This window comes from Gemmatimonadaceae bacterium, assembly GCA_016720905.1.
GTDB lineage: Bacteria > Gemmatimonadota > Gemmatimonadetes > Gemmatimonadales > Gemmatimonadaceae > Gemmatimonas.
Map to the genome: position 1 here is coordinate 1 of JADKJT010000019.1, position 57,671 is coordinate 57,671.

Here is a 57,671-nt window from a genome sequence, read left to right on the forward strand (position 1 = left end):
ACGCTGCCGTTCAACGGGTACGCCGATCAGGTGGCCTCGCTGTATGCCGGCATGGACCTTCGCAAGAACTATTGATGGTGCGTCGGTGGATTCGGCCGGCCCTCTGGGTGCTGGTCATCGCACCACTCGTGTGGATGATTGCCCGAGGCATCATGGGAGACCTTGGGGCCAATCCGATTGAGCGACTGGAAGACGAAACCGGTCGATGGACGCTGCGCCTGCTGGCCGGCTCGCTCGCCGTTTCGCCGCTCGTGGCGTTCACGCGATGGGGATGGCTGGTTCGCGAACGACGCTTTCTAGGACTTGGTGCGTTCTTCTATGCCGTCATGCACCTAAACGTGTACATCGGTCTCGACAATTTTTTTGATGTCGACGATATCGTGAAGGACGTGCTGAAACATCTGTACGTGACGGTCGGCATGACCGCGTTCCTGCTGCTGGTACCGCTCGCCGTCACCTCGACGAAAGGATGGGTCCGTCGGCTGGGCGGAAAACGGTGGACGCAACTGCATCGCCTGGTGTATGTGGCGGCAACCGCCGGGTGCGTCCATTTCATCTGGGCGGTGAAGAAGGACAAGACGGAACCGTTGATCTATGCGGCGGTCTTCCTGGTCCTGTTCGCGCTGCGATTTGTCGAACGGCGGCCGACGGGCCGATCCCGACGCGAGGCCGGGCCAGTGGCGTGACGATGTGGTCCCCCGGGGCGTCTACCTAAAGACGATACACCGCCCCAGGCGCCGATGCCGGCTCCGAACGCGTGACGCACACCTGGCCGGGGTGCCGTCTCGTGCCCGTTCGTGCCTCACGTCCCTCTCGATGTCCGTTTCCGTTGGCGCGAATGCCGCGCGTTCGGGCGCCCACCCGACGTCGAACGCCGCTACCGCTCCGCAAGGGGTGCGAGCGGTCACGGCACCCCATGGCCAACCGGCATTCCAGTCGGTGGTGTTTGGTCGCGCGTGGGATGCGACGCTGTTGGGCGGACTCGGCGTGTATACGCTGGCGCTGTGCGTGTGGCTGGTGGTGAGTGCGCGTGGCGACGCGGCACCCGCCCGGGGGCCGGCGTTTGCCTCCGCCGTACTGTCATTGTGCGCGGCGGCACTGGCCATCCGCGCATCGCGCGAGAATCGCCTCGACCGGGGGAGCCGCCACTGTTGGCGCGTCATCGCCCTCGCCGTCGTCGTCAATGCCATCGGCAGCCTGACAATCTCAGCCGGCGGCTCGTGGCTGGCCCCATCTGATGCCCGCACCGTGTCGGCGTATGCGGGACTCACCGCGCAGATGATGCTGTTGGTGGCGCTCCTGCAGAAGCCAAGCGCGCCGCAATCATCGCTGGACCAGGCGACCCTGTGGTTGGACGCGGCTACTGTCACGGTTGGCGGACTCCTGGTTGTGTGGTACGACCTGCACGTGCTCTCCGGTGATCGGACTCCGTCGTCGCTCGGTGCGTTCATTCTTTCGCATCTGGTTGTCGTCGTGGACCTTGTGCTGTTGATGGTCACCTCGGTGCTGTGGCGACGCACGGCCTTCGCGCATCGGGCCTATGTGTTGCTCCTGCTGGCGGCGGCGTTGCTGGTGGGTGCGCTGTCCCACACGGCGGCTGTCGTTGTCCTTACGCGCGATGTCCCCGCGCCGGTGTGGCTCACCGCCATCGCGCCCATCAGCACGCTGCTCTTCGCGATTGCGGCCTGGTTGAAGTCGGCGACCGCCGGGGCGTTGGCGGTGCGCACGGCCGCGCACTCGGCGCGCGCGCAACTGAGCGCGAGCATCATCCCGTACGTGGCCGCACTTCCCGGCTTTGCGTTGCTGCTCAAGGCGTCGCATGAGCAGGCGCTGCAACCGGTTGGTGGCTTGGTGATCGGCGCGGTGGCCATCGCGATTCTCGCGTTTGCGCGTCAGGTTGCCTCAGCGCGCGAGGCCGTTCGCGCGCTGACGGAATCGGCGGCCAAGCACAACGAGGCGCGCTTTCAGGCACTCGTCCAGCACTCGAGTGACGTGATCACGATTCTCGACGCGCGCGGATACATCCGCTATGTGAGTCCGTCGGTGGCGACCGTGCTGGGGCATGACTCGTCCCGCCTGGTGGGGACTCGTCTGGCCGACCTGCTGCACCCGGAGGATGTTGAGGGGGCGACGATGTTCCTCGCCGATCTCGCACGATCGGCGGGGCCGCGCGCCACGCCCAGTCACCTGCCCGGCTCGTTCAAGCGCGAATGGCGGATTGCCCATGCCAACGGCGACTGGATGTCGGTGGACAACGTGGGGACCAATCTGCTCCGCGAGCCGGTGGTGCAGGGGTTGGTGCTCAATACCCGCGATGTCACGGAGCAGAGCGTTATCAAACAGCAGTACATGCACCAGGCGTTTCACGATCCGCTTACCGACTTGGCGAATCGCTCGCTGTTTCTCTATCAGGTGGGTCATGCGTTGGCCCGCGCTACTCGGCAGCAGCATGCCGTCACCGTGCTCTTCCTGGATCTCGACAATTTCAAGACCGTCAACGACTCGCTCGGGCATGCGGCCGGCGATCGGTTACTGGTGGAAGCGGCCCGGCGCTTGTCGTCCTGCGTCCGGGATAGTGACCTGATTGCGCGTTTGGGCGGGGACGAATTTGCGATGCTCATTGAGGATGGTGACGGGGACGATGACGTGCTTGGCATCGCCGAGCGCATCGCCGACGCGCTCTCGAGGCCCTTCAAGTTGAGCGGCAAGGAAGTGTTTGTCGGCGCCAGCATCGGCATTGCCCGCACGTCGCGTGGCGAGACCACTGACGATCTGGTGCGAAACGCCGATGTGGCGATGTACGTGGCCAAGACGCGCGGCAAGGGTGGCTATGTCCTGTTCGAGCCGGAAATGCACGCGGCGGCGATGGATCGCTTGGTGGTGGAAGCCGACCTGCGTGCGGCGATCGACCGCGAGGAGTTCCTGCTGGAGTATCAGCCGATCGTGCTGCTGGCCACCGGTGAGATCATCGGCGCCGAGGCGCTGGTGCGATGGGCGTGTCGCGAGCGCGGAACCGTGCCCCCGGGGTTGTTCATTCCGATTGCCGAGGAGACCGGTCTGATTGTCCCGATCGGGCGCTGGGTGTTGCGGCGCGCGTGTCGAATGGCCAGGCAGTGGGAGCAGGAACGCGGTCATCCCATGCGCATCACCGTCAACCTGTCCGGCCGCCAGTTGCAGGATCCGGGCATTGTGGACGATGTGCGTGCCGCCCTGCGCGACTCCGGGCTCGATCCCAAGCATCTGGTGCTCGAACTGACCGAGAGCATGCTGATGCAGAATACCGACCTTTCCATGGCGCGCCTTACCGCGCTCAAGGGCCTGGGCGTGTCCCTGGCTATCGACGACTTCGGGACCGGTTATTCTTCCCTGAGCTATCTGCAGCGCTATCCGATCGACATCCTGAAGATCGACAAGGCGTTCGTGGATGTCATCGATAAGGGAGGCGAGGGTCCAGTGCTGGCCAGTGCGATTGTGGCGCTCGGAGAAACGCTGCGGATGAGTACCGTGGCGGAGGGGATCGAGACGGAGGCGCAGCGCGGCAAGCTATTACAGCTGGGCTGCGAACTGGGACAGGGGTACCTGTTCGCGCCGCCGCTCGAGGCGACAGAGTTCTATCGCCTGCTCCTCGTCCGTGGCGCACGCTCGTATTCGCCGCTACGACGGCATCGCGAAATGGGTGCCCACGCCGCGTAATACTTCGCGTAGCGCCCTGCATCCGGCGCCGGCCCAGGTGATGACGCCCCGGACGTTCGACGCCTTTGCCATCGCTGCCCCCGGGCTGGCGCCCCTGCTGGCTGATGAACTCCGCGCGCTTGATGTGGTGATCGGTGAGGTGAGTGCGGCGGGCGTGGTGTTTCCCGCGACGATTGCCTCGTTGCTGCATGTGAACCTGTGGTCGCGGCTCGCCACGCGGGTGATCGTGCGTGTGGCCGAGTTCACGGCCCGCGACTTCGCCACACTGGAAAAGCAGTCAAAACGGGTGCCGTGGTCGACATTGATTGCGCCCGGCGCCGCTGTGCGCTTCCGCGTGACGTGCCGGAAATCCCGACTCTATCATTCCGACGCCGTGGCAGAGCGTGTCGCGCGGGCAGTGGCTGGCGCGGTGCCGTCAGCGTCGGTGCTGGCCCGTGAAATCGGTGACGAAGTGCAGGACGACGCCGTGGACGTTGACCTGTCCGCGCGGGTCTCGAGCGACGCTGAGTCGTCGCAATTGATTGTGGTGCGGTTCGAGCATGACCGTTGCACGATCAGTCTGGACAGTTCCGGCGACTTGCTGCATCGACGCGGATGGCGACAGGCCGTGGCGAAGGCGCCGTTGCGGGAGACGTTGGCGGCAGCCATGCTGGCCGCGTGCGACTGGCACGGTGATGTGCCGTTGATCGATCCGTTTTGCGGCTCGGGCACCATTGGCATCGAAGGCGCGCTGCGGGCGCGCAACATGGCTCCCGGATTGACTCGACGATTTGCGCTGGAGGGCTGGCCCGGCGTGAGCGCATCATGGGTGGCGGCACAACGCGACGCGGCGCGGATGCTCGCGCGACCCACGGCGGGGGTGCCCATTCGAATGAGTGATCGCGATGCCGGTGCCTGCGCCGCAGCGCGTGCGAATGCCGAGCGGGCCGGCGTGGCGGCCGATGTCGAGATCACGCAGTGTGCGATTTCGGCCGTCGATCTCTCGGCGCTTGGTCCGCGCGGACTCGTGCTTACGAATCCGCCCTACGGACTGCGCGTCAGCGAAGGGGCCGATCTGCGCGCGCTCTACGCGCGACTGGGTGACATCGTGCGCACCGGAGGACCGGACTGGCGCCTTGGGCTGTTGGTGCCTGATCGCCACCTCGCGGCACAGACCCGACTGCAGTTTGAGTCGCTCCTCCGAACGTCCAACGGCGGGATCGGGGTGTCGGTGGAACGATCAAAGGGCAAACCCGCGCGACGCCAGGGTGCCGCCCGGGCGGGGGGCTGCGGCGTCAGGCGCGGAAGAGTGGGGAGTCGCGAACCACCCGCGCCACTCTGAATCGATCGACGCAATTCAACGGCGCGATGGAAACGTGAGATCCAGTCGCCACGGACGATCGTGAATGGCGCTCAGGGGGCGGGCGAGGGATTTCGAACAACGCGTGCAGTTCGGTGCGACGGTCGCCTCGGTCGCGCACGCCATCGGCAACCCAGGGCGCGTCGATATCCAGCAGCAAGTAGTGCGCCGGACGGCGGGCCAGGGCGGCGTCTTCGATGAACTGGGGACAGCGTCCAAAGTAGTGGTGGCAATACACGACGGTGCTGACGAGATCGGTGTCGTGGATCAGGCGGGCGTCTCCTCGGGCAAGCGCGCGCGCCAGGTACTCGTCCTCCAGCGCCATCTGCCCTTTCGCGATGGGCCCGTGGTCGCGGAAGTCCAATGGCGCTCCCTTCGTTGCGGCGTACTCGCGAACGAATTCCGGAACCGCCAGTGCCCCATAGTGTTCGGCCAGCTGTCCGGCGAGCGTCGTCTTCCCGACCGACTCCGATCCGGTCAGGACGACGCGGGTGATGCGATCAGCGTCGTTCGATTGGCGGAGCGTTTCCATTGCACGAGACCGATGATGGCCAACACGAGAAACACCGCGTAGAGCACGGCCGTAAGCCGGAGTCCGCGCGACAGGAGGAGGGGAACGTACACCACATCAACGGCAATCCAGAGCAGCCAGTTCTCGAGCAGTTTCCGGGTCATCATCCACTGCGCGATGAGACTGACCGACACCAGCGCGGCATCGAGATGCGGAAGCGCCGAGCCCGGAATGCGCGACGTGATGGTGGACAGCACGAGCCAGGTGGCCATTCCCACTCCGGCCAGAAGCAACAGGAGCGCTGCGGGTGTGCGTGTCACCACCACCGGCACGCGAAGGCCGCCACCGCGCGCCCAATGCCACCAGCCATAAAATGACAGCACCAGGTAGACCACCTGCAATCCGGTGTCCGAGTAGAGGCCTGTTCGGGCGAAAACCACGATATAGAAGCCGGCGTTGAGCACGCCCAGTGGCCAGTTCCAGATATTTTCACGGGTGACCAGCCAGACGTTGAGGACGCCGGTGATGAAACCGAACAGCTCCGCGCAGGAGCTGCCGTGCGCGCCTAGCCAGGCGCAGAGATCACGCGTGCCGTCGACCATATCGGTGAAGGTAGCGCGCGCGCGGTCTGCGCGGATATGTTGTACCGACAAGACCGGGGTGCCTGCCGCACTGTCGCGCGCAGGCTGAGAGAGTCCCGCTGAACCTGATCCGGTTCGTACCGGCGTAGGGAGTCCCTCTATGATCACGCGTGTAAACGTGCGCCGATGGCGCTCGTCCTGGCTGGCCGCCGCCATCAGCATCTCGCTGCCTACCGCCGCCAATGCCCAGTCTGTTCCGCCCTCGCGTCGCGACAGCAGTCAGCGCGCCGATACCGGTCAACGCATCGAGCGCGTGCTCGTGTCGGCCATTCGTGCCGGCGACACGGCACCCATCTCCCAGTCGACCATCGGGCGGGACGTCATCGCGCCGCGACATTTCGGACAGGACGTTCCGCTCCTGTTGCAGGGCGCATCCCCGTCGCTGACCGCGCATACGGAAACCGGCACGCCGTGGGGGTACAGCTACCTGCGGCTGCGGGGCCTCGACCAGACGCGCATCAACATCACGATTGACGGCATTCCGCTCAACGACATGGAGGACCAGGTCCTCTATTTCGCCAACTTCGCCGATCTGATGGCGAGTGTGCAGACGGTGCAAGTGCAACGTGGCGTTGGAACGAGCACGGCCGGCACGGCGTCGTTTGCCGGTTCCGTCAATTTCGAAACGATGCCGGTGGCACTGAAGGATGCCGGCGGGGACATCAGTCTTCAGCTGGGTTCGTTCGGTGCGCAACGTGCCAGTGTGTCGTTCCGGTCGGGGCTCACGGACAGTCGTTTCGCGGTGTACGGGCGGGCCAGTGCGCTGCGTACGAACGGCTATCGCGATCACAGCGGCGTGATGGGGCGCACGGGGTTTGTCGGTGCGGGCTGGTTCGGGGCGCGGACCATCGTCAAGGCGACTGCGCTGGTCGGATTGCTTGCCGATACGCTGTCATATACAGGCGCCACACGGGCCGAACTGGATGCGAATCGACGCTACAATCCGTTGGCGCCTGACGAACTGGACAAGTTCGGACAACAGCTGCTGGCGCTTTCCGTCTCCCACGTGTTGTCCGACGCGGCCACGGTGAGCTCCACCGTCTATCGCAATTCGGCGAGTGGCCACTACGACTACTTCTACGACGCGGATCGGTATCGATATGGTCTGGCCCATACCTGGTACGGTACCACCAGTGCGGTCAACGTCGAACACGGTGATTGGCACCTGAATCTTGGTGTGAACGCGAACACGTACGCGCGTGCGCATCGGGCGTTCCTGCGACCGGATCTTACGGCGGCGCTGTATGACAACACCGGCCACAAGCAGGACGCGAGCGCGTTTGCCAAAGCCTCGCTGGACCAGGGGCGGGTGCGCTGGTTTGCCGACCTGCAGACGCGATGGATGCGATTTCGCTATACGCCCGATGTCCGTGCCGGTGTCGATGCGCGGAGCATCGACTGGACTTTTTTCAATCCCAAGGCGGGCGCCACGGTACGACTGGGTGGGGCGTGGAGTGCTTTTGCATCGTACGGCGTCACGACGCGCGAGCCGGCGCGCAGTGACCTGCTGGCTGGCGACGATGACCTCAACGCCGGGAACGTGGCCGACTACGGCGACTTCTCACGCGTCAAACCCGAATCGGTGCGGGACGCCGAGGCGGGAGTGAAATGGCTGGCCGACGGACGCTCACTGCAGGCCAACGTCTACAGCATGGATTTCCGGAACGACATTGCCCGCATTGGTGCGCCCACCGCGTCGGGATCGGTGCTGCGGCGCAACGTGGGGGCGAGCTATCGGCGCGGCGTGGAGGTTGATGGGCGGTGGACCATTGCGCCGCGTGTCGTGGTGGCGGGCAACGCCGCATGGAGTGCGAACCGCATCCGGTCATTCACCGATTCGTCGCGCGGCACGCCGGTGGTGCGACGCCACGTCGAACCATTGCTCACGCCGCGGTACATGAGTGCGCATCGGGTCGAGCTGTCGGCGAGTCGGGTGTGGACGGTGACGGCGGAAGGTCGCTACCAATCGCGCGCCTTTCTGGACAACACGAGCAGCGTCGATCGGGTGCTGCCGGACTTCTACGTGCTGGACGCGACGGCGCGCGCCGAGTGGGGGCGCTATGCGGTGACCGTGCGCGGGGCGAATCTCGGGAACACGCAGAAGTTCGGGAGCGGATCGGTGAGTGGAACGGGCACCGTGCGGTACTTCGTGCTCCCGGTGCGGGCGGTATTTGCCACGGTGGATGTGAAGTTCTGAGAGCATTGGCGGGGAGGAATGGCCTTCAATCCCCCCTCACTGCATCCAGCGTGCTCGCTTTGACGAATGGCATAGTGCAGGTTGTCTATTGCCCGTGGTGGAGCGTGCATGACCAGGACCCTACGATCACGTATGGACGAACCCAAGCGAATCAATGCGAGTGATCCGGCCCGGGCGCACCTGGCGCTGGTAACCGCGGACGACGCGAACGCGCTGGCGGAACCGTTACTGCCGCGCATCGCGGCCGGCGACGAACACGCGGTACGCGAGTGCGTGGCTCGGTATGGTGCGCTGGTGTGGTCACTGGTCCGTCGCTGGTCGCCGGATGCGCAGGATGCCGAGGACGCGGTGCAGGATGTGTTCATCGATCTCTGGCGCAGTGCGTCCAAGTTCGATGTGGCACGGGCAACGGAAGCCGGGTGGGTGGCCATGGTCACTCGGCGGCGTCTCATTGATCGGATGCGTCGTCGTCAACGGCTGCCGGAGCTGGAGCCGATGTCCGAAGAGCACGATGTGGCGGATGAATCGGCCGAGGATATTGCGCAGGCCATGGATCGCACCACGCGCGCCGATCGGGCGCGGGCGGTGCTGAACGAATTGCCGGCAGCACAACGTCGCATGCTGGAGTTGTCGCTGCTGGAGGGGAAAACCCATGATGAAATCGCGCGCGAAACCGACACGCCGCTGGGCACCGTGAAGTCGCACATTCGTCGCGGACTCAAGCGAGCCCGTGAACTGATGAATAGCGCCGGCAATGGCGCCGTGGACGGGAGGGACGACGCATGATGGATGACAACGAGCCGCCGCTGTCGGATGCGCAGCAATGGGAAGTGGCCGCCGCTGAACTGACGGCGGCGATGGCATTCGATGCGCGGACGGCAAGCGATGCGCTGCCGCCGGCACTGGCCGAACGCATCACCAAGGCGGGAGAGGCATTCGTGCGCACCACGCGGGTGCCGGGTGTTACCGCCAATCCCGTCGTGCCCATCACCAGTGCGGTGCCGGCGAGACGACTGGCCAGTTGGACCGGGTGGTTGGCGGCGGCGGCGGTGCTGGCGGTGTGGGTGGGTGTGTCGCGGTGGACTGGTTCTTCGGCGTCTGCGCCTGTGGTGTCAGTGGCCCAGACCGGGGTGGTGCTGCGCGACTCGCTGCTGCAAGCGGATAGTGCGCTCACCCGATTGGCCTGGGGCGCGTCCACCGACAGCAGCGCCATCGGGGCCACCGGCGATGTGGTATGGAGTGCGCGGGCGCAGCGCGGCGTCATGCGCATTGCCGGTCTTCAGCCCAACGACCGCACGCGCTGGCAGTATCAGCTGTGGATTTTCGACAAGAAGCGGGACCAGCGCTATCCGGTGGACGGGGGCGTGTTCGATATCCCTGCGGGAGCGCACGAGGTGTTCGTGCCGATCGATGCGCGACTGCCGGTTGGTGAAGCGGTGTTGTTCGCGATTACCATCGAGCCACCGGGCGGCGTGGTGGTGTCGAAACGGGAACGCATCGCGTTGCTGGCGAAGCCGGCGAGCTAGTCGGTCGTTGGGCGACGACCTGTTGTATTCCGACTCGCCTCGGGCGACGACCTGTTGTATTCCGACTATCGCAAAACCGAGGAGCTTGGCACGCTCCGCGAAGTGGCGCGCGCCCTCGCCGCCGGCACCAGCGCCAGTGACCTCCTCAATATCCTGTGCGAGGCGGCCACCAATCAGGGGCGTTCCATCGGCGCGTCGGTGGTCGAGGTGGGCACTGACACGGGCACCTTTGTGGCCGTGCGAGGTCCGTCCAAGGAACTCATGGGATTGCGATTCCCGCTGGCCGGCAGCGTGACCGGGCGCGTGGCCCAGGAGCGCAAGACGATTTCCATCACGTCCCCCAACGAAAGCTCGCCGCTGTTCGCAGAGTTGCTGCCGAAGTTGGGGATCGGGCCCATCATGGTGCTCCCCCTGCTGGCGCAGTCGCAACTGATGGGTGTGCTGTCGGTGTTTCGGCGCGAGGGAGAGACGAAGTTCGACGCCCATGATGAATCGCGGTTGGCCGCGGTGGCGGATCTCGCGGCGCTGGCCCTCTGGAAGACCAGCCTGCTGGAAGAAGCACAATCCGCCGACGCGGCCAAGACAAGCCTTTTGGCGACACTATCGCACGAGCTTCGAACTCCTTTAGCGGCACTAGAGGGATATGGTGAGCTTTTGGAAGACGAGATTCTCGGGCCGCTGACCAGTTCGCAGCGCGATGCATTGGTTCGGTTGCGAACCGTCAGTCGGCATCTTGGCTCCCTGATCGAGGACATCCTCACGTACGCATCGCTGGAGGCAGACCGTCTATCAATCCGGGTCGCGCCGCTTGAGGTCGCCTCACTTCTTGACTCGCTCCTGCCGTTTGTCGAACCGCTGGCTCGCGAGAAGGGGATTGCGTTTCGACTGGAGCTGGCGGACGCGCTGCCGGATCTGGTGACCGACGAGGACCGACTGCGACAAATCCTGCTGAATCTGGTCCAGAACGCCGTCAAGTTCACCGAACGGGGCGAGGTGCTGCTGCGCGTGACATTGGGGACGCCGACCGCCGATGGTGTGCCCTGCATCCGGTTCGTGGTGCGCGATACCGGGGTGGGCATCGATGCTGCGGATCTCCCCCGGTTGTTTCGTCCCTTCTCGCAGCTGGAGGATGTGCAGTCGCGTCGGCATCGCGGAACCGGTTTGGGACTCTACATCTCGCGTCGCCTCGCGAGTCTGCTTGGCGGACGCGTGGAAGTGGTGTCTCGTCCGAGCGAGGGATCGCAGTTCACACTGGTACTTCCGGTTGTTCGCTGAGTGGAATCGCGCCGTTAGATTCCCACGCCTATGAGCGAATCTGCGATTACCAGCGTGTTCAACGACGGCCTCATTGCCGAGCAGTTCGAGCGGTATCGACACGATCCGGCCAGTGTCGACGAGACCTGGCGTCAGTATTTCCGGATTGCGGAGTCGCTGTTCGCGTCATCGCCGTCCAGTGCCAGCCGTCCCACGTCGCGTAGCGCCGTGAGCGAGGCTCCCGGCCTCGAGATGCTCAAGAAGGTTGCCGGTGCCGCGTCGCTGCTGCAGGCCATTCGCGACTACGGCCACTACGCCGTACAACTCGACCCACTTGGCTCGCCACCGGCAGGCGCTGATGAACTCAGCGAGGCATTCCATGGACTCACCGAGGCCGATCTCGCGTCGATTCCCGGTGCGGCTATTGGTGATGATCGTTTTCCGACGGCGCTGGACAACATCCGGCGCAAACGCGAGGTGTATTCGGAGCATATCGGATACGAAGTGTGGCACCTGGAAGCCAACGACGAACGCGAATGGTTCCGGTTGGCGTTTCGCGACGGGATTCTCACGCGCGACCTGACCATTGACGAAAAGCAGGCGATGCTGCATCGCCTCAATGAAGTGGACGGCCTGGAGCGTTTTCTCGGACGCGCGTATGTGGGCTACAAGCGGTTTTCGGTGGAGGGAACGGACGCCCTGATCCCCATGCTGGATGCGGTCATCGACGAATCGGGGCGCGCCGGGGCGCGCGACGTGGTCATCGGCATGGCGCATCGTGGTCGGCTCAATGTGCTCACCAACGTCATGGGCAAGCCGTTTGAAGCGCTGTTTGCCGAGTTCGAGGGACGTCACGATCACGCCGACGAAAATGCCACGGGTGACGTGAAGTACCACATGGGGTATGTCGGCGCGCGCACCGTGGACGGACGTGCGGTGCGGCTGCGGTTGGTGCCGAATCCCTCGCATCTCGAAATCGTCAATCCCGTGGTGGAGGGCGTCGCGCGCGCGCTGCAGCGCATGCCGGGCCGCCCGGGGGAGCGCGATGAACTGGCCGTTGTCCCGGTGGCCATTCATGGCGACGCGGCGTTCCCCGGCGAGGGGATCGTGGCTGAGACGCTCAACATCTCGCATCTGAACGCGTACCGCACGGGCGGGACGATTCATATCATCGTCAACAATCAGGTGGGTTTCACCACCGATCCTTCCGACGCGCGCTCCACCTACTACGCGTCCGATCTGGCCAAGGGATTCGAGATCCCGATCTTCCACGTGAACGGCGATGATGCGCAGGCGTGCATCACCGCGGTGCGGCTGGCGTGTGCGTACCGCGCTCGCTTCAAGAAAGACGTGCTGATCGATCTGGTGGGCTATCGCCGGCATGGACACAACGAAGGCGACGAGCCCACGTTCACACAGCCCAAGCGGTACGCGTTGATCAAGCAGCATCCGACGGTGGCGCAGGCCTGGGCCAACCGACTGGTCGCCGAGGGCGTCATGACGACGGATGAGACGATTGCCGTCGAACAATCGGTGTCCGCCCGCTATGCCACCATCCACGCGAAGTTCAAGGCGTCGCTCCTGGGCAGTGAAACGCATGCGCCCTGGCCGGCGGAGTCCGCGCCCGCGCAGGCCGCCTTTCGCACAGCCGTTCCCGCCGAGCGACTGCAGCTGATCAATGAATCGCTGCTCAGCTATCCGGCGGATTTCTCGCCACATCCGCGGCTGGCTAAGACGCTTGAGCGGCGACGCGACGCGATGGGCGCGGCGGGCGGCATCGACTGGGGACATGCGGAGGCGCTGGCCTTCGGCTCGCTGCTGCTGGACGGGGTGTCGATTCGCCTGAGCGGGCAGGATGTGGAGCGCGGGACGTTTTCGCACCGGCATGCGGTGTTGAGCGACAGCGAGACCGGACGCAAATACGCGCCGCTGTCCCAACTTCCCGGTCGTCAGGGCGTGTTCGAGATCTACAACTCGGCCTTGTCGGAGACCGCCGTGCTGGGGTTTGAATACGGCTTCAGCACGGTGGCCACCGACGTGCTCACGCTATGGGAGGCGCAGTTCGGTGATTTCGTGAACGTGGCGCAACCGATCATCGATCAGTTCATCGTGGCCGACCGCGCCAAGTGGGGCCAGGACAGCAACGTCGTGTTGCTGCTGCCGCACGGGTATGAAGGTCAGGGGCCGGAGCATTCCAGCGCGCGTCTCGAGCGCTTCCTGCAATTGTGCGCCGAAGGGAACATGACCGTCGCGTATTGCACCACGCCGGCCCAGTATTTTCACCTGTTGCGCCGACAAGCCCTGCGTCGCGATCGCCGCCCGTTGGTGTGCATGCAACCAAAGTCTTTGTTGCGGCTGCCGCAGGCCGGCTCGCAGCTGGAGTCACTTGCCGGTGGCGCATTCCAGTCGGTCATCGACGATCCCATCGCGTCGCAGCACCGCGATGAGGTGCGCCGCGTGGTATTCTGCTCGGGCAAGTTGTACTACGACCTGGTCCTGGCGCCGTCGCGAAATCCCCACGTCGCATTGGTGCGAGTCGAGGAGCTGTATCCCTGGCCGCATGAGGAGATTGCCCGGCTGATGCAACAGTATCCGGCGGTTGAACAAGTCGTCTGGGCGCAGGAGGAACCACGCAATCAGGGGGCCTGGACGTATGTGCAACCGCGTCTTCGGGCGTCGGCCGGTGCTGCCGTCGGTGTGCGCTACGCAGGTCGCCCCGAGCGCGCGAGTCCCGCGGAAGGCGCTGCCGATGCGCATCAGGAAGAGCAGGCGCGCATCGTGGCGTTGGTGATGGACGTTGGCGATGGTGCCGCGCAGCGTTACGCGACACCGGTGCCGCGGTGAACGCCCGCACGGTGGTCTCGGTGTTGGCGGGAGTGGCGCTGCTCGCACCCGTCGCGATGGCCGCCCAGACGGGCGTAACCGCCGAGCGCGGCGCGGCCGCCCTGGGTTCGGTGCTGGATGGGTTGGGCACGACCGGTCGGGTGTTGACCGTCGCAGCGCATCCCGACGACGAGGACACGCAGTTCATCGCCTGGCTCACCCGCGGACGTCACGTGGAGACGGCGTATCTCTCGCTGACGCGCGGTGATGGCGGGCAGAATCTCATTGGCAACGAACTGGGCGAAGCGCTGGGCGCGATTCGCACGCAGGAATTGCTGTCGGCCCGACGCCTTGATGGCGGGCGACAATATTTTTCGCGCGCGTTCGACTTCGGGTTCAGCAAGAACGCTGAAGAGACGTACACGCATTGGCCCAAGGATTCGATCCTCGGCGACGTGATTCGCGTGGTGCGCGCGTTTCGGCCGCAGGTGATGGTGGCATTCTTCAGCGGCACGCCGCGGGACGGCCATGGGCATCATCAGGTGTCCGGGCTGTTGGCGCGCGAAGCGTACGACCTGGCGGCCGACACCGTGCGATTCCCGGTGGCGGGCTACGGTCTGCCGTGGACACCGCTCAAGTTCTACCGCAGTGCGCGGCAAAATCCAGCGGAGGCCACGCTGCGCATGAACGTGGGCGAGTACGACGCGCTGTTGGGTCGCAGTTACTACGAGATTGCGGCGGAGAGTCGTTCGCAGCACAAATCGCAGGGCTTTGGGGTGCTGCAGCGCAAAGGCGTCATCATGGATGCGATCACCCGTGAAGCCGCCCGCACCGGGCCCGCGAATGCCAAGGACGAGACCAGTCTGTTTGACGGCGTGGACACGACGTGGGCCCCGTTGCGGGCCAAGTTGCCGTCGATGGCGCAACTGCAGCTTGACTCGGCGCTCACCCTGATCGGGACCGTGCGCCGCGCGTATCGGGCTGACGATCCGACCCCGATCATCGTGCCGCTCGCCGCCGCACTACGTCTGTTGCGCGCGGCGCGTTCCGCACTGCCTACCTCACCGGCGGTGTTGTTTGCGGGCACGGCGGGGATGACACCACGCATCAGCCCCCGCCGAGCCACCGATGCCGATCCCGCGTTGTGGGATGCGTTGCAACTGGCGATTGGTCGCGCGGAGCGGGCGCTGGCGCTGGCGGCCGGCGTGGCGGTTGAAGCCACCGCGCCACGCGCCGTGTTTCCGGTGCGCGAAGCCCGAAAGACGAATGTCGGGGATTCGCTGCCGGTCACGGTGACGGTGTTCAATCGCGGTCGCGTGCCGGTGACGATGGCGTACGCGGGCATGCGCGACTACGCGCAACCCGCTGGTGGTTTCCCGGAGAAGAACGTGCCGATTGCCCCGGACAGCGCGCTGACCTTTCAACGGTGGGCGGTGGCGTTTGAACCGGCCTCACCGTGGTGGCGCATGAACGGTCGCAAGCAGCAGGACTGGTTCCAGGCACCGATCGATGCGAACGACGAAGCCACGTCGGAAGACCGCACCGCGACGGTGGTGCGCGCCAGTGTGATCATTGCCGGTGAGATGGTCGGCGTGACCACACCCGTCGTGAATCGATTTGCCGATCCGATCAGGGGTGACCAGCAAGTACCTGTTTCGGCCGTGCCCGGTATCACCGTGGGATTGGCCAGCGCGATCGAGTACATGCGTGCCGGCGTGCCCGTGGAGCGCGAGATTCCCGTGCGCATTCAGTCAGCGTATGACAGCGCGACCACCGTTCGCGTGCGATTGGACTTGCCGGAGGGGCTCAAGGCCGATTCAGCGGAACGCGTGCGCGTGTTACCGCGAGACGGCAGTGCGGTGGTGGTGTTCCGGGTGACCGGCATGGTACCCGTCGGTCGACATATTGTCGGTGCATTCGCGCAACACGAGAAGGTCGAGTCAATGAGTGGTTATTACACGATTGCGTACGACCACATCACGCCGCAGCGCCTGTACGGCACGTCGGGGATGTATCTCTCGGCGGTGAGCGTGAAGATTCCGCCGCGGGCGCGTGTGGGCTACATCACGGGGTCGGGCGACCTGGGACTCGAGGCACTGCGCCAGCTGGATGTGGCGGTGGAAAAGATCGAACCATCGGCCATTGCCGGTACTGATCTTTCGCGCTTCACGTCGATCGTCGTGGGACCGCGCGCGTACGAATCCAGCGACGAGCTGGTCCGGCAGAATCCACGACTGCTGGACTACGCCAAGCGCGGTGGCACGCTGGTGGTGCAGTACGGGGCGCAGGACATGAGCAAGTATCCAGTGACCCCGTATCCGTTGCAGTGGACCCGTCCGGCGGCGCGCGTCACCATGGAGCAAGCGCCGGTGACGGTGCTGCAACCCACGTCCCCGCTGCTCACAGTGCCCAACAAGATTGGCGATGACGACTGGAAAGACTGGGTGCAGGAGCGGGCGACGTATATGCCCACCACTATCGATCCGCGGTACACGCCGTTGTTGTCGATGAACGATCCGGAGGAGCCGACGAATCGCGGCGCGCTGTTGGTGGCGCCGGTGGGCAAGGGGCGCTACGTGTACGTGACGCTGGCGCTGTTCCGGCAACTGCCGAACGGTGTGCCGGGCGCGGCGCGCATCCTGCTGAATCTGATCAATGCGGCGCCGATGGCGGTGCCGCCGAAGATGTGAGAGGGGGCAGCGGAGAGGGCGAAGGATCAACGTCGCGATCCCCGTTCTCTCAGGGTACTCTCTCTCCGCCCAAACTGAGTACGGACCCCACAAGCACCACGGTCACGGCGCCAATGACATTGTGCCAGAGGAACGCCACCGACGGTGCACCAAATGACACGGACGCGACGACACTCATGCCGGCCAGCAGGCCCACGAAGGCGCCGAGGGCACGCGTGCGCGGGATCATGGCCAGAATGAACACGCCCAGAATCGAGCCGTAGAAAAACGATCCGAAGCGATTCACGACTTCGATGAGAGAACCGAGCGTGGCGGCGTATGTGGCAACGACACAGGCAAAAACCCCCCATCCCGCCGTGGCGATGCGCGACACATTCAGGAAGTGCTGGTCGCTGGCCTCGGGGCGATACCAGCGGCGGTAGAAATCGATGACCGTGGCGGTGGAGAGCGAGCTGAGTTCGGCCGAGATGGCGGACATGGCGGCGCCGAGCACGGCGGCGATGAAGAGCCCGGCGAGGCCCAGAGGGAGAAAGCCCAGCACAAAGCGCGGAATGATGTAATTGACGTCGCGTGAGGGCTGACCGGTGATGCGCTCCGCTTCCTTCAGGGCGTCGGCGCGCACGGCGGTGACTTCCGCGTCGGTCGTCTTGAAGCCAATCAGCGCGGCGCTGGCAGCCGCGTTGTTACCGGTGTGCCGCGCATCGGACGCAGCACGGGCGGCTGATGTGCGCGCCGCGATGGCGGTGGCGTAGCGCGATTCGAGCGACGCGTACACGGCGGGTTCGGCCGCCTGCACCTTGGCGCTGTGCGTGGGGTTGAACAGCATGGGCGGCGGCTCGAACAGGAAAAACAGGAACACCAGCACACCCACCAGCAGCACCAGCGCCTGCAGTGGAATCTTCCAGTACGCACTCATGAGCAACGAGCTGCGCGCTTCATCCACCGACTTGGCCGCGAGATAGCGCTGCACCTGACTCTGATCCGTGCCGAAGTACGACAGCATGAGGAATGTGCCGCCGATGATCCCCGACCAGAACGTGTACGTCTTCGTCACATCGAAGGAGAAATCGAACACCTGCAGGCGACCGGCCGCACCGGCAATGTGCAGTGCGTCGTCGAGTGGAATGGGCATCCGCACGATGAGCACAATCACGATGGACGTGAGGGCCGCCACTACGATGACCATTTGCTTCACGTCGGCCCAGGCGACCGCGCGCACACCGCCAAAAACAGTGTACGTGATGGTGGGTATGCCGATGAGCGCCACGGACCAAGCCAGGTCCCAGCCGAAGATGGCCGAGAACACCACCGCAGGCGCCGCGAGGATGGTGCTGCACGACATGCCGCGCGACAGCAGGAACAGCAAACTGGTGAGTGACCGCGTCTTGGCGTCAAATCGCCGCTCAAGGTACTCGTAGGCGGTGTAGACCTTGGCGCCGTGCAGGAACGGCACCAGCGTGACGCCCAGAATGACCATGGCAATCGGCAGTCCGAAATAGAACTGCACGAAGCGCAGCCCGTCGGTCGCACCCTGGCCGGTTGTCCCGATGAGCGTGACGGCCGAGAGCTGCGTGGCCATGACGGATAGTCCGACGGCCCACCACGGCAGGCTGCGTCCGGCCAGAAAGTAGCCTTCCAGATTGGACGTGCCGCGTGATCGACGAAGGCCGTCGACGACCAGATATGTCAGGTAGGCGGCCACCACGACCCAGTTGATCCAATGCATGGCCGTTCAGCTGGCGTAGCGAGACTGGAGCAGCCACAGCACCGCCAGGGTGATCACCTGGATACTGAGCACGCGCCACAAGGTTGAGCGAAAGCGAGAGGGCATGACAAGAAAGTACCACGCGGCACGTGGGACATCGACTAGACTGTCAGGGGAACCTCTTGGAGCCCGTATGCCTGACCGCACGCCAGATACCCGTCCGCACGTGATTATCATCGGAGGCGGCTTCGCCGGATTGGCGGCCGCTCGCGAGCTGCGCCGGGCACCAGTGCGCATTACGCTCCTCGATCGCGAGAACCACCATACGTTTCAGCCGCTGCTCTATCAGGTGGCTACGGCGGGTTTGGCCCCCAGCGACATCACCGTCCCGATCCGCTGGCGATTGCGCCATCAGCAGAACACGACGGTCCTGCTGGCCGAGGTGCGACAAATCGATGCGGCACGCCGATTCGTCAGGCTGGACGACCAGAGCGAGCTTCACTACGACTTCCTGATCGTGGCCACCGGCGCCCGCCACGGGTACTTCGGTCATGACGAGTGGGAGGCGTTCGCCCCGGGGCTCAAGAGCATTGAGGACGCCTACGACATGCGACAGCGCTTTCTCATGGCATTCGAGCGGGCCGAGCGGTCGGACGATCCTGCCGAACGTGAGGCGAACCTGACGTTCGTGGTGGTGGGTGCTGGTCCAACCGGGGTGGAGCTGGCGGGGAGCTTGCCGGACATCGCCCGCAGCGCGTTGGCGAAGGATTTCCGCAATATCGACACGCGGACCACGCGGGTCCTGCTGGTCGAAGCGGGTCCGAGGATCCTACCCACGTTCCCCGAGGATCTGTCGCGGGCGGCGCAGCGTGATCTGGAACGACTGGGGGTTGAGGTGCTCCTGGGAACGCCGGTGACGCACATCGACGCCACGTCGGTCGTTGTGGGCACGAGCCCCATCGCCACGCGCACCGTGTTCTGGGCGGCGGGTAACGTGGCGTCGCCGCTGGGGCGAATGCTGGGCGCCGAGACGGATCGCTCTGGTCGGGTGAAGGTGGAGAGCGACTGCTCGGTGTTGGGGCATGCGGAAGTCTTTGTGGTGGGCGACCTGTGCGCGCTCCTCCGTGCCGATGGCAAACCCGTCCCTGCGGTGGCACCGACCGCCAACCAAACCGGTCAACACGCCGCGCGCATGATTCGGGCGACAGTGGGTGGCAGACCGCGCGCACCGTTTCGATACTTCCACAAAGGTGACCTCGCCACGATTGGCCGGCACAAGGCTGTGGCGGCGTTCGGTGGGCTTCACCTCAGCGGCTATCTCACCTGGTTCCTGTGGCTTTTTGTCCACCTGATGTATCTGGTGGGTTTTCGCAATCGTGCGGTGGTGCTGGTGCAGTGGGCGTATGCCTATATCACGTACCAGCGAGGTGTGCGATTGATTGCGGGTACATGGCGCCGCCCTGCGCCCGCGATCGAACCTCGCTAGACTTCCCCGCAGACGTGCTGTGTATGGTCGGGGCGACGCCGCTTCGCACGCCCGCTTTACCGCTAAAATCTCTGTCATGGCTCTTGAGTCGCTGAGCGAGCAGGCGTTGTCACAAGGATTGCCAGATGCGGTGGCGCTCGCCGAGGCATTGGCGCGTACGGAACGAGAGCTGTCGACGATTATTGAACTCGCGCCATCGGCGGTGCGGGTCATCGATCTGAGCGGCCGCGTGGTGCGGGCAAACACCCATGCGCAGTCGGAAGTGGCCGATGCGCCGCCGCTCACCGTGCGGGAGCTTTGGGAGCGCGATCAACCCCGGCGTCTGGAAGACGACGTGACGTTGGCGTTCCTCGAGACGCCGGCGATGCGCGCCCTGGCGGGTATCACCACACGCGGCGAATTGCTGGCGGTCCGCGGTTCCCCAGCGGGTGACCATCGCGTTCTCGAAGTGAATGCGGCCCCGTTGCTCGATGACTGTGAACGCGTGATCGGGGCCGTGCTGCTTGATCGCGATGTGTCCGAGAGCCGTCGATTGGAGCGGATCCTGGATCAGGAGGCGCTACGCAGTGCGGAATTGGAGTCGCGCGTGATGACCGAGGCGGATCGGATCGAACAAATCGTCGAGGAACGCGCGCGCGCGCTGGCCGCTCGCGAGGCCATCATGGCGCGCGACCGACGATTGGCGGCCATCGGGCAATTGGCGGCCGGCGTGATGCACGACGTGAACAACGCCCTCAACCCGATCATGGCGGCGGCGTATTTGCTGCGGCACCACGCCGAGTCACCGGACGCTGTTCGTGACTACGCCGATCGGATTCGCACAGCGGCCGAAACTGGCGCGGCCACGGCGTCCCGCGTGGGCCGGTTCATTCGCCAGGAACCGATGCACGCCGGGGCGGATCAGATCATCGACCTCTCGACGCTGGTCGAAGAGGTGCTCGGGCTGACGGAGTCGATGCGGCAGCGTCGGCCCCGCGGGGGAGCAGAGGTATTGGTGGAGCGTGACTATGGCGTGCGGGTGACGATTCGCGGAATTCCGGGCGAGATCCGTGAAGCGCTCCTCAACCTGGTCTCGAACGCGATGGACGCCATGCCGGACGGCGGAACGCTGACCGTCCGGACCGCCGTGTCCAATAGCGAGGCGGTGGTCGTTGTCCAGGACGATGGGTCGGGGATGAGTGCGGAGGTTCGCGAGCGCGCGTTTGAACCGTTCTTCACCACCAAGGGTGCGGCGGGATCGGGATTGGGATTGGCCGAGGTGTACGGGATCGCGCGCCGACATCGTGGTTCGGTCACGCTGGCCTCGGCTCCCGGAGAGGGCGCTGCGATCAGCATACACTTTCCGCTGGAACAGCCTGACCCGTTGACTGAAGAGCCAGAGGGGCCTCTGGTGCAGGCCGTGCCGCTCCATATTCTGGTGGTCGAGGACCACAACGACGGCCGGGAGTTCCTGCGCCGACTCCTTCAGGCCAATGGACACATGGTGGACGCGGTCGCGAATTGTACGGAAGCGCGTGAACGACTCGCGGCGGCGGCGACTTCCGTGTACCATCTCATGCTGACCGACGTCGGTCTGCCGGACGGAAGCGGCTGGGATCTGGTCGCTTTCGTTCGAGAACGGTTCCCCTCCTTGCGAGTCGGGGTGATTACTGGGTGGGAACCGATGATCAGCAGTGCGGACGCAGTGGGCGCAGAATTCGTGCTGCGCAAGCCGCTCAACGCTGCCGAGTTGCTGGCTCATATCGCGGGGCAATCGGGCTCCCGCTCTACCCGAGCAATGACATGACGGACGTTCCGTCGACAATTCGTGTACTGGTTGCCGAAGACAATGCCCTCGAGCGTTCGACGCTGGTCGACCTGCTGAGCGCACTGGGACACATGGTGGTGGCGGAGGTCGCATCCGGTGCGGAGGCGATCGAGCGAGCGCAACAGCTCACGCCGGACGCCGTGCTGCTCGATGTGCATATGCCTGGTGCCAGCGGCGTGGAGGCGGCGGATGCCATCGCACATGCGCTACCCGGCACTGCGGTGGTGCTCATCACCGGTGACCTGTCGCTGTCCCTGTCCTCGGCCGATGCCTTGCGCAGCACCGCGGTCGCGCTGCTGGCCAAGCCGACTCCGCCGACCACATTGGACGCGACCCTGCGCATGGCCGTCATGCGCGCCCGCGAGCTGTTGGAAGCCAAGCGGGAAGCGGCGGAGGCGAAGGAGCAGTTGGAAGCGCGCAAACTCATCGAACGCGCGAAAGGCATCCTGATGCGCCGCACCGGCAGCAGCGAGCAGGAAGCGTATCGCATCATGCAGCGCAGCAGCCAGGATCGATCAGTGCGCATGGTGGATATCGCGAAGGCCGTGATTGACAGCGAGCCGGGCATGAAGCCCTGATGCAACGCGGCCCCGAAGCATCGTCGCTTCGGGGCCGTGGTCGTTCATGACACGGGTTTGCCTGGTGGCGGGCTGGCGACCTGTTTCACCAGTTCGTAGAGAAATGCCAAGCCGTCGTAGTATGACTTGACGCGCAACTTCTCATCGCGACCGTGCGCATTCGTTTCGCCAGCGGCGCTGAAGATGCCGCTCACGCCATAGGTGGGGATGCCGGCGGCGCGCAGGAATCGGCCGTCGGTGGCGCCGGTGGACATGGTGGGAATCACCGGCACGTCGTTGAACATCTTCTTCGTGAGCGCCTGCGTGGCCCCGAGCAGCGTCGGGTCGATGGCGCTGGGCTTGCCACCCGCGTTGTCACGGCCACCACCGCGCATGGTGATCTTCACGCCGCTGTCGGCGATAACGCGATCGAGCACCGCTTTCACATCGTCACCGGTGGACGTTGGCGCGACCCGGCAATTGATGTTCGCCGTCGCGGTTTGTGGGAGGGCGTTGTCGGCGTGCCCACCGGCCAGACGGGTGGCGACGCAACTGGTGCGCAGCATCGACGCGTAGCGCGGGTCCTTGGAGATGGTGGCCGCGGCCACGGAATCGCGCGGATTGGCCACAATTGCGCGCATCGCCACCGCCAGCGACGGCATTTCGACCTTGGCGGTCTGTTCGAAGAACGGGCGGGACACGTCATTCAATTCCACGGGAAACGTGTACCGCTGCACCTTGGTGAGGGCAGACGCCAATTGATAGATGGCGTTGTCGAGACGAGGCACGCTGGAGTGACCGCCGGTATTGAGCACGGTCAGCGTGTAGTTCACAGGTACCTTTTCGGCCGCCTGCACGGAATGAAACAGCGGCTTGTCATCCACCAGCGTGCCGCCGCCGCCTTCGTTGATGGCGTATTCGGCGTCGATCAGTTCCTTGTGGTTGGCGATGAGCCACCCCACGCCGTTCGCGCCGCCGCCTTCCTCGTCGGCGGTGAGGGCCAGAATCAAATCGCGGGTGGGCACGTACCCTTCCTGTTTGTAGCGCAGCAGGTTGGCCACGAACATCGAGGCCATCGACTTGTCGTCGGCGACTCCGCGACCCAGGAAATAGCCGTCCTGTTCCACCATGATGAACGGATCGCGCGGCCAGTCACTGCGCAGCGCTGCGACTACGTCGAGGTGGGCGAGCAGGAGAATCGGTTTGCCTTGTCCTTTGCCACGATAGCGTACCACCAGGTTCTGCTTGGTGGGTTTGTCGGCGGGGCCGACGATGTGAATGTCGGCTTCGGGGAAGCCGGCGGCGCGGAACCGAACGGCCATCGCCTCGGCGGCCTTGGTGACCGAGCCGACCGAGTCAACCGTGTTGATCTCGACCAGTTCCTTGTAGATGGCGCGCGCCGCCTGCTGCTGCGGGGTGAGCGAGGTGGGGGCACCGGGGGCGCTCATTCGGGGCTGGGCGCCGACAGTGGTGGCCGTGGCGAGGCAGGTCAGCCAGAGTGCGGAGCGGCGGGTGAATAGGGGCATCAGGCGAGGCGACTGGAGGTAAAAGTGCTACAGGAGTGGAATCCTCGCCGAAGCTACCCCATCGCGCCATCACGTCAACCGACCGTGGACGTGGTGTCGCCTATCGTGGGACGCGATTCATCACGGTGGTGCCAGCGGAATCGATCACGATTGTCGCCGCCGTGCCCTGCACCGGATACGACTCGGCGACCGGCCCATTGAACCAGACGCGTACCCATTGCCCGGACCGCAGCTGGCGGAACTCGCCCTCAGCGCGTGAGAGCAGCAGGATCGTGGTCGCGCCCGTTACGGTGACGAGGGCTTTGTTGCCGCCCGACGGGGCGAGGGGATTTTCCTCGACGCGGATGGTGCCGCGAAAACTCCCCGTCGGCACCACGGAGGTAATGCGCCCGGCGATGCCAACGGGCGTTTTGGGTTCGGACGGCGATTTCGCCGAATCACCACAGGCGGCGGCCGTCGCGCAGACGGCGACCAGCAGTACCTTGGTCGCGCCGCGAAGCGAATGGGCCGGAAGAGGCAGGTGGTTGAGAATCATGGTAATGTATGAAGACAACAGCGTGACCACGCCGGCCGGTCACCGCTCTCCTGTTCCTCGTCCCTTGGACCTTCCCGTGACTCGAACGCGACGCGATTTCCTGAAGACGTCCGCTGCTGTTGCCGCCGGTACGCTGGTCGCCGGCCAGCGACTGTCGGCGTCCGGCCTCATTCACTCGGCGTCTGACGCGCTGCCGGTTGACGATCCCGCCATCAAGGCGCTGATGCAGCATGCCATTGACGTGGCCAAGTCGGGCGGCGCGTCGTATGCCGACGTGCGGGTGGCAGCGCGGCGCCAGCAGAACGTCAACGTGCGTGATCGTATTGTGCAGGGTGTGAGTGACGTGGACACGTTTGGCATGGGTGTGCGCACGTTGGTGGATGGTGCGTGGGGCTTTGCGGCCACCAGTCAACTGACGCGCGATTCCGTGGCCGCCATCGCGCGTGCGGCGCTCGATCAGGCCAAGGCCAACCGTGCCAGCCAACTGCGGCCGGTTGTGCTGGCGCCGACTCCGGGCAACCAGGTTGGCACGTGGAAGAGTCCGATCACTACCGATCCGTTCACGATCGCGGTGCCGGACAAAGTGGCGGTGTTGCTGGCGGCCACCGACGCGGCGCTCAAGGTGAAGGGGATCCAGACGGCCAGCGCATCGATGTTCTTCTTGCGGGAAGAGAAGTCGCTGATGACGAGCGACGGTTCGTACCTCGTACAGACCATCTATCGTACCTCGCCGTCGATGTCGGTCTCGGCCGTGTCCGCCGATCGCACCGACTTCCAGTCGATCGACAGCACGGACATCGCGCCCATGGGATTGGGCTACGAGCATGTGCTGAACGCGAAGCTGGCCGACCGCGCGCCGCAATATGCGGAATGGGCGGTGGAAAAGCTGAGCGCGAAGCCGGTGGAGCCCGGTCGATACGACTTGCTGCTGCATCCGTCGAACTTGTGGCTGACCATTCACGAAGTGATTGCGCACCCCACGGAACTGGACCGCGCGCTGGGCTTCGAGGCCAACTATGCGGGCACGAGTTTCGTGGCGCCGCCGGACGCAGTGCTGGGCAAGCTCAAGTACGGCACCGAACTGATGAACATTGTGGGCGATCGCGAACAGCCGGGCTCACTGGGTGCGATTGGATGGGATGACGAGGCGGTGAAGCCCACCAAGTTCGACATCGTGAAGGACGGCGTGTTTGTGGATTATCAAACGACACGCGAACAGGCCACGCTGATGGCCGACTACTACAAGAAAGTTGGCAAGCCAGTCCGCAGTTACGGCTGTTCGTACGCGCAGAGTTGGGCTGACGTGCAATTCCAGCGCATGCCCAACGTGAGCTTGCAGCCCGGCAGGAACGACGACACCTGGGAAAGCATGATTGCCAAGATCGACAAGGGCATCGCGATTTACGGTGATGGTTCGTTCTCGATCGATCAACAACGATACAACGGGCAGTTTGCCGGTCAGGTATTCTGGGAGATCAAGGGCGGCAAGATCGTGGGGATGCTGAAGGACGTGGCCTATCAGTTCCGCACGCCCAATTTCTGGGGCTCACTGAAGGCGATTGGTGGTCCCCGTAGTTATGTGCTGGGTGGCGCATTCGGCGACGCGAAGGGTCAACCGGGGCAATCCAATTCCGTCAGCCACGGCTGTGTGCCATCGCTGTTCGGTCAGGTGAACATCATCAACACCGGGAGACGGGCATGAGCCGCCACGGGGAGTCTTTCGGACCGATGTCGTTGTACGCGCCGGTGAATATTCTGTCGCGCGCCGAAGCGCAGGACATTGCGCAGCGCGCGCTCAAGAACTCGCCGGCGGACGAGACGCGGGTGAACATCACGAGTTCGGCCAGGGCCGATACGCGATTTGCGTTGAATCAGGTCACGACCTCGGGTGAGAATCGCGATACGAACGTGACGATCACGGCGTTTGTGGGCAACCGCAGTGCCAGCGTGTCCACCAATCGGCTGGATGATGCCTCGCTGGCGGCAGCGGCGCAGCAGGCGAACGAAATTGCCAAGCTGGTGCCGCCCAATCCCGAGCGCATGCCGGAGTTGTCGCAGCAGAGCTATCCGGCGGCGCGAGATCGCGTGATTTCCCTGCCGTCACCGGCCGAACGCGCGGCGGCGGCGAAGTTGGTGACCGAACTGGCGCGGGCCAACGACCTGATTGCGACCGGATTCATCGAGTGTCGCGCGAGCGCGGTGGCGTTGGCGAATTCGAAGGGGCTGTTCGCGTATGACGCGAGCGCCAATGTGACCATGACGGCCACGGTGCGTTCACCCGACGGCACCGGGTCGGGGTGGGCGTGCAGCGACGGGACGACGTTTGCGGACATCGATGCGAAACAAGTGGCGGCGACGGCGGTGGAGAAGGCGAAGACATCGCGGTCGCCGGTGGCCATTGAGCCGGGGCGCTACACGACGATCCTCGAACCGACGGCCGTGGGCAATCTCGTGCAGCTCATTGCCGGTGCCATGCAGGCGCGCGCAGCGGATGAGGGACGGTCCTTCTTCTCCAAGGCCGGCGGGGGCAACAAGATCGGGCTGAAGGTGGTGGACGAGCGCGTCACGCTGACTACCGACCCTGACGACGCGCCCAGCACCACGGGCGGATTTGATGGCAGTGGATTGCCGTTGGAGAAAGTGACCTGGATCGAGAACGGCGTGGTGAAGCATCTCAACTACGACCGGTTCTGGGCGCAGAAGCAGGGCGTGCAACCCACCCGCGTTGGTGGTGGTTTTGGTGCGCGATCGCTGCGCATGCTGGGCGGCACGTCTTCGATTCCGGAGATGATACGGGACACGGAGCGCGGGATTCTGGTGACGCGATTCTGGTACATTCGCTCGGTTGATCCGCGCACGATTCTCAATACGGGGCTCACGCGAGACGGCACGTTTCTCATCGAGAACGGCAAGGTCACGCGGGCGATCAAAAACTTCCGGTTCAACGAATCGCCGATCTTCTTCCTGAACAACCTGCTGGCGATGGGCTCGACGATTCGCATCAACGCGTCGGAGGCACTGGGGGCGGGTGGTGCGATTTACATGCCGCCGATCAAGGTGCGGGATTTTACGTTTTCGAGTTTGTCGGACGCGGTGTGAGCCATGACAACTGATTGAACCGCAAAGTGCGCGAAGGTCGCCAAGGAACACGACGCATGTTGCGTTGTCCTTGGCGACCTTCGCGCACTTTGCGGTTCAATCAGTTGTACTACGACGCAGCCACGAACGCGCATCCGTTATGCTGCGCCAACGTCACTCCGAAAATTCCATTCGGTTGCAAAATCACGCCTGGCACGATCATCGACAGCGCCTTGGCCCGGGCTTCCGGGTTCTTGAGCTTGTCCTTCTTGGCTACCATCGCCACCATGCCGGCGAATGCCAGATTGCAGCCGAGTACAATCGCGCCGCGTTCCATTTGCTTCGGCAACGTGTAGCCGACGAAGCTGGCCGGTAGCTTGTCGTCTTCGGCGGTCATGAGCACCGGATTGCGTCGTGTCTTCTTGTCGGTCATGGGATGACGGACCTTGCTCTCCTTGGCCACGTCATACGCGTCCCAGAACTCATGATTCATGATGAGGGGGATGGCTTCGTGACGAATGACAATGACCGAGCTCATGTCCGCGGGCTCCGCCTTAAGCACGTCGCGATAGTGGTTCTTCCACATACCGGCGCGCCACACGCCGCTGCCGCCGTTGATGGCCGGTACGTCAAACACCGTCTTGTACTTGCCGGTGAGTTTCTGCGTCCAGGCCACATCGAAGGTGGGCGCGGCGGGCTGCTGGTCGATGGCGGCGAACTCGTTGAACGGGACCGACACCGCGTCGGGTTCGGCGGCGCCGAGTGACGCGGGCAGCGCGCCGAAGGCGACACTCCCGATGGTGAGGCGCTGCAGGAACTCGCGACGGTCAGATGACATGAAGGCTCCGAGGGTAAGCTGAGGGATCGCGAGAATCTACCCCGACCGGCGCGTGACGCCACCTTGCTATCTTTCGCCATGTTTGACGCCCTGCAACTCGACCCTGCCGACTCCGTTTCCCGATATCAGGGCGGTGGCATCCCCAAGGGCGCGGTCATGTTGGTTGTTCTCGCGCTGCTGTACCTGTTGCCGACCATGTTGGCCTGGAAGCGACAGAGCAGTCGCCGGTGGAAGATCACGGCCACCAACCTGCTGCTGGGATGGACTGGCATTGGCTGGATCGTGGCGATGGTGCTGACGTACGCCTACGAACCGCCGCCCGAGGGGAGCGAGCCCGACCGTCCGCATGTTCCGGGGACGTCGCGAATCGAGTAGGCTACAGGCATGCGTTTTTCCTTCACGCTGATCGCACTTGGAGTGGCCTCCACGGCCGTCGCGCAGGACGCGCCGGTGTTGTCGGAGCGGATCATTCCGTGCGACGGCCAGATCATCTCGGCGGTCGACATCCAGCGATCGGCGCGCACGGTCATGGACAAGCAGCGAGCGCCGGGATGGGCCCGAACGGTGCTGCAGCCATTGCTGCTGGGCGCTCCCACGCGAGCCGCGGCGATTGCACCGTTTGTGCAATTGCATGGCGGCGGGAAATGCACTGAACATCGTCGGTACGAGACCGAACGATTGCTGCGTCAGTTGCCGTATCTGGCCGATGCGACCGTGCGTGTCTTTGATGAAGCCGATGGACGGGTCCGCATCCAGGTCGAAACCATCGATGACATTCGTCCGATTATCGGGATGGGGTTGCGCGAATCGAAGCCGAACGACGTGGAGTTGGGCAATTCCAACATCGGTGGTTCGGGGCAACTTGGCGCCGTGCGCTGGCGCGACGGTCGCGGGTTCCGCGACGGGTTTGGCGCGCGCTATGCGAACTACCATGTGTTGGGCGGGCCGAATCTCGCGCAGGTGAATGTCGCCCAGACACCGCTGGGCTCCTTCGCGCTGGTTTCGCTGGGTCGTTCGTTCTTGACCGATCTGCAACACGTGGCGGGATACGCGGGATACGTGAAGGACGATGGGTACACGTCGTTCACTCGCCCGGATGGCGACGCCCTGTCGATTCAGACCGCGCGCGAACGGGCCGACGCCGGTGTTGCCCTGCGCCTCAACGCCATCGGGCGCGTGACCTATCTGGTGGGTGCGCTGGCCAGCACGGAGCGTCGGAGCGCCGGCGACGATGTGGTTCGCATCACCGACCATGGATTCGTCGATACGACCGAGGCGGCGTTGACTGGGCGGTATCGTGGACAGCAGAGCACCCGCGCGGGCATGGTACTGGGGCTTCGTGCGCTGTCGTTCGTCAAAGTGCGCGCCTTTGACGGGTTGGAAGGCGTGCAGGATGTGGGGCGCGGCATGCAGCTGGCCACGACCATCGGCAAGGGCATCAGCGGTGATGATCGACGCAATTTTGCGACGGCCGATTTCTACACGGCCGTGGGCGGTGCGCAATCCTTCGTGGGCCTGCGGGTTCAGGCCGAAGCGCGGCAGAACACCAGTGGGTGGGGTGATGGCGTGGCGAGCGGGCGCCTGGCGTGGTACCACCATGTCAGCGCGCGTCAGACGCGGGTGATCGCCCTTGAGTACGCCGGCTCCTCATCCGACAGCGTGCCCTATCAACTCACGATGGCCGATGCGCAGAGCGGGCTGCGCGGCTACGTGGGGTCGCGGCTGAGCGGAGGACGCCGATTGATTGCCCGTGGCGAGCAGCGCATCAACATGCCCGGCATCTCGCGCTATCTGGGGTGGGGGCTGGCCGGATTTGCCGAAGCGGGTCAGATGTGGGCCGCGAAGGTCCCGTTTGGCGAGGATGGATTTCGCAGCAGTGTCGGGCTGAGTCTGTTGGCCGCCGTCCCTCGGGCGTCACGCTCCGTGGCGCGGGTGGATGTGGCGTACCCGCTGGTGGCTGACAAACAGGCCAAGGGCGTTGATATCCGTGTCACCTATCGGATCACGGGACGGGCGTTCTGGCGCGAACCGACGCAGATTGCCCGGGCGCGACGTGGCAATCCGACGACGGATATCTTCACGTGGCCGTAGTGCAACCTCATCATCACGAACAATCGCAGCCTTCACGTCCAGCCATCATCATGCGCCAATCCACTGCCGCAATTTCATTTTTCGCACTGCTGTCCCTCACCGCGTGCATGACCACCGCGAAGTCGGGGTCGGCGCAGGCCAAACGGGGTGAGTGGCGCACGATGTTTGACGGGAAGACCGCCAGTGCCTGGCGCGGTTACAAGATGGATACCATGCCCTCCGGCTGGACCGTCGTTGACGGCACACTCGGCAAAGCCAAGAGCACGGTGGATATCATCTCCCGAGACGAGTTCTCCGATTTCGAGTTCGAGATGGACTGGAAGTTGGAGAAGGGCGGGAATTCGGGGCTCTTCTATCGGGGCAGCGAAGAGTTTGATCGCGTGTACTGGAGCGCGCCCGAGTATCAACTGCTGGATGACGCCAATGCGCCCGACGGACGAAACCGTCTGACCTCGGCGGGAGCGGCGTACGGCCTGTATGCCCTGCCGACCGGCATCGTCAAGGCTGCCGGTGAGTGGAACAGCACGCGCATTGTGGTGAAAGGTGCGCATGTTGAACATTGGCTGAATGGCACGAAACTGGAGTACGAACTGTGGAGCCCCGACTGGGAAGCCAAGGTGCAGGGGAGCAAGTTCAAGGCGTGGGCCAAGTATGGGCGCGGTCACAAGGGTCATATCGCCATTCAGGGTGACCACAACGGTGCGTTGACGTTGCGGAACATGCGGGTGCGCGAGTGGTGAGTCGGTTGCGTTCCGCGTTGGCCGTCCTTCTTGTCTGTTCGCTCGCGTGCAACCGGTCCGCGCAGGGCCCGACTCCGTCCCGGTTTCTGTATGTGTGGGCGGGAGACTGGGACATGAAGGACCCGGACTTCCTGGCCGTCATCGACGTGAGTGCCGGAAGTCCCACCTATGGTCAGGTGCTGACCACAACACCGGTCGGTGCGAACGGGACCATGCCGCATCATTTGGAATACGTGCTCCCGGACTCCACGCAGCTCCTCTTTGCCAACGGGCATATGAGCGAGCAGATCTTCCTGTTCAACACGGCAGACGCCGAGCGTCCGCGGCTGGTGCGCACGCTACCGACAGTCGCACCGTTTCGGTATCCACACGACATGGTGCGTCTGGCGAACGGTCACGTGATGGTGGGGTTCCTGCGAAGCGAGGGGGCCAGCCCGGTGGTCGGCGACACGATGCGGCCCGCAGGTCATGGCGGCATCGCTGAGGTGGACTCGGCAGGCGCTGTGCTGCGATCGGCGAGCGCGGCCGATTCGAGTGTCCACGTGCCAATCCGGCCGTATTCCTTCGCGTTCCTGCCGGCCATTGATCGCCTGCTGGTGACCAGTGCACCGATGATGGAGGACACGAGCGCCGACGTGATCCAGATGTGGCGATACTCCGATTTCAAGTTGCTCGGCACCACGCAAGTGCCACCAGCGACACTGGCGGACGGAACGCCCATGCCGAATGGGCATCATCTCCCCTTCGAGCCACGACTGATGCCCGATGGCTCCATTCTCTTCAATGCATTCGGCTGCGGCCTCTATCGCGTGACTTCGCTGGAGCTGGCGCATCCGGTGGTTTCCAACGTGTTCACGTTCGCCGTTCCGCCGGAGAAGGTCGGCTCATGCGGAATTCCAATTGTGGTGGGCCGTTACTGGTTGATGGCGGTCGGCGCCATTCATGCTGTGGTCGCCCTCGATATCCGCGACCCGGCACATCCGGTGGAAGTGTCGCGACTTACGGCCGACACGGTGTTCCGCCCGCACTGGCTTGCTAAAGACCCACGTTCGGACCGATTCCTCGTTGGCGCCGAGAATGGCGGCGAAAATCGCATGCTGATTGCGCATGTGGACTCCGTTTCCGGACGCCTCTGGTGGGACGAGACCCTCAAGGGGACCGATGGGCAGCGAGGCATCACATTCAATCGACCCCAGTGGCCGCATGGGGCCACGGGCGCGGCCTTTGGACATGCGGCGTTGTTCCGGCCATGACGCGCGGAATTGTTGACGCGACAGTTGGTCGGTCCAGCATTCAGCCCCTTTCCTGCCGCGCATAACGTGAAAGCCCCCACCAGCATGCCATCACGGCCCGATTTACCGCTCGTAGACCCGCAGCTGGTGGCGGCCATTGCGAGCGCAGATGCAGCTATCAGGCCCAGTGTGCTGGAGACGCCGGTTGTCGAGTGGCCGCAGTACAGTGAGCACACCGGCGGACCGGTTTGGGTCAAAGCAGAACACCTTCAGCGCACGGGTTCATTCAAACTGCGCGGTGCCACGAACGCCGTGATGCGCGCCATCCCGCGCGGGCTCACCATCGCCACTGCCAGCTCGGGCAATCATGGGATTGCCGTGTCGCATGCATTGCGAGCGGCAGGCAAACCGGGTGTGGTCTTTCTCCCCGAAACCGTCTCGCCGTCGAAACTCGAGGCGGTACGACGCTCCGGTGTCCGGGTCGAACTCTTCGGACGTGACAGTCACGATACGGAAGTAGAGGCGCAGCGCGTATCGGCAATTGAAGGATGGCACTACCTCTCACCATACAACGATCCCGACGTGATTGCAGGGCAGGGCACGATTGGCCTTGAGCTGCTCCGTCAGCTGTCACAGATCGACGTGGTGTATGTCAGCGTGGGCGGCGGTGGCTTGATCAGCGGGGTTGCCGCGGCGCTCAAGGCGCGGAACCCTGACATCCACATAGTGGGGTGCTCGCCCGCGAATTCCTGCGTGATGCATGAATCAGTACGGGCCGGGAGAATGCTGGAGCTCGAATCCCTGCCGACCTTCTCCGACGGCACCGCCGGCGGTGTGGACGCTGACGCGATCACGTTCGACTACTGTCGCACGCTCGTCGACGAGTGGCTGCTGGTGAGCGAGCAGGAAATTGCGCGGTCCATGCGGGACCATATCGATCACCTTCACCAACTGGTGGAAGGGTCTGCCGGCGTGGCGTTTGCGGCACTGCTGCAGCACGCGAAGTCGGATGCGCGTTTTCGCGGGGCCACGCGCGTGGCGATTTCCTGCGGACAGAACATCGGGGCGCCGCGGCTGCTCGAAGTGCTGGCTGCGTCTGGGTAGCTGAATGCCTGCGCCACGCGCATGGATTGACTTGTCACACACTGGATACACAACGGTGATAGGACGCTGACTGGAGGCCAACACGTTCCGCGGGCACCCTGGAACTCCCCCTTCACCGGAACCGAATATGCAGCGCACTATTGCGGGCCTTTGGCTTGCTGTTGGACTCGGCGTCCTGAGCACTGGCTGCTCTAATGATATCCCGAAGCTGACCGAGGTGTCCGCTTCGACCGATCGTCAGCAGCGCAACGAGGGCGCAGATGAACGCGACGACGATCGCGACGAAGACAGCCGCCCCACCACCTATGCCGTGATCGGTGATGTGCCGTACGAGCCACGGACGCCCGCTTCTGCCCTGTCGCTGATGCCGACGTTGATTGGTGCGATCAACAGCGATCCCCAGGTCACGCGCGCCATTCATATCGGCGACATCAAATCGGGGAGCACCAAATGCACCGACGCGTGGTTCCAGTCCATCGCCACCAGCTTCTCCACGTTCGCTGATCCACTCGTCTACACGCCTGGCGATAACGAGTGGACCGACTGTCATCGCGCCAACAATGGCGGCTACAACCCGCTCAATCGGCTCGCGAAGATCCGGGAGCTCTTCTTCGCGAATCCCGGTCGCACGCTGGGTGGGCAGCAGCAGCGGGTGGATGTGCAGCGCAACTTTCCGGAGAATGTCTCGTGGACGGCGTCACGGGTGATCTTCTCGACGCTGCACGTGATCGGCTCGAACAACGGGCGCGCGGCGTGGTTCGGTGATCGGAAGGACACGATCAGCCTGAGTCCATTGGTCACCGTGCTCAAGCCGGAAACGGCGGCCGAGGGGGCGTCGCGCGAGGCCGAGTACGCGGCGCGCAATGCCGCCAACATCCGATGGCTTGAACGGACCTTTGAAGAGGCTCGCGAAGAACACGCGAAGGGCGTCGTGCTGTTCCTGCAGGCCGACATGTGGCATCCCGAAGATCGCGCCGCCGGTGCCGTGTTTACGGCCCATCAGGCGTTTCTCGAGCGCGTTGCCGCGCTGGCGAAAAGCTTCAAGCGCCCCGTGTTGATCGTGTGCGGCGACAGTCACGACCTCCGCGTGGATGTGGGTGTGCCCTGGTTCAGCCTGTACGGAATCACGCCGGCGGCCAACATCACGCAACTCACCGTGGACCGCAGCATCGAGGCGGACATCGACTGGCTCAAGCTCCACATTGATCCCAACACACCCGGCGTGTTCACCTGGGAACAGGTGATTGTGCCGGTGCCCTGACGGCGCGCCATTTCGATAGGGTGAATTGAGCAACGGGGCCCCGCACATGGGGCCCCGTTGAGGCGATGCGCGATGACGCCACCGCGCGGCAATCCTGCGCTCAATAGCGCAGAAAGAGCTGCTGGATCTCGCGCGGATCCTTGGTGCCGTGGGTGACGATGACGCCCGCCAGATCCTTGCGCTCGCGCAACACGGCGGCCGCCACTTTGGGATCCCGCAACCGCAACGCCAGCGGCCGCTGCGAGGTCGTGCACCCGCAGCCTACGCGGACCGTTCTTCACGCGCGCAGCTCACGCGATGAAAGAAGGACGAACAAAGGCAGAGCGTATGGTCTGTACGTGTGCGCCTCGCACCTTGCGGTGCCCCGTGGGACTCCGCAGACTGGAGGGATCGTCACCGGCCACGCGAGGAGTCGTGCCGCCTTCCGTCCGTCCCACCGCATATCGCCGTTCACGTCTCCGCAGCCAGGTCCTGGGTGCCGCGACAACATGCGTGCTTGCCCTTTTCGGTTGCGCAAAGGTCGATCGCCTGCTCGAGGGCCCCGCCGCGAGTGACGCGCGGTTGTCAATTGCTGTGGAGTCGGAATCGATCAGACTTCCTGCGGGCGGTGACATGTCGATGCACGTGACCCTGTCGCGGATCGGCGATTTCACGGGACCTGTGGTGTTGACGACCGAGCATGTTCCAGACGGCATGACGGCGCTGCTGGAAAACGAACAGACCACAGGTCAGATCACCACGGTGACATTGCGGCTTCACGCTGATTCCACAGCACGGCAAGGCACGTTCAACATGGGGCTTCGCGGTCGCGCCGATCGCCTGCGAGACGCGACGCTGCAGATGACCATCGACATCGGGTCGGTGCTGACCTACAACTTGTTGATCACGACGCCCACGGTCACGATTGCCAAAGGCGGCATTGGGCGCTCCTCGGCCACGATCACGCGAACGAACTACGTGTTGCCGGTCACCCTCACGCTTGGCGGCGCGACGGGAATCAGCGCCATCTTCGACGAGAGCCCGCTCGCCGGGACCAGCACCCCATTCACCATCGCTGTGGCGTCAACCGTCCCGTCCGGGACGTATGACGTTTTCGTGCGCGGCACGGGCCCGGGGGTGACCGACCGCACGGTCCCAATGACCGTGAACGTGAGCGGTGAGCCGCTGCAACTGCTGACTGGCGTTTCCATCACCGCGCCGCAAGTGTCAACGCGCGCAGCGGAGCTTATCGTCAACCGTGCCACTCAGGTTGGCGCGGTGACGCTGTCCGCGGAGAATTTGCCGAGCGGCGTCACGGCCGTCGTGCACCCGCTTGCACCAGGCGCCGGCAGTACGACGTTCACGGTCGCGATCACGGCGGCGGCCCTCCCCGGCACGTCGCGTATCACGCTCCGGGCCCGTGCTGCGGGCGTACCGGATGCGACCGCCGACATCGATTTGAGAGTCACCGAAGCTGGCATCGAGTTCAAACCTGTATCAACGAGCCTGCAGTTGTTCCAGGGAACCGCGATCAAGAGTTCCGTCACGATTGCGCGCACGGATTATGCGGGTGATGTGGCGTTCACCGCTGACAATGTGCCGGTCGGTCTCACCGTCAGCGTACTCCCGTCGTCCACCACAGGCGATACGGTTGCGCTGGATGTCTCGGCGTCTGCGGATATCAACGCCGGCACGTACACGGTCGCGCTGCGCGCGATACCGAGCGCGCTGATGCCCAGTGCGATGCGAGTCGCATTCGTGCCGGTGGTCGTGCATCCGAGGTCGACGTCGGTGGGTAATGTCCTGTTGGACTGGTCCAAGTGCGAAACGCCGGAGTGGGTGGCCGGTCAGGATGGCAGCGGACCGTGGTTGCGACTGGATCCCGTGGCCGGAACGTTTCGATTTACCGTGACCCAGCCCCGTGGCGGTTTCGCCTACGTCGCCACCAATGCGCCGCTCACCGTGCGTTACTTGAGCCAAGCGGAGCTCACCAATCGACCCATCGACATGTGCCCGCGGGATCTCACGACAAAGACCGTGCGCGGTCACGCGAATCATCCGGGGTCCGGCCCGCAGTGGTCCTATCACCTCGGAGGCGGTTCCGGTTTTTCCACCAACACGGCGCCGGACTTCACGATCTCCTCAGTCCGCCCCGGCGTGCACGACCTTGTGGGATGGAGTCAGCCCGGCGCTGGCTTCCGCGCATTGCTTCGGCGCGACTTGAACATCCCGGACGGCGAATCCCTGACGGAACCGGTTGACCTGCTTGGCCCCGAATCGGTCGCGGTGGCGCGTGAGGTGCTCTCAATTATTGGGGCAGTCAGTGGTGGTGAATCGCTGACCCACTCCATGGCCTACCTGACGAGAAACGCCTGCACAGCCAGTGACCTCTACGCATCTGCGCCTCATGGGTTCGCGCCGAACGTATATGGGATTCCGGCACTGGCGCAGCGCGCAGACGACTTCCATCTCCTGACCGTCGTCAGTTCAGGCATCACAACCTATCGATCCGTCTCCGTGTCCTTCCATACGCTTCAGCCGCGCACCTTGACGCTGCCACCTGTGATGAATGCACCAACGATGCTGGTACTCCCCGGACCCTACAAGCGTCTGCAGGCCTCCCTGGGTGCCTTGTCGACAGTGTACAACGGGACTGTTGAACTCCGTTACCACGACGGCGCAAGGACGGTGCTCGTTCAGGCATCCAACGGGTACTTAGCCGGGTCCACCATGACGATCACCACGCCGGACCTGAGCGGCGTCACTGGATTCCCGACCGCCAACACGATCAGCCCGAGCGCGACGGTCTCCTGGACCGTCACGGTCTCTGGCGGCGATGAAACGGCGTCGCCGTGCACCGAGAACCGGACCAGCGTGCTGGCAAGAAGACTGGGCTCGCTCTGAACGGCGGCCGCGCGTCATTCCCCGCAGTCAATACCGCAGAAAGAGCTGCTGGATCTCGCGCGGATCCTTGGTGCGGGTGAGGGCGACCATCAACAGGATGCGCGCTTTGGCTGGTGTGAGATGCTGCGCGGTCACCATGGGCGGCGCTGGCGGTGTGCGAACGGAGTCTGTTCCTGCGCGCGATGCGTTCACGTTGGTGGTATCGCGTCGTGCCGCAACACGCTGTGTACTGTCGGGGCCGGGCCCACCGCCGCGACCTACACCGCTCATGTTATCGCCGCCAGCAAACACCGTCACCACCACCACTCCGGCACGTCGCAGGGCCGTGTAGGTCTCCGACTCGGCGCGCGTAAAGCCATTGCTTTGCACGGCGATGCCGGCCGGTGGCGTGTCGTAGCGCGGACCGGTGCCGCCGGGGTAGCTGAAGGCCATCTCCACTTGCGGCAACGAGTCCACGTTCCGCATGTCGAATTCGCTCTGCTCGCCATGTCGCCGGACCGGTGCAAAGAGAAACTCCGGACCACTCGCGCCCACGACGCCCAGCATTCCCATTTCACCGCCGGAAAATCCGCCAGTGCGCTGATAGATCTTGCGGACTTCGCGCGCCGAAACGATGCGATCGTCCATGACCACCATCACCCCCTTGCCCACCGCGTGCGGTGACACCGCGGTGCGCACGGCCGCCAGCAGGTTGATGGGTCCATCGGGGCTGATGCCGGTGGCCGGGCGCTGCGCACCGACGACAATCACCGGTTTGTCCGAACGCACCGTGAGATACAGAAAGAACGCCGTCTCCTCAAGCCGGTCGGTGCCGTGGGTGACGATGACGCCCGCCAGATCCTTGCGCTCGCGCAACACGGTTTCGATGCGTTTGGACAACGCCAGCCATTGCGCGGGCGTGATGGCAGTGCTGGCCACGTTGGAGAATTGCTCGGCCTCGATGACCGCGTGTTTGGACAGCTCAGGGACCGACGCGATGATCTGTTCGGCGGGCAATGTGCCGGCGCGATAGCCCCCAAGCGTTCCGGGTGCGTCCTGCACGCCGGCGATGGTGCCGCCAGTGGCGATGACCAACACCTTGGGTAAGGCGGCGGGTGCGGACGCTGGAGGCGGTGTTTGCGCGACGACCGAGCATCCGGTGAGCAGCGCCAACGCGCTCGTGCGACGCGCGAGCATCATCATGCGTGAGAGGCGCGATGCGACGAGTGGCATGGGCATCGTTTCAGGAGCGTGAAGAATTGAACTACGGTCTGGCGAAGGCGGGGAGGCGTGTGAATGTACCGATCCGCATGTCCTCCGGGATAGTCGGAACTCGATACCGCGTCCGGTTTGGGATCCGCCGGCAGCGCACGTGTCTGCGTTTTCCCGACGCGATTTGCGCGACTTCCCTGACAGCATTTGTTCACGTTTCCTGTAATGTCCCACCACAATACCCGCGCTGAGTGAGCTGCGGCGGACCGAATCAGAATGATCCAGCCCCCGGCGGCTTACGGGTGGGTTGGAGGGTGGCCCAATGTCATCATTTCAGTATTCGCGCGCCGCGACCGTCGGGACTGTCGGGCGGCGCATTGCACTCAGTCTTGCCGTACTCACAGTGTTGGCGGCGTGCGGTGGCGGGGGCGACAAGGCCACCGGACCAACCGACACCACCAAACCGTACATCCCCGTTCTGGCGTCCCTTGAAGTCTCGCCGGTGACGGCGGCTCTCTCGCTCCCCGGCACGGCGCAACTCACTGCGACCCCGCGCGATTCGAGAGGGCAGGTGATGTCCGGGCAGACCATCGCCTGGTCCAGTTCAGCGACCGCCGTCGCCACGGTTTCCCAGACGGGCCTCGTGACCGCAGTGGCGGGAGGCACGGCCACAATCACCGCCAGCATCGGCTCGGTGCAGGGGCAGTCGCTCGTCACCGTAACCGCAACCAATGAATACGGACCGGTGTTGGCCCGTGGAAATATCGGATCGGCGGGGGGCACCGTCGGCACAACCGATGTTGCCGTCACGATTCCGGCCGGCGCATTCACCACGACACTCCCCATCACGCTCGTTCGCGACACCGCCCTTCCCGATTCGTACACGGCGCAGCGCGCCAGTGCGCGGTTCGCGATCGACGGAATGCCGCGCGGACAGGTGGTGCCCGTGCGGGTGCGCATCAAGACGACCGGAACCGTCCAAGGCACACCGGCCATCATGGCCATGGAACCGGGTTTCGCGAAAGGCGACAGCATCGGGGTGGTGCTGGGTGTGGCGTTTCAGGAAGCGATCGACTCGTCGGGCTACCTCGTCGCCACACTGCCGATTGCCGGCCGTCCGGCGTCGTGGGCGCCGGCGGCTATCGTAGGGGCGTTGCCGTCGGTCATGGCGAACGCGGCCGCAGTGGACTGGGTGAATCTCAAGGCCGATGCCCTCTTCGCCGCGGTGTTCAACATGTCGCACCAGCGATCGGGCACCAACCGATTCGACGTCTGGGGATTCAACAACCTCGACGCGCAGATGGCCGCCAAAGTGCAGCGGGCGGCGACGCTGATGGATCAGGCGCACGCCAAGCTGGTCACCGATCAGGGCTACAGCATCGCGCATCGCGCGTCGTGGCCCATGCAGATCGTGGTGGAAACGCGACCGCCGCACGAACTGGGCGCCTTCATCTACAACGGCCCATTTCCGTACGACATGAACAAGACCTACATCGCGTTCAGCCCCGGCAACGTGAACGACGCCGAGTTTCCCGGGACGGTGATCCATGAGTTCTTCCACTTCATCCAGGAAGGCTATCTGATCGGGAAGAATGCGGCCGACTACCGCTTGTCCGACTGGCTGGCCGAGATGTCGTCCTCATGGGTGGAAGAGCAGCATCCCGCCAATCCGACGCCATATTCGAATTTCGTCGCGCGCTCCTGGAAGGACTCGCTGTACGGCGGACTCTCCGCCGGACTCGTGGCCAACTCCGGCTATGGCAAGGCGCCGATGCTCAAGTACATCGCGAAGCAGTGGGGCAACGCCAAGGTCAAGGAGATCTGGACGGCGGTGCAGGGCGGCGCGCATCCGGTCACGGCCACGTTGACGGCGGTGCCGGAAACGCCGTCGCAATGGTGGCCGAGCGCACTCAGTCAGCAGTTGGGTGGGTCGTTGTTCCCGTGGACGGTGGCGCAGATGATGCCTGACCGAAAGTTCAACCTCAACCTGATACCCGGACGGGCGCCCTATGCGTCCTCGGCGCTGGCGCCGCTGGCGGTAGAGTTCAACGTGATCGTGCGTGACACGGCCATGTTCGGCCCGAAATTTCAACTGCCCGTGTTCCTCGATACCGCGTCGATGGGGAAGGCCAGACTGCTGGTGTTCGAGAAGCCGGCGGCGGCCACGCACTTCCGGCCCATCGCCGGCCGGGACACGGTGTTCATTCCGGGAAATCGCCTGCAGACCCTTGACACGATTCTGCTGCTGGCCACGCCAACCGAGGCGATCGCCCCGTACACCGCCACCCGCATCGTGCGTTTCCGCACTGACCTGCGACTGCCCGAAGGCGACTGGTATTTCCCGACGATCGCCAACGTGAACGACGGATTCCGCTATGCCTGTGATCGTGCGGGGGACTCGATCAAGGTTGTTGTCAACGAAAACGCGACGTCGGTGTGGCAGTTGTTGTCGAACGCCGGCACATGGAAGCGGAAAGCTGCACCGAGTTTTCCGTCCACCTACGAGTGGGTCATCGATCCCGCGTACGTCGATTCGTTGGCGCGCATGCAGATGGTGCTTGACGGCACGATCCGTGAGAGCGGCAAGGACACGATCTACGCGCAGGCGCGTGTGCGCTGGAACCTCACCTCGGCCTCGACGGCGGCGCGTGCGGGGGGCACGAAGCGCTCGGCCGTCGGCGGCGGATCGTGGTGGTGGGTGCTGGTTCCACTCGGACTCGTACCGCTGGCGGCCAGCCGCCGCACGCGTCGGGTGGTGCCAGCCATGGGGGCCGTGGTGTTGTTGATGTTTGCCAGCTGCGATATCGGCGTGATCGCACTGCAGTTTGACGAGACGATGGACTACACGTTTACCAAGGTGCGCTACACCGCCGATCCGAACGACAACACGGCGCCGCTCGCGGAGCTCAGGCTGGGCGCCGCCAAGACCACCCTCACCACTCTCCGCAGCGAGTACTGGAGCTACATCCGCAACACCGCCGGCGAGAAGACGGACTCGGTGCGCAGTGTGTGCACCGGCAGTGGCACGTCGACCTACACGGCGAGCGGGATGGCCTACACGGATGGTGTGAAACCGCCGGCCCCGCCGAGCATTCGTGCATCGGTCGAGCGACTGGATCGCGTGCTTGGCATCCAAGGCTACGGTGGCGCGCGGCGCGACCCGCTGAACCGGTAGCGCGAAAAAGCGCTCGTCGACCGCACACAGCAGGGGGCGCCTCGGCGCCCCCTGTTTGTTCGCCGGATGGGTTGCATGGCATCAATGACGCGCTTGATGCCCGGCACCGCCGAGATTGGCGTTCGCGTCACGCACCAGGACTGGACCGGCGCAGCCATCGCCAATGCCAGCCAAAGAGCGCCAACGCCACCACCAGCATGACGCCTCCGCTGACAAACGCCTTGGAGGTCCGGTACATCGTGGCCGCACGACGATCCGCAACCAGCGCCTCAAATCGGCTACGCAATATTGATTCGGGGAGCGTATCCAGTCGGGCGGGCTCACGCCCGCCCATGCTCTGCTCACGCTGGTATGTCGCGCGATAGGCTTCCAGGGACGACAGCGACGCACCGAAACTGTACTCGGCTTGCAACGGATTCGCCCGATCGATGGCGGCGCTGAGCAGTGTCGCGGTGCTCGACAACACCACGATGACAGCGACCAGGCAGACCGTATACCCGTACAACTGCGCAACGCGATTCGATCGATCCATGCTGTCTCCCTTGAGCGCGACCGAGGCCGCGATGACGAACCAGAGGGCGCCGACGATGAGGACGAGCGCGATACCGAGGAAACCGAACGCCGAGCTTTGCGATGAGACGCCTATCTGCATGTGACTCCCTCGTCCAGGTATTGAAGCGCGGCTGCACTGAGAAGCCGACTGTTCGACCGCGTCACGTCAATCGTCGTGCTTCGGCCCGGGACATGAACATGCCGACAACCACGCTGCCGAGACAGAACAACAAGAAGCTCCAGTCAAGCCAGTCGGGGTCTCCGGCAAATATGAGCTTGTTGATACCGAATACTATGCACGCCCCAAACGTCACGGCCTTGCCGCGCCAAGGCTGTCCCGCCCGCCGCGCGACCAGTGCGTCGCGCACCATGGCCAGCGACAGGAGTGCCAACGCGGCACCACCGATTCGGGCAAAGATCATTCGTGTCCCTCCAGGTTGATTGAGAAAGCGAGATGCCGGAGGACGCTGGAGAAGACAAGCGGAATTCAGGGCGCGCTATTGCTTCACGATCGCGGCCGCGCGGTCGAGCAGCTTGTCCAATTCCGCACGCGACAGGTAGCGACCATTCAGCACGACAGCGGCGATGCGTTTCGTATTGCCAATGTTCTCAAGCGGATTCGCGTCAAGCAGCACCAGATCGGCCAGCTTGCCTGCGGCCACTGTACCCAACTCCGTCTCGCGTTTCAGGAACCGTGCCGGATTGATGGTCGCACTCTGCAATGCGGCCAACGGGGTCAACCCGCCTTTGACGAGCAAGTCCAGCTCATCGTGCAGGCTGAACCCAAAAAACAGAAAGGGAAACGTATTGTCCACGTCGGTGCCGGCCATCAACAGGGCGCCACCTTTCTGCAGGTCGGCGGGCATGCGCAGACGATTCGTCACCTCTCGCTCACGTTCGGCGAACACGCTGTCGGCGCCGCGCGGCCCGTAACTGAACTGTCCTTGCAAGAGTCCCATCTCCGCCGCCATGGAGGTGCGCCACTGGATCACCTTTGAGGGCGATACATACCGCAACCGTGGATCCATGAATCGATTCCCGAAGGCCGTGCCGCGCGGATCCTCCGAATTGAATCGTGTTTGCATTTCGACAAGCGTGGGCACAAACCACGTGCCATTCCGGGCAAACCGTTCGCCCAATTGACGGCATTTCTCGGGACTGTAGGTGTTCAGGCCCAGCACAAACGCCGAATCGTCGGTGGCCGCGTAGCGGCGGTCGTCACCCGACTCGAGGATCGGGATGAGGTCCCGCAGCAGTCGTCGGATCTCGTCCTCCGCCGTCGCGCACGACATGCGATGTCGATAGGCGTGTTCGATGCTCCGCATACCCGCGTCTGATGCCTCTGCCGCCGTGACCGCGAGTGGCACATGCCCGACAAGGGGAATGTCCAGCCGCTTCGCTTCATCCGCCGCGGCGAGGAATACGTCGCGGGATAGCCGCGTGTACACCTTGATGAAGTCCAGTCCAGCGTGCCGACGTTGCTGCATTTCTGCTCGCATCGCCTGCGGGCTATCGATCGCGACGTACGTTGCGCGTGACTTGGGCAGCCCGTCGACAATTGTGCCGCTCGCGACAAAACGAGGCCCGAAGGTCTGCCCACGTTCCACCGAGCGGCGCAGCTGGACAATCTCGTGCGCGGACTTCACAGCTCCAGGATCGCGAACGCCGGTCACTCCGTTGGCCACGTTAAGCAGGGACGACCACTCCCACCGGTCAAGCGAATGGCTGTGCATGTCCCACAAACCCGGAATCAGCACCTGACCGCGAGCATTGATGATGCGGGCTCCGCTCGGAATGCGCGCTTTCGGACCCACCGCCACAATGCGATTGCCGGACACCACGACGGTGTAGTCGTGGGACACTTGCCCGTTCTCAACGTCGACGACGGCAACGTGGGTGAGGGCTAGCGCCGCCAATGTGGGTTCACGTCGTTGCGCTCCGCTGGCGGTTGAGCGCGGTACAACCGGACGCGACTGGGCATCGGCGACCGCGACCAAGACGGGCAGGAAACACGCGGCTCGCATGAATGGGCGGTGCAGGATCCGCATTGTTCTCCCAGAGTCGTGGTTCATTGCCCGTGGCCACCGGGATGTCCGATTGACCGCGGAACGCTCGCGTTCTGCTGCAGCGGACTCTCACAAATTGCGGGCAGCAAGCGGAGCGGGCAATTGGCCGCTGTCGTTCTTGACAAAAAAAACTGTCAATGCTAGTATCTCCCCATGCTCGACATCCAAGTCATCGATGATCCAGCGGCGGCGACGGTGGCCTTGGAGCCGATGCGCAGCCGACTCCTCTCCGAACTGGCCGTGCCCGCCTCAGCGGCGGCGCTGGCTACGCGGGTCGGCTTGGCGCGGCAGAAGGTCAATTACCACTTGCGCGCGCTCGAGGCGCACGGGTTGGTGCGGCTGGCCGAGGAGCGCCAATGGGGCGGTCTCACGGAACGGCTGCTCGTCGCCACGGCGGCATCCTACGTCGTGTCTCCGGGCGCGTTGGGCCCGATCGCCGTCGATCCGAATCGGGACGTCGATCGCTTGTCCGCGAGCTATCTCATCGCCTTGGGCGCACGGGTTGTGCGCGAGGTGGGCGATCTCATGCGACGCGCGAACGCGGCGGGCAAACGCATCGCGACTCTCGCCGTGGATACCGAGATTCGCTTCCGGTCGCCGACGGACCGGGCGGCGTTCAGCCATGAACTCGCCCAGACAATCGCGACACTCGTTTCGAAATATCACGATGAGTCCGCCCCAGGCGGTCGCGCGCATCGACTCGTGGTCGTGGCGCATCCCCTCCCGAAATAATCCGAACCCACGGAGCCATCATGAGCGTGAAGCCAGAAGCCAGCGGACGTCGTTCGGTCCAGGTTGAAGTCCAAGTCCCCGGCACGCCGGAGGAAGTGTGGCAGGCCATTGCTACCGGGCCGGGTATTTCCTCCTGGTTCGTGCCGACTCACTTCGAGGAGCGCGACGGAAAGCCCGTGGCACTGACCGTGAGCTTCGGTCCGGGCATGGAGGCGCGCTCCGTGGTGACGGCCTACGACGCACCACGGATGTTCGCCAATGCGTCGGACGGCTGGATGCCTGGCTCGCCACCCATGGCGAGCGAGTGGAGCGTTGAAGCGCGCGGAGGAGGCCTCTGCATCGTCCGCATTGTCCACAGTCTTTTTGCCAGCACGGACGAGTGGGACAACCAGCTAGAAGCCACCGCCTCTGCATGGCCCGCATTTCTACGCACCCTGCGGATCTATCTCACGCACTTTCGCGGCCAACGTTCCGCGATCATGCAAGTGATGACTCCCGTCGCGGGTACGGACGCCGAGTCATGGGAAACACTGACCGCGGCGCTGGGAGTGAAAGGCGTGAGCGTCGGTCAGCGTTGGACGACGCCCGCGGGTGTCGTACCGCTGAGCGGCGTCGTGGCGTATGTCACCGAGAATCCGTACGACGCCCTGCTGCGGCTCGACGCGCCGGGGCCAGGCATAGCCGCTCTTGGCGCCATGACGTACCCCGGTGGCCAGAGCATGGTCGCCATGAACTTCTACCTGTATGGCGACCAGGCGGCCGAAACTGTCGCCCGTGAGACACCAGTGTGGCAAGCGTGGCTCGAGGTGCGCTTTCCGATGCCATCACGCTGACGCCAGTGTTGGCGCAAGAATGTGAGTCCCGCCTTCGATCGTGACGAACTGCCTCATCGTACACGCTGCGCAACGAACGTCACCGTGGTTTGATAGCGCATGAACTCCACCGGGCCGATGTTGTTGGGCCCGGCCTCGTATCTCCGGAAGATCGTGGTGAGCGTGCCGGTCGCGAGGTCGCCCGTGAACGTGACATTTGCCTGGCGTAGATTCGGCGTCCATCCGTGGAAGCTGTTGGGGTTCGTGACATATGTGGTGCCCGTGATCGTGCCCGACTGGTGATTGCCGGTCTCTGTGTAGATCTCGGGGTAGGCCGGATCGGTCGGGGGCAATCGGGGTGGTGTTCGCAGGTAGTGCCACGGTGTGCCGATGATCCGACCCGGATTGGGCGGCATGCTGGACAGCCCGGCGAATACCCAGTCAAAGTGCGTATTCATCCGGGCTCGCGTGATGTTGGTACCCTCCAGCATCACGACCCCGCGCGGAGCATACTGGCCGCCAAGAGTGGTGTCGCGCGGAAGGTGGAGGAATCCGCCCTCCATCGCGCCCGACGCAATCCGCATGATCTTGAGGCTATCGGTGGCAAAACAGATATGACAGATCTCCTGGGTGGCCAGACGCCCATCCTTGGGGTCGACCACCTGCGACGTCACGATAACCGACGTGAACTTCCATGCGCTGAGGCCTGGATCTACCGACGTCGTTGTGCTGTCCTTGCCGACTGCAGCTCCCGCGCTATCGGTGACTTCGACCAGCACTTTGAACACCCCGGGCCGCAAGAAGGTGTATGACACGGTGGTGTCGCCCTGCAGCCGGTACACGTCCGAGTTGCCACCTTCACTGAACGTCCACTTGTAGTGCGCGTTCGCGGGATGCGTGCGCTGATGTCGCACAACAAACATCACCTGGGAGTCCTCGGGCACCCGGATATCGCGAGGCGCGAGGAGCGTGTTCACCACGTGCACCGGCTGATCCGTGCTCCCGATGATGACACTGCTGCCCGACGGCAGGTCCATGCCCACGATCACCCGGACGTTGTGCTCACCGGGTGTCGCGAAGGTGTGGGTGGCCGTGGGCACCGTGGTGCGCAGGAATACATCGTCCTCGTCGTCAACGCCGCCAAAGACCCACGTGTAGTGCAGCGGGCCCGTGAGCGTTGGCGTGATGCCGTTCGTGGCCGTTACCGTGAACGCGATCGGTCGACCGGGGCTCACATAGGCCGGATTCGGACTGAGGGCGAAGCGCAGGTTCGCCGACGAGCTTGTTATCGCCCGGGCAATCAAGACGCCGGCCGCATCCTTCAGTCGAACGCTGAGTTCGACCGTACCGACCTTGGTGTGCGTGTGCGTGTACGTGGGCACCGTCGTCACGACCGGCGTGCTTCCGTCGTTGACACTCCAGGTATAGGTCGACCCGGCGGTGGCCAACGTGCCTGCACTGGCGGTGAATGTCTCGGTGTCACCGAGGAACACCTCCGTCGTGCTGCCACGCACCGTGAATGGCGCGTGAATCACCGTGAAGGGAATCGCATCCACGAATCCTCTCTCGGTGGGTGCCGAGGGAGAAAGCGCATCCAGTCTCGCGTAGTACGACCGGGTACCGGCGACGTTATCGAGCGAGAAGCCGTTGCCGAGGTCCTTCGTACCGGCTGCATCCCAGATGTTCAGGCTCTGCACGTCAGGTTCACTGCCAACCTCCTTCACCGGACAATCCGTGCAGAGGTATCTGAGCCTGAGCGTCGGGTCGGACGACCGCAGCGATGCGGAGAGCGTCTTCCAGGTATCGGTCAGAATGTCGAAGTATTCAATACGAGACTGCGTGGGGTAACGCCCCAGTCCCGCCTTCTGCTGCTGGAACTCGCTGAATCGCGACCAGATCTTCGACAGCGGCACTTCCGACGTTACCGAGAGTGCGTACGCGTCAGTGAACGTGCCGCCCGCCGCCCCGACCTTCGCGGAAAGCAAGATCGGCGTCAGCGTACCCGACGTGAACGTCATCGTCCGGCCAGCCGTCGGAAAGTTGGGGTCGGCGAACCGCACAACGGTTTGCGTGCCGGTGGATTGCGCGCCGTAGGCCACGACGGCATGCCCACCGATCGCCCCCTCCAACGCCAGCAGCACGGGCTGACCCGTCAACTTCAGGGTCATCAGGATCCACATCGACGTCAGGTCCTCGGCTTTGGTCCCCTTCGCCTTGGCCTGCTGCTGCAAGCTCTTGATCTGTTGCAGCCCTGCGTGAAAGCGATCCTCATAGTCCAACTGCACGGCGCCGGCGAATCGAATGCCCTGCACGTTGTCCAGCACATTGGGCAAGGTCAGGTCGTATTGGTGATACAGCGACGGTTTGCCGTTGAGTTTCTGGAAGTAGTAGTAGTACATCGACGTGATGCTCATGCCTTCGCACTCGCCCAGCGGTGAGGCATAACTCCACGGTTCTCGAACTCCCAGTTGTCGACGGCTGGTCGAAACCCGCTGTCAAACGTCCCGATCAGCTTCGCTTGCTGGTCTTGATCCACACGACCTTCACGCTTCCGAAACTCGACGCCATCGCGCTGCGCAGCGCACTGACGGCGGGCGTATTGCCTGGCAGTGCCATGAGATCGCGCGTGAAATGTCGGGTGGAGAGCGTGGCGGTGGACGACGTCCGCTCCACCATCGTGATCGGCTCCAGTTGATTGCCGGCCTGATCGTAATAAAACGGCATGACCGCCTCGTCGTCGGTGACTGACAGCGGCATCGTGAGTGTCACCAGATTGTCGGCGTAGTCCTGACCGTTGTTGATCACGAGCGTCGGTCCAACTTGCACGAAGTCCGTCGGCAGCGTGGGCTTGATGGTGGAGTCGGCGATCACGTCCACTCGGTCGCCGTGGCATAGGCGCCCGCAGGGATGGTGATGTGAAGCAATCCAGCCTGTCCCCGGTCTTTCGGTATACCAATGTGCCGCCGCCCGATGGCACCGCCGCCTTGTCCACCAGTGTCTGCGATTGGGCGCCCATCGCGCTGGCGCGGAACTTTACCGGGGCCAGCGTCCCCACCCGCGCACTCACTACCTGCGTTCCCACCTGACTTCCCAGCGTCCAGTCACCGGCGAGAGCCACGCCATTCGTGCCGGTTGTCGCCGACGCGTTGGACAGCGAACCGCCCCCGGAGTCCACGCTGAACTGCACGGAGATACCCGCCAGCGCGGTACCCGCCGCATTCGTGACCAGCACGGATGGGCGAATCGGCAACATCGTATTCGGCAGGCCCGATTGGGCATCGCCGGTTACCACCGATAGCGCGGCCGGTACGTTCGACGGCATCGGTCCGGGCGTCGGAGGCGGGGAAATGGCGTCGCCGCCGCCACCGCACGCGGCGAGGAGGAGCATCAGCAGGGCAGCAATTGAAAATCGTCGCATGAATAGGTAGGCGGATGGTCCAGACGGGTGCGCGCAATCCGGCCGGTTTCGGCTCAACAAACTTCGCGGGCAGGTGCCGAAAAACCTCCGGAGCGCGCGGCCCCAGCCCGCTACGGCGCCCTGCGGTCCCACGACATGCGGGGACGTGCCACGTACCACACAGCACCCTCCGCAGATATCGATGTGCGGATAGCGCCGCCCAAGCTCGCCCATGAGCCTTCCCAGCCCCTGCGGATCGCCTTCCTCCAGATGCCCGATCTTGCACAACGAGATCGAGTGGTCTGTCTGCTCGCGGGCCACGCCTCTACTTGATCTTCACGCGTTCAATCGTCGTCCAAAACTTCGGCAGGGTACCTTTGCGTGTTCGTCAGAATGGCCCATCCACCAGGTTCCGAACGCGGCGATGGCGCGGCCCTTGGGCAGGATCACCCGTTCGATGATTTCTCCTTCCTGTTCACCACGTCGTAGCGCAAGCCCCGTTGGCGGACGGGATCGCGGTGCGCGGAACGATCCAGACATTGCCCTCGAGATCGACCTTCATCGCGCCAGGTTGAATGCCGGTCCGTAGTCGGGCAGGTCCTTGGCTGGCACCAAAACAATTTCGGTGGTCAGTCGTCGCGGTCCATCCGGGAGTCTGCATCGTTTGGGGCTTCATGGACTCCATTTGCTTTTCCAGCATCGGCTTGATGGAATCGATGACATGTTGCTTGCCGTCATCCGTCAAGCGCTTCCAGTCAAACGCCATCTTTGGGGATGTCCTCCGCGTGCCGTCGGGGGCCACCCATTCCATGTGATAGTCATGCGACGGAGAATCGCGATCGTGCCATCCGGCAGCAGGCCCCACTCGTCGGCCGTTTGCGTGGGATTGACGGTGAGCCTTTGCGTAAAGTTGCCGCGGTCGTCGCGAGAGGCCACGACCGATGCGTACTGCTGCACGATCTTCACGGTCGCGATCGTATCGATTTTGCGCGTGTCGAAGTCGGCGCGCACGATCGGCGCGGAGTCAATGGCGGCAGGTGCCGTCGCCGACTTCTCAATCATGATCTTCTGATTGAGCTCGATGAGTGCCTTATTCTGATTGGGCGGCGTGCCTTGATACACCAGGCGGCCTTTGGCATCGAGCGTGGGCGTGCCGTAGATGTAGCCGACGGACAGCGTCACGATGTCCTGCGGACGCGGCAGCGCCGTGACGTGCGCAACCTTTCCAGTCGGATCGATGGTCAGTAGCGATCGCGAGGCAATATCGAGATACATGGTGGAGTCGGCCGGCATCGCGATAAGATGCGCCGATGGAATGCTGATGCCGGAGCTGCCGAGTGTTCCGCTGGTTCTGGATGAGTCGAGCGCCGCGTGAAGTGTTTGAGCGACTTGTCGTACATCAGCACGCGGTATCGCTGAACATCATTGACCAGGACACGCCCATCGGACAGCGCACGCACCGAGAGACGCACGCCCAATGAATCGGTCGAGACCGCCACTGGCGCCGGCACTTCGCGGACTTTGATCTTGTCCTGTGTCGACTGCGGCTGTGCACTCAGCGGCTGCCCCATCAGCGCGGCGCCAATGGTGAAAGCGAGCATCGGACCTGCAAAGGTGAGGGTCATGGCCGGCTCCCTCAAGGGCTCAGCACGATGGCCGCCATCGTGCGACCGAGGATACTGAACACCGACTCGAAGCGACCCTCCGCTTTCGTCTTCGCGCCTTGGCGAGGAACACCCTGACCCCTGGCGATCACGTAGATCTTCCCTGTTCCATCATCAATCTCGTACGCGCCCGTTCCGAGCACGCCGACACTCTGCGTCACGGTGCCTTTGACACGTACCGTCTTGCCATCGTACTCCTGCGGCCGATCCAGCAGGTCCTTGATGTGAATCGCTCGTGAGCAGGCGTTCAAGCCAACGAGTACCATGCCGAGCATCATGGTCGTTCGAGCGTGGCGTGCGAAAGTCCTAGTCATGTTGCCCTCTCCCGGGTCGGCCTGACGTGATCCATCGCTTGAAAGTTGTATGCGAAGCTGGTTCAGCCTGCATCCAACAGCAAGTGTAGAACCCCTGGTGGTCAACGCGGGGTCCCCCCAACGCGTCCCCCATGCGGCTCCCAGATCTCTCCCTGATCGGCCGCCGCCAAGATACATTCGTTGCGTAGGGACTACTCCCCACCTGCGTCCGGGCGAAGCAATGTCACCGCACTCCGGTTTTCGTCGTTTGCGCACGGAGGGCACCCGCAGACGTGCGGGAATTTCCAAGAGCCGACAGCCTCACGTATTGCTAGGCACAGCGATTTATACCAACTGGGACGCGAGACCAACCACCTTGACGATTCGATTCCACGCCGGTCGTCGGCGTGGAAGACGCTGAGTGTCAGCACACAACGCTACCTCGTGCACCATCGCCCTCGATAACTCGGCCTACTGTGTGGGCATTTACGGAGTGCGTCACCACACCGTGCTGGTGGGGCAGCCGTCCCAAACCCAAACCATGCTACCGGTGCAAACTCCGGAACGCCTTAGGACGGTGTCGCACGGCGACTTGTTCCTCTGCGGGCTGGCCATGGACCACGCTGTGGTGTGTTGGGATCGAACACCTCCGGCAGTCTCGGCAACGGCTCGAACGCGACGAATACGATTATGAGCCAAGGCGAATCGTCGGCAATATGAGCTTTGCGAAGGTCGAGGCGTTATCTCGCTCGTTTGCGTGCGGAGTGACGGTAGGTGGCGACCTGTATTGCTGGGGTGCCTTTCCCCAGCAGCGATATCGACCCGGCTCGGCGCGAAGGCCTACTCGCCAGTGCAAATCGCCAAGGGTGTCAAGTTCACCGACGTGTTTGGTTCAGGCAGGGTGTGCGGAATTGCCACGGATGGTCGCGCTGTGCTGGTAGTGATCGGTCGACTCTTCGGCAGTGGTGGCCTCTCGGCGGCCTTTCGCGCGGTGTGCCTCACGCTGACGGTCGCCTTGCCCTCTCTCTCTGCTCTCGCGGGCCAGCGTCGACCGGGGGTGAACATGGGATTTTACACCACCACTGACCTGCTCACCGGCGACGTGGAGGGCGGTTCCATCACCTCAAGCACCACACAGGCCAACGAGGATACTGCGCACGATGGTCGGACCCACGCTGTATCAGGTGGAAGGGCAGGGGGCGCGCATCGGCACGACTGTCCGCGTGGATTTCGCGTCTCCACGCCTGCACGGCCCCACGCCCACCTTGTTCTTTTACGCGCACGTTTCTGGGCAGCCAGCCGCGGCAGGGCGGTGGCGCTGAGTACACTGGGCGCCGGTTTCCGCTGGGTGCGTAAGCAGTGATCCCTGTGGGCTTGAACCGCAGGCTTGAGCGCAGCCCCGGCCACCACGCGGAGGCCTTGGCGTGGATGGCAGTCCCACCGGAGCGTCTGATCGGTCCGCGCCGGCATCGCTCCCCCCAGCCATCGCGCATGATGTCGTGGGCGCTTTTTGCGAAATGAGGGCGAAATAACGAGTCCGTAACGGCGAAATCCTTCGTTGGCTAGTCGATGTCGGACTCACCTTCTCTCTGTCCTCGCTCAACATGCCTCGTTCCGTAACCGCTCTCACGCTTCGGATGTGTCTGGCGCTTCCGCTCCTCGCAGCGTGTGCATCGAAGTCCGATCCGACCTCAAAGGGCGATGACACGACTCCGTCCGCCAGCGATATGACGTTGAGCGGCACGATCGCGGGCTGCAGGGCACCGGGACGGTGCTCACGGTCAACGCGCGAGCGATATAGCGCTCGCCGAACCAGCCCACGTTCCAGTGGACGCTGAAGAAAGGCACGAACTACGCGATCGCGGTGAAAACGCAGCCGTCGAGCCCAACGCAGCTGTGCACCCTCACGAATAGCTCGGGCACGCTCTCTGCGAACACGTCAACGGCGACGCTGACTTGCGTCACGCAGTCGTTTGGGATTCGCGGCACCATCAGCGGCCTGACGGGCACGGACTGACTCCTGGCGTTGAGCGGTGGCACCCCATCGCGATCGCCGCGGGCGCGACCACCTGCGAATTTCCGGCGCTCAGGAGCGGCACGCAGTTCGCGATCACCGTCGCCTCGCAACCGTCGGGCCAGCAATGCGTCGTGAACAATGGGAACGGCACGATCGCGGGCGGCGATGTCACTGCCGCGAGCGTGACATGCATCTCCAGCGGACTCACCGTGGGGGGGCTGCGCGATCAGCCTGTCGGCAACTGGCCTCACGTTGCGCCTGAACGCGGGGAGCCATTGGCGCTGACGCGCCGCCGCGGTGGCGCATTGGATTGACCTTCCCACCGCGCTCTCGGCCAATTCCAACTACGTCATCGTGGTATCGAGCCCCGCGACGTCGCCGCTTTCAACGTGCCTCCGCGCAACGCCAAGGACGCGTCACCACCGCCAACGCGACGAGCACCACGGTGCAGGTGCTGCTTCTTGAAGCCCGCGCGCAGCAACCTGGAGGGCACGTACGCCATCGCCATCAACGGCCTCAGAGCTACCTCACAGTGGGCCGACGGCACGTACACGTTTGCCGATCACGGCAACGATCCGTCGTGTTCGAACAACGGCAACGGCGTCGAGTACGGTGGGTACAAACGCTTCCAGAACGATTCGGTGTCGATCTTCAACGCATTCCAGGATACGGACGGCAACTGCGGAATTTGGGACGCCACGGTCACGCCGAGCGGACTGCAAGCCCGCATCCTTCGTGTCGGCGGTGCGCTCACGGTGCTAAGCCTGTCTGATAACACCACGTTCACGCTGAACGCGGTGAGTTCGAATCCGGCCACGCTGGTCGGCGCATTCTCGCGCGCCGATGGAACGGACGGTGGTGTCATCGTGTTCGAGGCCGACGGCACGTTCATGTTCGCGGAAGCGCAGGACTCGCCGAGCACCGCGGCACGGCGAGTATTGAGCGCGCTGCTACACGGTGTCAGGCTCGTCGTTCACGGTGTCTTTCGCCGCCGCCTGTCGCCCCGATGGCGCGCCCGCTGGACTTGAACGGCACTGCCGGATTCTCGGCGCGAAATGGGGCGGCGATTCCGTTCACTATCAACTCCGCGACGACGATCACGATCGACGGTGTGCTCTATCGCCGGTTGGAACCGAACGGCTAGAGGTACTTTGAGCGGGCCGTGGCGGGCTCTCGTCAGCGGGTCGAAACGGCGGCACATTCGCCCGCAGCAAACACCCGATAGTTCTCAAATGGCCTCCATGGCGCCTTCACAGTCGACGTCCCCTTACACCGCTGACCCTGCGGACGCTCGGCGATGCCGGGTCTACCATGAAGACGCGCCCCTGCCACTCCTCGGCCCAGGCAAGCCGTTTGCCCTCCGGTCTACCTGGCACTCACCCCGGACGGCGGACGTCCAGGGAGTTCCTCCTCGACCTCCTTTGGGCCGACCTCGATCCCGAGCGGGCCCGGCGCGCCCTGAGGCAGACGCTTTTCCATCTCCGCCGGCTCCTCGGTGAGGAAGCGCTTACCGGCACCGAAGAACTAACCCTCACCGGGGCGATCGATACCGATCGCGACCGCTTCCTCCGTGAACTGGAGCGGGGCGACCCCCAGACCGCGGTGGCCCTCAGGGGGCAACTTCCTCCCCGCCTTCGGTGTGCCGGGTGGGGCATCGTTCGAACACTGGGCCGACCTCGAGCGCGACCGCCTGCAGACGGCGTTTCTCCGGAGCGCCGACATCCTGGTGCGACGACTGCTGAACGAATCGCACTTCAAGGGAGGCGCAGCGACTGGCGCGTCGCATTCGGGAGCTCGTCCCTGAAAACGAAAGGGCATGGCGGCTGGTATTGGAAACGACGGTCGCAGGGCAGGACCTCGTCGCGGCGGCCGTCGAAGCGAAGGCACTCGAAGGGTGGGCCGAACGTGAGGAGATTGCCCTGGAATCGTCGACCCGACTCCTCTTGGCTCGGGCGCGGGGCTCGCGCCGAGCCGGGAAGGCGGCGCCAATGGCAGCGAACTGATCGCCGAGCTGACCGGCCGCGAGCGGGAATTCTCGACGATCACGTCGGCATGGAGGGATGTCGGAACGGACGGGCACGACATCTCCACCTCACCGCACCCGCCGGATTCGGCAAGTCACGCCTGCTGCGCGATGCCTTACCGCCGCCCGCCCTGAACGAATTCCGGCGGCCGAGGGATGCGTCACGTTGCGGCTCGCGGCGCTGAGCCGCGAACAGATCGCCAGCCTGGTGTCGGCCCTCGGATCGTTACCGGAACAGGAGCCATGGAGCGCTCACTTCATCTCCGGCCTGCAACAGGCGACCGGGGGCTCGCCCCTGCTCGTCATGGAAACCCTCCGTTTCGCCATCGATCAGGGTGTGCTCACGCTCGACCACAATGAGTGGCGCTGCCTCAAGCAGGAGTGGCTGCAGTCGCTCCTCCAGGCGGGCGAAGCGCTCCGCGAGCGGGTGCGGGCGCTGCCACCGGCGCAGCTATGGCTGCTCGTGCTGCTCTCCACGGCTGGCACGTCGATCGACAGCGAATCGCTCGCGCTGGCCGCCGGATTTCTCCGGCGGAGATTGCCGATCACCTCGCTCCACTCGAGCATCAGGGGTTGGTCACCAACGCCGGGGACGATGGAGCACCGCGCACGACGAAATCGCCGCAGCGTCTCGAGCGGCGCTGACCGTCGAGCAGCAGCGTGCGGCCCACCGCTCCATCGGCGAATACCACGCGGGCACGGACGTCGCGGATGCCGATACCCTGCTGCGGGCGGCACGCCATTTTCTGATCGCCGGCGACGACAGCACGGTGCAGCAGCTGCACCGTCGCTTTGCGCGCGCGGCCCGTGAACGGGGCGACCGACGGGCCTTCTCGGAGATTGCCGCAGAACTGATCGACGAGGAAGCGCATTCGTCTCGCGTGTCGGTGCTCGTCCGGAGCCTGCCCCTCCCGTGGCGTGTCGGACTCTGGTCCACGTCGCGCCAGGTCGCCGCATCTGCCCTGACGATGTCGGTCGCGTTGCTGGTCCTCATGGCCGCCCGGTCCGGCAGGAGTGACGAGGCCACCCAGCACTTGGTCTACATGGATTCCACCGGCGCCACCAGCGCAGTGCTGGTGCGACCATCGGAGTGGAGCAGCACCAGCGCGCCGGTGGTCCCTGTGCCAACGACGAGCGCGATGGCTGACGCGGCACGCACCTACGCCGATCTTCCCCCCGCCATCTCACCGGACGGGAAGTCGGTGGCGTGGATCAAGGACTCGGGCGACAGCACGACGCTCGACATCTGGATTCGCACACCGGCCGGCACTCGCCGGCTCACATCACAGTCGCGCGACGATCTCGTGCTGGGCTGGCTTCCCGACGGCTCGGCGCTTGTCGGACAGACCATGCGCTGGTCTCCGGCCACGGATGGGAACTACGACATTGCCGTCTTCGACACGGCCACTGGGGCCGCGCGACAGATCACCCGTGGCCCGGCGCAAGACATCGATCCCCAAGTCTCTCCCGACGGAACCCGGGTCGCCTTCATCCGGGGCTCGATGGTCGATCCCCCGCAGCTGTGCATTACCACGATCGACGGACAGCATGAGCCCGAGTGTCGCCTGATCGGCGGACAGCCGATCGCCACGTTGCTCGGCTGGACCGGCCTCGATGAACTCGCCCTCACCACATACGAATCCGGCGCGCAGCCGCTGGTGAGGTACGATTGGATGCGCGACAACCGGACGAACGTCCTTGCTCCGTACGTCATCAGGCCGCGCCTCAGTCCCGACCGGCGTTGGGTCGCCGGGTCGGCCCGGCTGGATGGCATGGTCGGCTTGCGCGACATGGTCCTGCCGCTGGACGCCCCCGGCACGGCACGGCCGGTCGCCGGAGCTGGCCACGCGCCTGACGCGCTGCGCTGGTGGGAGGGGATGCCGGATCGTTCGTGGTTGATCGACCATCTGGAGTTCAGCGACTCGGTGACAACGGTCCTGCCCGGCATTGGGACGCGACTGTCGGTGAAAGCATTGAGCGCCACAGGCTCCGAGATACCGATTCGCGCGCCGGTCGTATGGAGCTCGAGCGACACGATGGTCGCCATCATCGACTCCACCGGTGAAGTGCGTGTCCGCGCGCCGGGTGAGGTGGCGGTTACCGCCACGCTCGCCGACTGGCGCAAGGCCACCAAGCGCATCAAAGTGGTTGGCAAGGCGCCCATCAACGTCCTTGATGAACGGTGGGAGGGTGACTGGCGACGCCGTTGGCTACCATGGGGTGATCCGACTC

At 64.2% G+C, this 57,671-nt stretch carries 47 protein-coding genes and 1 riboswitch (1 of these 48 running past the window's edge); of the genes, 30 read left to right on the top strand and 17 right to left on the bottom strand.

Annotated features, from left to right (window positions below; all coding sequences use genetic code 11):
- The first annotated feature begins 74 nt into the window (after positions 1-74).
- The 3 genes from IPP90_14815 (at position 75) to IPP90_14825 (ending at position 5,014) form a co-directional block, all read left to right on the top strand.
- A complete protein-coding gene (locus tag IPP90_14815; protein MBL0171961.1) occupies positions 75-686 on the top strand; it encodes a sulfoxide reductase heme-binding subunit YedZ in 612 nt (203 codons plus the stop codon).
- Positions 687-816: 130 nt separating this feature from the next.
- Positions 817-3,693 carry an EAL domain-containing protein gene (locus tag IPP90_14820; protein ID MBL0171962.1) on the top strand — a complete coding sequence of 959 codons (2,877 nt, stop codon included), beginning with the start codon at positions 817-819 and terminating at the stop codon, positions 3,691-3,693.
- Positions 3,632-5,014 carry a class I SAM-dependent RNA methyltransferase gene (locus IPP90_14825; protein MBL0171963.1) on the top strand — a complete coding sequence of 461 codons (1,383 nt, stop codon included), beginning with the start codon at positions 3,632-3,634 and terminating at the stop codon, positions 5,012-5,014. Before IPP90_14820 ends, IPP90_14825 begins: the two co-directional genes overlap by 62 nt.
- On the opposite strand, the gene IPP90_14830 is transcribed toward IPP90_14825, so the two are convergent.
- Complete coding sequence (locus IPP90_14830; protein ID MBL0171964.1) at positions 4,968-5,564, bottom strand: ATP-binding protein; 597 nt, start codon at positions 5,562-5,564, stop codon at positions 4,968-4,970. The genes IPP90_14825 and IPP90_14830 overlap by 47 nt on opposite strands.
- Entirely contained in the window at positions 5,510-6,145 is a 636-nt protein-coding gene (locus IPP90_14835; GenBank protein MBL0171965.1) for a nicotinamide mononucleotide transporter, read from the bottom strand. The genes IPP90_14830 and IPP90_14835 overlap by 55 nt, the downstream gene beginning before the upstream one ends.
- A gap of 44 nt (positions 6,146-6,189) precedes the next feature.
- A riboswitch (TPP riboswitch) is annotated at positions 6,190-6,293 on the top strand.
- On the opposite strand from IPP90_14835, the gene IPP90_14840 reads away from it, so the two are divergent.
- From IPP90_14840 to IPP90_14865, 6 genes are all read left to right on the top strand, one after another.
- The gene (locus IPP90_14840) at positions 6,285-8,381 is read left to right on the top strand and encodes a TonB-dependent receptor (protein ID MBL0171966.1); all 2,097 of its coding nucleotides are present in this window, start codon (positions 6,285-6,287) and stop codon (positions 8,379-8,381) included. It overlaps the preceding riboswitch by 9 nt.
- Before the next feature lie 213 nt (positions 8,382-8,594).
- Positions 8,595-9,167, top strand: a complete 573-nt coding sequence (locus tag IPP90_14845) for a sigma-70 family RNA polymerase sigma factor (GenBank protein MBL0171967.1) — start codon at positions 8,595-8,597, stop codon at positions 9,165-9,167.
- Positions 9,164-9,907 (top strand): anti-sigma factor, encoded by a 744-nt coding sequence (locus IPP90_14850; protein MBL0171968.1) that lies wholly within the window; start codon positions 9,164-9,166, stop codon positions 9,905-9,907. The genes IPP90_14845 and IPP90_14850 overlap by 4 nt, the downstream gene beginning before the upstream one ends.
- A 54-nt stretch (positions 9,908-9,961) precedes the next feature.
- Entirely contained in the window at positions 9,962-11,182 is a 1,221-nt protein-coding gene (locus tag IPP90_14855) for a GAF domain-containing protein (GenBank protein ID MBL0171969.1), read from the top strand.
- Positions 11,183-11,212: 30 nt separating this feature from the next.
- On the top strand, positions 11,213-14,005 hold the full coding sequence (locus tag IPP90_14860; protein ID MBL0171970.1) for a 2-oxoglutarate dehydrogenase E1 component: 2,793 nt from the start codon (positions 11,213-11,215) through the stop codon (positions 14,003-14,005).
- Positions 14,002-16,674, top strand: coding sequence for a PIG-L family deacetylase (locus IPP90_14865; protein ID MBL0171971.1), 2,673 nt, complete (start codon positions 14,002-14,004; stop codon positions 16,672-16,674). The genes IPP90_14860 and IPP90_14865 overlap by 4 nt, the downstream gene beginning before the upstream one ends.
- Positions 16,675-16,723: 49 nt before the next feature.
- Here IPP90_14865 and IPP90_14870 read toward each other — a convergent pair whose 3' ends face one another.
- Complete coding sequence (locus IPP90_14870; GenBank protein ID MBL0171972.1) at positions 16,724-18,400, bottom strand: sodium:solute symporter; 1,677 nt, start codon at positions 18,398-18,400, stop codon at positions 16,724-16,726.
- 172 nt (positions 18,401-18,572) lie between these two features.
- Here IPP90_14870 and IPP90_14875 point away from each other — a divergent pair, with 172 nt between their 5' ends.
- The 3 genes from IPP90_14875 to IPP90_14885 all read left to right on the top strand — a co-directional run bounded on the left by IPP90_14875 (position 18,573) and on the right by IPP90_14885 (position 22,250).
- Positions 18,573-19,865: an NAD(P)/FAD-dependent oxidoreductase gene (locus tag IPP90_14875; protein MBL0171973.1), complete on the top strand. Its 1,293-nt coding sequence runs from the start codon at positions 18,573-18,575 to the stop codon at positions 19,863-19,865.
- A 76-nt stretch (positions 19,866-19,941) separates the two neighbouring features.
- On the top strand, positions 19,942-21,651 hold the full coding sequence (locus tag IPP90_14880) for a response regulator (protein ID MBL0171974.1): 1,710 nt from the start codon (positions 19,942-19,944) through the stop codon (positions 21,649-21,651).
- On the top strand, positions 21,648-22,250 hold the full coding sequence (locus IPP90_14885; GenBank protein ID MBL0171975.1) for an ANTAR domain-containing protein: 603 nt from the start codon (positions 21,648-21,650) through the stop codon (positions 22,248-22,250). The genes IPP90_14880 and IPP90_14885 overlap by 4 nt, the downstream gene beginning before the upstream one ends.
- Before the next feature lie 44 nt (positions 22,251-22,294).
- On the opposite strand, the gene IPP90_14890 is transcribed toward IPP90_14885, so the two are convergent.
- Both IPP90_14890 and IPP90_14895 read right to left on the bottom strand, forming a co-directional pair.
- Complete coding sequence (locus IPP90_14890) at positions 22,295-23,755, bottom strand: M20/M25/M40 family metallo-hydrolase (protein MBL0171976.1); 1,461 nt, start codon at positions 23,753-23,755, stop codon at positions 22,295-22,297.
- Positions 23,756-23,855: 100 nt separating this feature from the next.
- Positions 23,856-24,290 (bottom strand): DUF3221 domain-containing protein, encoded by a 435-nt coding sequence (locus IPP90_14895; protein MBL0171977.1) that lies wholly within the window; start codon positions 24,288-24,290, stop codon positions 23,856-23,858.
- Between the two features lie 76 nt (positions 24,291-24,366).
- Between IPP90_14895 and IPP90_14900 the strand changes: the two genes are divergently transcribed.
- Positions 24,367-25,992, top strand: coding sequence for a twin-arginine translocation signal domain-containing protein (locus IPP90_14900; protein MBL0171978.1), 1,626 nt, complete (start codon positions 24,367-24,369; stop codon positions 25,990-25,992).
- 26 nt (positions 25,993-26,018) lie between these two features.
- A complete protein-coding gene (locus IPP90_14905; GenBank protein MBL0171979.1) occupies positions 26,019-27,389 on the top strand; it encodes a TldD/PmbA family protein in 1,371 nt (456 codons plus the stop codon).
- Between the two features lie 109 nt (positions 27,390-27,498).
- Here the strand turns inward: IPP90_14905 and IPP90_14910 are convergent, their stop codons facing one another.
- On the bottom strand, positions 27,499-28,206 hold the full coding sequence (locus IPP90_14910) for a hypothetical protein (GenBank protein ID MBL0171980.1): 708 nt from the start codon (positions 28,204-28,206) through the stop codon (positions 27,499-27,501).
- 78 nt (positions 28,207-28,284) lie between these two features.
- On the opposite strand from IPP90_14910, the gene IPP90_14915 reads away from it, so the two are divergent.
- The 7 genes from IPP90_14915 to IPP90_14945 all read left to right on the top strand — a co-directional run bounded on the left by IPP90_14915 (position 28,285) and on the right by IPP90_14945 (position 37,517).
- On the top strand, positions 28,285-28,581 hold the full coding sequence (locus IPP90_14915) for a superinfection immunity protein (GenBank protein MBL0171981.1): 297 nt from the start codon (positions 28,285-28,287) through the stop codon (positions 28,579-28,581).
- Positions 28,582-28,590: 9 nt separating this feature from the next.
- Positions 28,591-30,297, top strand: coding sequence for a hypothetical protein (locus IPP90_14920; protein MBL0171982.1), 1,707 nt, complete (start codon positions 28,591-28,593; stop codon positions 30,295-30,297).
- A gap of 50 nt (positions 30,298-30,347) precedes the next feature.
- The gene (locus tag IPP90_14925; protein MBL0171983.1) at positions 30,348-31,037 is read left to right on the top strand and encodes a DUF1080 domain-containing protein; all 690 of its coding nucleotides are present in this window, start codon (positions 30,348-30,350) and stop codon (positions 31,035-31,037) included.
- 113 nt (positions 31,038-31,150) lie between these two features.
- Positions 31,151-32,290: a hypothetical protein gene (locus IPP90_14930; GenBank protein MBL0171984.1), complete on the top strand. Its 1,140-nt coding sequence runs from the start codon at positions 31,151-31,153 to the stop codon at positions 32,288-32,290.
- An 84-nt stretch (positions 32,291-32,374) separates the two neighbouring features.
- Positions 32,375-33,373 (top strand): pyridoxal-phosphate dependent enzyme, encoded by a 999-nt coding sequence (locus IPP90_14935; protein MBL0171985.1) that lies wholly within the window; start codon positions 32,375-32,377, stop codon positions 33,371-33,373.
- Positions 33,374-33,683: 310 nt separating this feature from the next.
- Positions 33,684-34,634 carry a hypothetical protein gene (locus IPP90_14940; protein MBL0171986.1) on the top strand — a complete coding sequence of 317 codons (951 nt, stop codon included), beginning with the start codon at positions 33,684-33,686 and terminating at the stop codon, positions 34,632-34,634.
- A gap of 612 nt (positions 34,635-35,246) precedes the next feature.
- The gene (locus tag IPP90_14945) at positions 35,247-37,517 is read left to right on the top strand and encodes a hypothetical protein (GenBank protein MBL0171987.1); all 2,271 of its coding nucleotides are present in this window, start codon (positions 35,247-35,249) and stop codon (positions 37,515-37,517) included.
- Between the two features lie 27 nt (positions 37,518-37,544).
- Here IPP90_14945 and IPP90_14950 read toward each other — a convergent pair whose 3' ends face one another.
- On the bottom strand, positions 37,545-38,735 hold the full coding sequence (locus IPP90_14950; protein MBL0171988.1) for an asparaginase: 1,191 nt from the start codon (positions 38,733-38,735) through the stop codon (positions 37,545-37,547).
- Positions 38,736-39,030: 295 nt separating this feature from the next.
- Between IPP90_14950 and IPP90_14955 the strand changes: the two genes are divergently transcribed.
- The gene (locus IPP90_14955; protein ID MBL0171989.1) at positions 39,031-41,883 is read left to right on the top strand and encodes an Ig-like domain-containing protein; all 2,853 of its coding nucleotides are present in this window, start codon (positions 39,031-39,033) and stop codon (positions 41,881-41,883) included.
- Positions 41,884-42,010: 127 nt separating this feature from the next.
- Here the strand turns inward: IPP90_14955 and IPP90_14960 are convergent, their stop codons facing one another.
- From IPP90_14960 to IPP90_14970, 3 genes are all read right to left on the bottom strand, one after another.
- Entirely contained in the window at positions 42,011-42,535 is a 525-nt protein-coding gene (locus IPP90_14960; GenBank protein ID MBL0171990.1) for a hypothetical protein, read from the bottom strand.
- A gap of 61 nt (positions 42,536-42,596) precedes the next feature.
- Complete coding sequence (locus tag IPP90_14965) at positions 42,597-42,857, bottom strand: hypothetical protein (GenBank protein MBL0171991.1); 261 nt, start codon at positions 42,855-42,857, stop codon at positions 42,597-42,599.
- A gap of 75 nt (positions 42,858-42,932) precedes the next feature.
- Entirely contained in the window at positions 42,933-44,483 is a 1,551-nt protein-coding gene (locus IPP90_14970; GenBank protein ID MBL0171992.1) for an amidohydrolase family protein, read from the bottom strand.
- 171 nt (positions 44,484-44,654) lie between these two features.
- Between IPP90_14970 and IPP90_14975 the strand changes: the two genes are divergently transcribed.
- Positions 44,655-45,233: a helix-turn-helix transcriptional regulator gene (locus IPP90_14975; GenBank protein ID MBL0171993.1), complete on the top strand. Its 579-nt coding sequence runs from the start codon at positions 44,655-44,657 to the stop codon at positions 45,231-45,233.
- Between the two features lie 20 nt (positions 45,234-45,253).
- Positions 45,254-46,066 carry an SRPBCC domain-containing protein gene (locus IPP90_14980; protein ID MBL0171994.1) on the top strand — a complete coding sequence of 271 codons (813 nt, stop codon included), beginning with the start codon at positions 45,254-45,256 and terminating at the stop codon, positions 46,064-46,066.
- A gap of 53 nt (positions 46,067-46,119) precedes the next feature.
- Here the strand turns inward: IPP90_14980 and IPP90_14985 are convergent, their stop codons facing one another.
- Together IPP90_14985 and IPP90_14990 are read right to left on the bottom strand one after the other, a co-directional pair.
- Complete coding sequence (locus tag IPP90_14985; GenBank protein ID MBL0171995.1) at positions 46,120-48,459, bottom strand: PKD domain-containing protein; 2,340 nt, start codon at positions 48,457-48,459, stop codon at positions 46,120-46,122.
- A gap of 94 nt (positions 48,460-48,553) precedes the next feature.
- Complete coding sequence (locus IPP90_14990; GenBank protein ID MBL0171996.1) at positions 48,554-48,922, bottom strand: hypothetical protein; 369 nt, start codon at positions 48,920-48,922, stop codon at positions 48,554-48,556.
- A 38-nt stretch (positions 48,923-48,960) separates the two neighbouring features.
- Between IPP90_14990 and IPP90_14995 the strand changes: the two genes are divergently transcribed.
- On the top strand, positions 48,961-49,131 hold the full coding sequence (locus IPP90_14995) for a hypothetical protein (protein MBL0171997.1): 171 nt from the start codon (positions 48,961-48,963) through the stop codon (positions 49,129-49,131).
- Between the two features lie 786 nt (positions 49,132-49,917).
- On the opposite strand, the gene IPP90_15000 is transcribed toward IPP90_14995, so the two are convergent.
- From IPP90_15000 to IPP90_15015, 4 genes are read right to left on the bottom strand one after another with little or no spacing between them, the layout of a single operon-like run.
- On the bottom strand, positions 49,918-50,208 hold the full coding sequence (locus IPP90_15000) for a hypothetical protein (GenBank protein MBL0171998.1): 291 nt from the start codon (positions 50,206-50,208) through the stop codon (positions 49,918-49,920).
- The gene (locus tag IPP90_15005; GenBank protein MBL0171999.1) at positions 50,184-50,735 is read right to left on the bottom strand and encodes a hypothetical protein; all 552 of its coding nucleotides are present in this window, start codon (positions 50,733-50,735) and stop codon (positions 50,184-50,186) included. The genes IPP90_15000 and IPP90_15005 overlap by 25 nt, the downstream gene beginning before the upstream one ends.
- Complete coding sequence (locus IPP90_15010; GenBank protein MBL0172000.1) at positions 50,684-51,067, bottom strand: hypothetical protein; 384 nt, start codon at positions 51,065-51,067, stop codon at positions 50,684-50,686. Before IPP90_15010 ends, IPP90_15005 begins: the two co-directional genes overlap by 52 nt.
- 11 nt (positions 51,068-51,078) lie before the next feature.
- Entirely contained in the window at positions 51,079-51,420 is a 342-nt protein-coding gene (locus IPP90_15015; protein MBL0172001.1) for a hypothetical protein, read from the bottom strand.
- A 1,139-nt stretch (positions 51,421-52,559) separates the two neighbouring features.
- Between IPP90_15015 and IPP90_15020 the strand changes: the two genes are divergently transcribed.
- The 4 genes from IPP90_15020 to IPP90_15035 all read left to right on the top strand — a co-directional run bounded on the left by IPP90_15020 (position 52,560) and on the right by IPP90_15035 (position 54,560).
- A complete protein-coding gene (locus tag IPP90_15020; protein MBL0172002.1) occupies positions 52,560-52,721 on the top strand; it encodes a hypothetical protein in 162 nt (53 codons plus the stop codon).
- A gap of 634 nt (positions 52,722-53,355) precedes the next feature.
- Positions 53,356-53,730: a hypothetical protein gene (locus tag IPP90_15025; GenBank protein MBL0172003.1), complete on the top strand. Its 375-nt coding sequence runs from the start codon at positions 53,356-53,358 to the stop codon at positions 53,728-53,730.
- 147 nt (positions 53,731-53,877) lie between these two features.
- The gene (locus IPP90_15030; protein ID MBL0172004.1) at positions 53,878-54,444 is read left to right on the top strand and encodes a hypothetical protein; all 567 of its coding nucleotides are present in this window, start codon (positions 53,878-53,880) and stop codon (positions 54,442-54,444) included.
- On the top strand, positions 54,423-54,560 hold the full coding sequence (locus tag IPP90_15035; protein ID MBL0172005.1) for a hypothetical protein: 138 nt from the start codon (positions 54,423-54,425) through the stop codon (positions 54,558-54,560). The genes IPP90_15030 and IPP90_15035 overlap by 22 nt, the downstream gene beginning before the upstream one ends.
- Positions 54,561-56,005: 1,445 nt before the next feature.
- Here IPP90_15035 and IPP90_15040 read toward each other — a convergent pair.
- Entirely contained in the window at positions 56,006-56,311 is a 306-nt protein-coding gene (locus tag IPP90_15040; protein ID MBL0172006.1) for a hypothetical protein, read from the bottom strand.
- A 9-nt stretch (positions 56,312-56,320) separates the two neighbouring features.
- On the opposite strand from IPP90_15040, the gene IPP90_15045 reads away from it, so the two are divergent.
- Positions 56,321-57,671: the 5' portion of a PD40 domain-containing protein gene (locus tag IPP90_15045; protein ID MBL0172007.1), read on the top strand. It continues 581 nt past the right edge of the window; only the first 1,351 of its 1,932 coding nucleotides appear in the window; it begins with the start codon at positions 56,321-56,323; its stop codon lies off the right edge, out of view.

Bases quoted from the DNA above. Each gene is read 5' to 3' on its own strand.
- IPP90_14815 (MBL0171961.1), top strand. From the start codon at position 75: ATGGTGCGTCGGTGGATTCGGCCGGCCCTCTGGGTGCTGGTCATCGCA.
- IPP90_14820 (MBL0171962.1), top strand. From the start codon at position 817: ATGTCCGTTTCCGTTGGCGCGAATGCCGCGCGTTCGGGCGCCCACCCG.
- IPP90_14830 (MBL0171964.1), bottom strand. From the start codon at position 5,564: ATGGAAACGCTCCGCCAATCGAACGACGCTGATCGCATCACCCGCGTC.
- IPP90_14835 (MBL0171965.1), bottom strand. From the start codon at position 6,145: ATGGTCGACGGCACGCGTGATCTCTGCGCCTGGCTAGGCGCGCACGGC.
- IPP90_14840 (MBL0171966.1), top strand. From the start codon at position 6,285: ATGATCACGCGTGTAAACGTGCGCCGATGGCGCTCGTCCTGGCTGGCC.
- IPP90_14850 (MBL0171968.1), top strand. From the start codon at position 9,164: ATGATGGATGACAACGAGCCGCCGCTGTCGGATGCGCAGCAATGGGAA.
- IPP90_14860 (MBL0171970.1), top strand. From the start codon at position 11,213: ATGAGCGAATCTGCGATTACCAGCGTGTTCAACGACGGCCTCATTGCC.
- IPP90_14870 (MBL0171972.1), bottom strand. From the start codon at position 18,400: ATGCATTGGATCAACTGGGTCGTGGTGGCCGCCTACCTGACATATCTG.
- IPP90_14875 (MBL0171973.1), top strand. From the start codon at position 18,573: ATGCCTGACCGCACGCCAGATACCCGTCCGCACGTGATTATCATCGGA.
- IPP90_14880 (MBL0171974.1), top strand. From the start codon at position 19,942: ATGGCTCTTGAGTCGCTGAGCGAGCAGGCGTTGTCACAAGGATTGCCA.
- IPP90_14885 (MBL0171975.1), top strand. From the start codon at position 21,648: ATGACGGACGTTCCGTCGACAATTCGTGTACTGGTTGCCGAAGACAAT.
- IPP90_14890 (MBL0171976.1), bottom strand. From the start codon at position 23,755: ATGCCCCTATTCACCCGCCGCTCCGCACTCTGGCTGACCTGCCTCGCC.
- IPP90_14895 (MBL0171977.1), bottom strand. From the start codon at position 24,290: ATGATTCTCAACCACCTGCCTCTTCCGGCCCATTCGCTTCGCGGCGCG.
- IPP90_14905 (MBL0171979.1), top strand. From the start codon at position 26,019: ATGTCGTTGTACGCGCCGGTGAATATTCTGTCGCGCGCCGAAGCGCAG.
- IPP90_14910 (MBL0171980.1), bottom strand. From the start codon at position 28,206: ATGTCATCTGACCGTCGCGAGTTCCTGCAGCGCCTCACCATCGGGAGT.
- IPP90_14915 (MBL0171981.1), top strand. From the start codon at position 28,285: ATGTTTGACGCCCTGCAACTCGACCCTGCCGACTCCGTTTCCCGATAT.
- IPP90_14920 (MBL0171982.1), top strand. From the start codon at position 28,591: ATGCGTTTTTCCTTCACGCTGATCGCACTTGGAGTGGCCTCCACGGCC.
- IPP90_14925 (MBL0171983.1), top strand. From the start codon at position 30,348: ATGCGCCAATCCACTGCCGCAATTTCATTTTTCGCACTGCTGTCCCTC.
- IPP90_14930 (MBL0171984.1), top strand. From the start codon at position 31,151: ATGAAGGACCCGGACTTCCTGGCCGTCATCGACGTGAGTGCCGGAAGT.
- IPP90_14935 (MBL0171985.1), top strand. From the start codon at position 32,375: ATGCCATCACGGCCCGATTTACCGCTCGTAGACCCGCAGCTGGTGGCG.
- IPP90_14945 (MBL0171987.1), top strand. From the start codon at position 35,247: ATGTCGATGCACGTGACCCTGTCGCGGATCGGCGATTTCACGGGACCT.
- IPP90_14950 (MBL0171988.1), bottom strand. From the start codon at position 38,735: ATGCCCATGCCACTCGTCGCATCGCGCCTCTCACGCATGATGATGCTC.
- IPP90_14955 (MBL0171989.1), top strand. From the start codon at position 39,031: ATGTCATCATTTCAGTATTCGCGCGCCGCGACCGTCGGGACTGTCGGG.
- IPP90_14960 (MBL0171990.1), bottom strand. From the start codon at position 42,535: ATGCAGATAGGCGTCTCATCGCAAAGCTCGGCGTTCGGTTTCCTCGGT.
- IPP90_14965 (MBL0171991.1), bottom strand. From the start codon at position 42,857: ATGATCTTTGCCCGAATCGGTGGTGCCGCGTTGGCACTCCTGTCGCTG.
- IPP90_14970 (MBL0171992.1), bottom strand. From the start codon at position 44,483: ATGCGGATCCTGCACCGCCCATTCATGCGAGCCGCGTGTTTCCTGCCC.
- IPP90_14975 (MBL0171993.1), top strand. From the start codon at position 44,655: ATGCTCGACATCCAAGTCATCGATGATCCAGCGGCGGCGACGGTGGCC.
- IPP90_14980 (MBL0171994.1), top strand. From the start codon at position 45,254: ATGAGCGTGAAGCCAGAAGCCAGCGGACGTCGTTCGGTCCAGGTTGAA.
- IPP90_14985 (MBL0171995.1), bottom strand. From the start codon at position 48,459: ATGAGCATCACGTCGATGTACTACTACTACTTCCAGAAACTCAACGGC.
- IPP90_15000 (MBL0171998.1), bottom strand. From the start codon at position 50,208: ATGGCGTTTGACTGGAAGCGCTTGACGGATGACGGCAAGCAACATGTC.
- IPP90_15005 (MBL0171999.1), bottom strand. From the start codon at position 50,735: ATGCCGGCCGACTCCACCATGTATCTCGATATTGCCTCGCGATCGCTA.
- IPP90_15010 (MBL0172000.1), bottom strand. From the start codon at position 51,067: ATGACCCTCACCTTTGCAGGTCCGATGCTCGCTTTCACCATTGGCGCC.
- IPP90_15015 (MBL0172001.1), bottom strand. From the start codon at position 51,420: ATGACTAGGACTTTCGCACGCCACGCTCGAACGACCATGATGCTCGGC.
- IPP90_15020 (MBL0172002.1), top strand. From the start codon at position 52,560: ATGGTCGGACCCACGCTGTATCAGGTGGAAGGGCAGGGGGCGCGCATC.
- IPP90_15035 (MBL0172005.1), top strand. From the start codon at position 54,423: ATGGCGCGCCCGCTGGACTTGAACGGCACTGCCGGATTCTCGGCGCGA.
- IPP90_15040 (MBL0172006.1), bottom strand. From the start codon at position 56,311: ATGCGCTTCCTCGTCGATCAGTTCTGCGGCAATCTCCGAGAAGGCCCG.